The sequence below is a fragment of the Klebsiella sp. KP20-425-1 genome (genome assembly GCF_025813515.1).
Lineage (GTDB): Bacteria > Pseudomonadota > Gammaproteobacteria > Enterobacterales > Enterobacteriaceae > Klebsiella > Klebsiella pneumoniae.
In genome coordinates, this window is sequence record NZ_CP109614.1 from 1,751,870 (window position 1) to 1,809,540 (window position 57,671).

52 protein-coding genes and 1 other annotated feature (2 of these 53 running past the window's edge) are annotated in these 57,671 nt (G+C 53.7%); of the genes, 36 read left to right on the forward strand and 16 right to left on the reverse strand.

Going from position 1 to position 57,671, the window contains the following annotated elements; all coding sequences use genetic code 11:
• The 14 genes from OHJ17_RS08495 to ugd form a co-directional block, all read left to right on the forward strand.
• On the forward strand, positions 1-371 hold the 3' portion of the coding sequence (locus tag OHJ17_RS08495; protein ID WP_023317067.1) for a glycosyltransferase family 4 protein. It extends 667 nt beyond the left edge of the window; only the last 371 of its 1,038 coding nucleotides appear in the window; the start codon falls outside the window, past its left edge; its stop codon occupies positions 369-371.
• Positions 372-447: 76 nt separating this feature from the next.
• Positions 448-1,365 carry a hypothetical protein gene (locus tag OHJ17_RS08500; RefSeq protein WP_023317066.1) on the forward strand — a complete coding sequence of 306 codons (918 nt, stop codon included), beginning with the start codon at positions 448-450 and terminating at the stop codon, positions 1,363-1,365.
• Between the two features lie 32 nt (positions 1,366-1,397).
• Positions 1,398-2,525 (forward strand): glycosyltransferase family 4 protein, encoded by a 1,128-nt coding sequence (locus OHJ17_RS08505; protein ID WP_250950035.1) that lies wholly within the window; start codon positions 1,398-1,400, stop codon positions 2,523-2,525.
• Positions 2,526-2,907: 382 nt separating this feature from the next.
• A complete protein-coding gene (locus tag OHJ17_RS08510) occupies positions 2,908-3,774 on the forward strand; it encodes a glycosyltransferase family 2 protein (RefSeq protein WP_023317064.1) in 867 nt (288 codons plus the stop codon).
• 137 nt (positions 3,775-3,911) lie between these two features.
• Entirely contained in the window at positions 3,912-5,192 is a 1,281-nt protein-coding gene (locus OHJ17_RS08515) for an oligosaccharide flippase family protein (protein ID WP_023317063.1), read from the forward strand.
• Positions 5,192-6,127 (forward strand): glycosyltransferase family 2 protein, encoded by a 936-nt coding sequence (locus tag OHJ17_RS08520; RefSeq protein WP_023317062.1) that lies wholly within the window; start codon positions 5,192-5,194, stop codon positions 6,125-6,127. The genes OHJ17_RS08515 and OHJ17_RS08520 overlap by 1 nt, the downstream gene beginning before the upstream one ends.
• 161 nt (positions 6,128-6,288) lie before the next feature.
• Positions 6,289-7,695 carry an NADP-dependent phosphogluconate dehydrogenase gene (gene gndA / locus OHJ17_RS08525; RefSeq protein ID WP_023317061.1) on the forward strand — a complete coding sequence of 469 codons (1,407 nt, stop codon included), beginning with the start codon at positions 6,289-6,291 and terminating at the stop codon, positions 7,693-7,695.
• 221 nt (positions 7,696-7,916) lie between these two features.
• The gene (locus tag OHJ17_RS08530) at positions 7,917-9,332 is read left to right on the forward strand and encodes a mannose-1-phosphate guanylyltransferase/mannose-6-phosphate isomerase (protein WP_023317060.1); all 1,416 of its coding nucleotides are present in this window, start codon (positions 7,917-7,919) and stop codon (positions 9,330-9,332) included.
• Between the two features lie 23 nt (positions 9,333-9,355).
• On the forward strand, positions 9,356-10,726 hold the full coding sequence (gene rfbK / locus OHJ17_RS08535; protein WP_023317059.1) for an O9 family phosphomannomutase RfbK: 1,371 nt from the start codon (positions 9,356-9,358) through the stop codon (positions 10,724-10,726).
• Positions 10,727-10,881: 155 nt separating this feature from the next.
• Positions 10,882-11,946, forward strand: a complete 1,065-nt coding sequence (rfbB, locus tag OHJ17_RS08540; RefSeq protein WP_023317058.1) for a dTDP-glucose 4,6-dehydratase — start codon at positions 10,882-10,884, stop codon at positions 11,944-11,946.
• 25 nt (positions 11,947-11,971) lie between these two features.
• Positions 11,972-12,841 (forward strand): glucose-1-phosphate thymidylyltransferase RfbA, encoded by an 870-nt coding sequence (gene rfbA / locus OHJ17_RS08545; protein WP_023317057.1) that lies wholly within the window; start codon positions 11,972-11,974, stop codon positions 12,839-12,841.
• A gap of 31 nt (positions 12,842-12,872) precedes the next feature.
• Positions 12,873-13,763, forward strand: a complete 891-nt coding sequence (gene rfbD / locus OHJ17_RS08550; RefSeq protein ID WP_023317056.1) for a dTDP-4-dehydrorhamnose reductase — start codon at positions 12,873-12,875, stop codon at positions 13,761-13,763.
• Between the two features lie 14 nt (positions 13,764-13,777).
• Entirely contained in the window at positions 13,778-14,332 is a 555-nt protein-coding gene (gene rfbC / locus OHJ17_RS08555; RefSeq protein ID WP_023317055.1) for a dTDP-4-dehydrorhamnose 3,5-epimerase, read from the forward strand.
• A gap of 196 nt (positions 14,333-14,528) precedes the next feature.
• Positions 14,529-15,695, forward strand: coding sequence for a UDP-glucose 6-dehydrogenase (gene ugd, locus OHJ17_RS08560; RefSeq protein ID WP_023317054.1), 1,167 nt, complete (start codon positions 14,529-14,531; stop codon positions 15,693-15,695).
• A 424-nt stretch (positions 15,696-16,119) separates the two neighbouring features.
• Here ugd and OHJ17_RS08565 read toward each other — a convergent pair whose 3' ends face one another.
• Positions 16,120-16,242 carry a small membrane protein gene (locus tag OHJ17_RS08565; RefSeq protein WP_004144151.1) on the reverse strand — a complete coding sequence of 41 codons (123 nt, stop codon included), beginning with the start codon at positions 16,240-16,242 and terminating at the stop codon, positions 16,120-16,122.
• A gap of 400 nt (positions 16,243-16,642) precedes the next feature.
• Positions 16,643-17,647 (reverse strand): NAD-dependent epimerase, encoded by a 1,005-nt coding sequence (locus OHJ17_RS08570; RefSeq protein ID WP_020956640.1) that lies wholly within the window; start codon positions 17,645-17,647, stop codon positions 16,643-16,645.
• Between the two features lie 1,077 nt (positions 17,648-18,724).
• Here OHJ17_RS08570 and OHJ17_RS08575 point away from each other — a divergent pair.
• The 8 genes from OHJ17_RS08575 to wbdC are packed head-to-tail and all read left to right on the forward strand — an operon-like array spanning position 18,725 to position 30,562.
• Positions 18,725-20,140 (forward strand): mannose-1-phosphate guanylyltransferase/mannose-6-phosphate isomerase, encoded by a 1,416-nt coding sequence (locus tag OHJ17_RS08575; RefSeq protein ID WP_023317053.1) that lies wholly within the window; start codon positions 18,725-18,727, stop codon positions 20,138-20,140.
• 22 nt (positions 20,141-20,162) lie between these two features.
• Positions 20,163-21,545: an O9 family phosphomannomutase RfbK gene (gene rfbK, locus OHJ17_RS08580; protein ID WP_012967600.1), complete on the forward strand. Its 1,383-nt coding sequence runs from the start codon at positions 20,163-20,165 to the stop codon at positions 21,543-21,545.
• A 5-nt stretch (positions 21,546-21,550) separates the two neighbouring features.
• On the forward strand, positions 21,551-22,336 hold the full coding sequence (gene wzm / locus OHJ17_RS08585) for an O9 family O-antigen export ABC transporter permease subunit (RefSeq protein WP_020956642.1): 786 nt from the start codon (positions 21,551-21,553) through the stop codon (positions 22,334-22,336).
• 2 nt (positions 22,337-22,338) lie between these two features.
• Positions 22,339-23,634, forward strand: coding sequence for an O9 family O-antigen export ABC transporter ATP-binding subunit (gene wzt, locus OHJ17_RS08590; RefSeq protein ID WP_023317052.1), 1,296 nt, complete (start codon positions 22,339-22,341; stop codon positions 23,632-23,634).
• 20 nt (positions 23,635-23,654) lie between these two features.
• Positions 23,655-25,712, forward strand: a complete 2,058-nt coding sequence (locus OHJ17_RS08595) for a methyltransferase domain-containing protein (protein ID WP_032441066.1) — start codon at positions 23,655-23,657, stop codon at positions 25,710-25,712.
• Positions 25,713-25,722: 10 nt separating this feature from the next.
• Entirely contained in the window at positions 25,723-28,245 is a 2,523-nt protein-coding gene (locus OHJ17_RS08600; protein WP_021313311.1) for a glycosyltransferase family 4 protein, read from the forward strand.
• A 46-nt stretch (positions 28,246-28,291) separates the two neighbouring features.
• The gene (locus OHJ17_RS08605; protein WP_023317050.1) at positions 28,292-29,437 is read left to right on the forward strand and encodes a glycosyltransferase family 4 protein; all 1,146 of its coding nucleotides are present in this window, start codon (positions 28,292-28,294) and stop codon (positions 29,435-29,437) included.
• A 9-nt stretch (positions 29,438-29,446) separates the two neighbouring features.
• Complete coding sequence (gene wbdC / locus OHJ17_RS08610; RefSeq protein WP_004184789.1) at positions 29,447-30,562, forward strand: N-acetyl-alpha-D-glucosaminyl-diphospho-ditrans,octacis-undecaprenol 3-alpha-mannosyltransferase WbdC; 1,116 nt, start codon at positions 29,447-29,449, stop codon at positions 30,560-30,562.
• Between the two features lie 38 nt (positions 30,563-30,600).
• Here wbdC and hisIE read toward each other — a convergent pair whose 3' ends face one another.
• The 9 genes from hisIE to hisL all read right to left on the reverse strand — a co-directional run bounded on the left by hisIE (position 30,601) and on the right by hisL (position 37,837).
• A complete protein-coding gene (gene hisIE / locus OHJ17_RS08615) occupies positions 30,601-31,197 on the reverse strand; it encodes a bifunctional phosphoribosyl-AMP cyclohydrolase/phosphoribosyl-ATP diphosphatase HisIE (RefSeq protein WP_023280322.1) in 597 nt (198 codons plus the stop codon).
• Positions 31,191-31,967: an imidazole glycerol phosphate synthase subunit HisF gene (hisF, locus tag OHJ17_RS08620; protein ID WP_004180497.1), complete on the reverse strand. Its 777-nt coding sequence runs from the start codon at positions 31,965-31,967 to the stop codon at positions 31,191-31,193. Before hisF ends, hisIE begins: the two co-directional genes overlap by 7 nt.
• On the reverse strand, positions 31,949-32,686 hold the full coding sequence (gene hisA / locus OHJ17_RS08625) for a 1-(5-phosphoribosyl)-5-[(5-phosphoribosylamino)methylideneamino]imidazole-4-carboxamide isomerase (RefSeq protein ID WP_004175272.1): 738 nt from the start codon (positions 32,684-32,686) through the stop codon (positions 31,949-31,951). Before hisA ends, hisF begins: the two co-directional genes overlap by 19 nt.
• The gene (hisH, locus tag OHJ17_RS08630; protein WP_008804113.1) at positions 32,686-33,276 is read right to left on the reverse strand and encodes an imidazole glycerol phosphate synthase subunit HisH; all 591 of its coding nucleotides are present in this window, start codon (positions 33,274-33,276) and stop codon (positions 32,686-32,688) included. Before hisH ends, hisA begins: the two co-directional genes overlap by 1 nt.
• Entirely contained in the window at positions 33,276-34,343 is a 1,068-nt protein-coding gene (gene hisB / locus OHJ17_RS08635) for a bifunctional histidinol-phosphatase/imidazoleglycerol-phosphate dehydratase HisB (protein ID WP_004144133.1), read from the reverse strand. Before hisB ends, hisH begins: the two co-directional genes overlap by 1 nt.
• Positions 34,340-35,401, reverse strand: coding sequence for a histidinol-phosphate transaminase (gene hisC / locus OHJ17_RS08640; RefSeq protein ID WP_023317049.1), 1,062 nt, complete (start codon positions 35,399-35,401; stop codon positions 34,340-34,342). Before hisC ends, hisB begins: the two co-directional genes overlap by 4 nt.
• Positions 35,398-36,702: a histidinol dehydrogenase gene (gene hisD, locus OHJ17_RS08645; RefSeq protein ID WP_023317048.1), complete on the reverse strand. Its 1,305-nt coding sequence runs from the start codon at positions 36,700-36,702 to the stop codon at positions 35,398-35,400. Before hisD ends, hisC begins: the two co-directional genes overlap by 4 nt.
• Before the next feature lie 39 nt (positions 36,703-36,741).
• The gene (hisG, locus tag OHJ17_RS08650) at positions 36,742-37,641 is read right to left on the reverse strand and encodes an ATP phosphoribosyltransferase (protein ID WP_002912152.1); all 900 of its coding nucleotides are present in this window, start codon (positions 37,639-37,641) and stop codon (positions 36,742-36,744) included.
• Between the two features lie 47 nt (positions 37,642-37,688).
• Positions 37,689-37,811, reverse strand: a sequence feature (His leader region).
• Positions 37,787-37,837 carry a his operon leader peptide gene (gene hisL / locus OHJ17_RS08655; RefSeq protein WP_004899375.1) on the reverse strand — a complete coding sequence of 17 codons (51 nt, stop codon included), beginning with the start codon at positions 37,835-37,837 and terminating at the stop codon, positions 37,787-37,789. (Overlaps the previous feature by 25 nt.)
• 176 nt (positions 37,838-38,013) lie before the next feature.
• Between hisL and OHJ17_RS08660 the strand changes: the two genes are divergently transcribed.
• The 4 genes from OHJ17_RS08660 to plaP all read left to right on the forward strand — a co-directional run bounded on the left by OHJ17_RS08660 (position 38,014) and on the right by plaP (position 41,415).
• Positions 38,014-38,838, forward strand: a complete 825-nt coding sequence (locus OHJ17_RS08660; RefSeq protein WP_004152513.1) for an SDR family oxidoreductase — start codon at positions 38,014-38,016, stop codon at positions 38,836-38,838.
• Positions 38,839-38,876: 38 nt separating this feature from the next.
• On the forward strand, positions 38,877-39,767 hold the full coding sequence (locus tag OHJ17_RS08665; RefSeq protein ID WP_080823649.1) for a LysR family transcriptional regulator: 891 nt from the start codon (positions 38,877-38,879) through the stop codon (positions 39,765-39,767).
• Positions 39,768-40,004: 237 nt separating this feature from the next.
• Positions 40,005-40,067, forward strand: coding sequence for a membrane protein YoeI (gene yoeI, locus OHJ17_RS26435; protein ID WP_096335043.1), 63 nt, complete (start codon positions 40,005-40,007; stop codon positions 40,065-40,067).
• Positions 40,057-41,415 (forward strand): putrescine/proton symporter PlaP, encoded by a 1,359-nt coding sequence (gene plaP, locus OHJ17_RS08670; RefSeq protein ID WP_004148994.1) that lies wholly within the window; start codon positions 40,057-40,059, stop codon positions 41,413-41,415. The genes yoeI and plaP overlap by 11 nt, the downstream gene beginning before the upstream one ends.
• A gap of 182 nt (positions 41,416-41,597) precedes the next feature.
• Here plaP and OHJ17_RS08675 read toward each other — a convergent pair whose 3' ends face one another.
• Entirely contained in the window at positions 41,598-41,909 is a 312-nt protein-coding gene (locus OHJ17_RS08675; protein WP_002912109.1) for an ArsR/SmtB family transcription factor, read from the reverse strand.
• A gap of 239 nt (positions 41,910-42,148) precedes the next feature.
• Between OHJ17_RS08675 and fusA the strand changes: the two genes are divergently transcribed.
• A complete protein-coding gene (gene fusA, locus OHJ17_RS08680) occupies positions 42,149-44,251 on the forward strand; it encodes an elongation factor G (RefSeq protein WP_023317046.1) in 2,103 nt (700 codons plus the stop codon).
• 216 nt (positions 44,252-44,467) lie between these two features.
• Here the strand turns inward: fusA and sbcB are convergent, their stop codons facing one another.
• A complete protein-coding gene (sbcB, locus tag OHJ17_RS08685) occupies positions 44,468-45,892 on the reverse strand; it encodes an exodeoxyribonuclease I (RefSeq protein WP_023317045.1) in 1,425 nt (474 codons plus the stop codon).
• A 180-nt stretch (positions 45,893-46,072) separates the two neighbouring features.
• Here sbcB and dacD point away from each other — a divergent pair, with 180 nt between their 5' ends.
• The 7 genes from dacD to cobT all read left to right on the forward strand — a co-directional run bounded on the left by dacD (position 46,073) and on the right by cobT (position 53,594).
• A complete protein-coding gene (dacD, locus tag OHJ17_RS08690; protein ID WP_004153104.1) occupies positions 46,073-47,236 on the forward strand; it encodes a serine-type D-Ala-D-Ala carboxypeptidase DacD in 1,164 nt (387 codons plus the stop codon).
• A gap of 517 nt (positions 47,237-47,753) precedes the next feature.
• Positions 47,754-49,241, forward strand: a complete 1,488-nt coding sequence (gene ltrA, locus OHJ17_RS08695; protein WP_162660611.1) for a group II intron reverse transcriptase/maturase — start codon at positions 47,754-47,756, stop codon at positions 49,239-49,241.
• Positions 49,242-49,322: 81 nt separating this feature from the next.
• Complete coding sequence (sbmC, locus tag OHJ17_RS08700) at positions 49,323-49,796, forward strand: DNA gyrase inhibitor SbmC (RefSeq protein WP_023286689.1); 474 nt, start codon at positions 49,323-49,325, stop codon at positions 49,794-49,796.
• Between the two features lie 98 nt (positions 49,797-49,894).
• The gene (locus OHJ17_RS08705; RefSeq protein WP_002911885.1) at positions 49,895-50,953 is read left to right on the forward strand and encodes an FUSC family protein; all 1,059 of its coding nucleotides are present in this window, start codon (positions 49,895-49,897) and stop codon (positions 50,951-50,953) included.
• Positions 50,954-51,120: 167 nt separating this feature from the next.
• Positions 51,121-51,444, forward strand: a complete 324-nt coding sequence (locus OHJ17_RS08710) for a DUF496 family protein (protein WP_002911883.1) — start codon at positions 51,121-51,123, stop codon at positions 51,442-51,444.
• 314 nt (positions 51,445-51,758) lie between these two features.
• The gene (gene cobS, locus OHJ17_RS08715; RefSeq protein ID WP_004180482.1) at positions 51,759-52,499 is read left to right on the forward strand and encodes an adenosylcobinamide-GDP ribazoletransferase; all 741 of its coding nucleotides are present in this window, start codon (positions 51,759-51,761) and stop codon (positions 52,497-52,499) included.
• A gap of 27 nt (positions 52,500-52,526) precedes the next feature.
• Positions 52,527-53,594, forward strand: coding sequence for a nicotinate-nucleotide--dimethylbenzimidazole phosphoribosyltransferase (cobT, locus tag OHJ17_RS08720; protein ID WP_114505235.1), 1,068 nt, complete (start codon positions 52,527-52,529; stop codon positions 53,592-53,594).
• Between the two features lie 42 nt (positions 53,595-53,636).
• Here cobT and OHJ17_RS08725 read toward each other — a convergent pair whose 3' ends face one another.
• Positions 53,637-54,746 carry an adenosylhomocysteinase gene (locus tag OHJ17_RS08725; RefSeq protein ID WP_004200363.1) on the reverse strand — a complete coding sequence of 370 codons (1,110 nt, stop codon included), beginning with the start codon at positions 54,744-54,746 and terminating at the stop codon, positions 53,637-53,639.
• 198 nt (positions 54,747-54,944) lie between these two features.
• On the opposite strand from OHJ17_RS08725, the gene OHJ17_RS08730 reads away from it, so the two are divergent.
• The gene (locus tag OHJ17_RS08730; protein ID WP_002911879.1) at positions 54,945-55,676 is read left to right on the forward strand and encodes an HPP family protein; all 732 of its coding nucleotides are present in this window, start codon (positions 54,945-54,947) and stop codon (positions 55,674-55,676) included.
• Between the two features lie 21 nt (positions 55,677-55,697).
• Here the strand turns inward: OHJ17_RS08730 and OHJ17_RS08735 are convergent, their stop codons facing one another.
• A complete protein-coding gene (locus tag OHJ17_RS08735; RefSeq protein ID WP_004175282.1) occupies positions 55,698-56,087 on the reverse strand; it encodes a tautomerase family protein in 390 nt (129 codons plus the stop codon).
• A gap of 115 nt (positions 56,088-56,202) precedes the next feature.
• Here OHJ17_RS08735 and OHJ17_RS08740 point away from each other — a divergent pair, with 115 nt between their 5' ends.
• Positions 56,203-57,159 carry a LysR family transcriptional regulator gene (locus OHJ17_RS08740; RefSeq protein ID WP_023317043.1) on the forward strand — a complete coding sequence of 319 codons (957 nt, stop codon included), beginning with the start codon at positions 56,203-56,205 and terminating at the stop codon, positions 57,157-57,159.
• On the opposite strand, the gene OHJ17_RS08745 is transcribed toward OHJ17_RS08740, so the two are convergent.
• Positions 57,119-57,671 carry the 3' portion of a lipoate--protein ligase family protein gene (locus OHJ17_RS08745; protein WP_020804127.1) on the reverse strand. Its footprint extends 188 nt past the window's final position, so only the last 553 of its 741 coding nucleotides appear in the window; its start codon lies off the right edge, out of view; the stop codon is at positions 57,119-57,121. The genes OHJ17_RS08740 and OHJ17_RS08745 overlap by 41 nt on opposite strands.

Sequence of the window (57,671 nt, forward strand, 5' to 3'; positions counted from 1 at the left end):
CAAAAGATGTTAACAAAGATATTATTTATACTGGCCATGTCTCTGATTTTGAACTTGATTTTTTATATAAAAATGCTAAAGGGTTTTGTTATCCATCCCTTTATGAAGGTTTTGGCCTTCCGCCTTTAGAAGCGATGCTTTATGGGACACCAGTATTAACTAGTAATAATACTGCAATGAAAGAACTATGCACTGGTAGAGCCATTTTGATTGATCCTTTTTCTGTTACTGAGATTGCTGAAGGCATTGAGAGACTAATCACTAAGCCCGTAACTGAACAGCAGATATCTAGCAATATAGAATTTGCTCATTCATTGTCATGGGCTAAATGTGCAAAAGAAACGAGTAATATTTTAAATTATTGTAGATGATTCATGAAAGTATTTGGCGAGAGTGGTTTCATGTTTTTTTTATAAAAATCGCACCTCAATAAATATCGAGATATCTATGTATAAGAAAATGTATTTTTTACTTCTCTTCTTTTCTTTTTCATCATTAGCATCCGTGAAAAGCTATTCATACTGGTTTGCTCCAAATCATTACGAATTTTTACTCGATGAAAAAAGATCAAAATATTTAGGAGATTATGACATATCAGTTTTTCAGTTTTATGCTGGGTATCTTGAACGTCTAGACGATAAAATGATGAGAAATGAATTTGCCACACTAAAGAAGCACAATATAGCTATTTCTATTGAGGCACCTCCATTAGTTGTTCCAAATCTCGGTCGTGCTTCGGAAGGGTTTGGTCATAAAGATAGCATCAAAAATTTGTTGGTTAGAATCAAAAGTAATGGTGGAGATATTAAATTCATTACGATGGATGAACCTATCATGGCATGGTATAAAATGCATAATCATTCATTGAGTGACTCTGATATAAGGAAATTAGTTGAAGAATTATCTGAAGTGACTAATGATATTTATTCTATTTTCCCAAATGTTAAAATTGGAGATGTAGAACCTCTCAACCAGTTTGATGGAGATGAGGAAATGATTTTTTCATCCTTCATCGATTATTATAATAAAAGATTTGAGAATAAGCTGAGTTTTCTCCATTATGATGTTTCGTGGGGGGGGGGATGGAAATCAAAAATAAGTTCGCTCATAGGATTAGCTGATAATAAATCTATAAATACTGGGGTCATTTTTAATTCGCAAAATACTGGCGGCACTACTACATCTTGGATGCATAATGCCGAAGATAATATTGAAAGTTATAAATCGTTGAATATCCCATCACTGCAGCATATTATTGTTCAAAGTTGGAGTAAATATCCTTTGGCAATAACACCAAACGATTCTAAAACAAATTCGTATCATATGTATTTATTAGAAATTTTAGGTGCAAAAGTCACACATTAAAAGTCGATTTATGAGGTGTTTAATTGAAAATAATGGTTGTAAATACATTATATTATCCTGCACATGTTGGTGGAGCAGAAGTATCAGTACAGATTCTTTGTGAGACTCTTCTAGAACGTGGTCATGATGTGCAAGTAGTATGCCTGCATCAAGGTAAAGATCGAAAGATTGATGTTGTCAATGGCGTAAAGGTTGTTTACCTTCCATTAGATAATTTATATTGGCCTTATGATGGCAAAGAGCGAAGTAGTTTAGAAAGACTTCGCTGGCATTTGCAGGATATATATAATTATAATATGAGAGCTAGGTTGAGTAATGAAATAAAAAAATTTAGACCGGATGTCGTACATACAAATAATATTGCAGGATTCTCTGTATCTATATTTGATGCAGTAAAGTTTAGTGGTGTAAAATTGGTTCATACGGCAAGGGATTATTATTTATTGCACCCAAATTCGACTTTATTTAAGAAAGGCAAGAATCTGAAACCAACTTCTTTATCATGTAGGATTTGGGGTTTTATTAAAAAAATTAAGTCAAGGAAAGTTGATTGTTTTGTTGGTATTAGTAATTATGTTGCTAATTTACACAAAGATAATGGCTTTGCTCGAAATGCATATTTTAACACGATTTATAATCCAATCGAACCGATTAATAGATTGAAAATATTTAATCCAGATAATGTTACAATTGGATTCATAGGTAAGCTTTCAGAAGATAAAGGTTATTTTGATTTTTGCTTGTTGGCTGAAAAATTTAAAAATAAAAGTAATCTCAGTTTTTGTGCGGCAGGAAGACCCTCGGATCGAGATGAAAAACTTGTTAATTTATCCGCTAGTAAAAGCAATATAGATCTTCTTGGTTTTATTGATGTGGGTTCTTTCTTGAAACAGGTTGATGTGGTCATTTTACCTATAAAGTGGAATGAGCCTTTTGGAAGGACTGTTGCTGAGTGCGCAATTTCTGGGACTCTTGTTTTTACGAATATGCTGGGGGGAGTATCTGAAATTGCTAATTTATGCAAAAATATCAAACCAATAAGCAGCTTTAATGTCGAATTAATTAATAAACTCGACATGGGGGAGCATAGTCCTCAATATAACCCATTCAACAAGGATAAATTAGTTTCTGAGTATGAGAAAGTATATATGGGGAATTGAAATTTTTTATATATTCTATATATGTATGATTTATATAATATGCTGCCTTTAAGTTTCATTTCAACTGTCGCTGATTTGATTGTAATATAATATGTATTTATTAGTGGGAACCATAAGGATAAATTTGAAAATTTATCCTATGATACTGAAAATATTCATCTTAACACGAATTGAGTTAATAATACTTTTGCCATTGAACTATGTGAATTTAAAATCATTAGGGCTGAAATACTCTGATGAGATTGTATATAAAATGGCTGCAATATTTGAAACACACCTCATACAGGCAAAAGTAAAAATATGTGCGCGGATATTATCTATATATAACGGATATTCCGTGTCTTTATAGCTTAATGAATATAGAATCATTCAAGGGTTAGATATGAAAGTTGCTATTTTAGTTGTTATATATGATAAGCAGTTGGATGGTTCCAATACTTTAAAGTCATTACTCAACGTACGCTCAGGTAATTTATTTTTAACTATTGTTAATAATGGCCCGAATATATTGAGTCCTGATTCTGAAATTCATTTTAAGTTAAACGAAAAATTTAAAGTGGTTGAGGTGATAGAACATACTAATAATAAGCCTCTTAGTATCCTCTATAATGATTTTATAGCATCAATGGATGATGCTGATTACTATATTTTAATGGATGATGATTCTATTCTTACCGATGAATATATTTCAATGATTTCCTCTCTGGGAAAAAATGATTTTGATATACTAGTGCCAAGAATAAAATCTATCAAAGATGATTGTATATATTATCCCGTAGAGCATGGTTCGGTTATTGTAGAAGATCGAATATTAGATTCTATGAAAGTTTTTTCCATAGGTTCAGGGATGATCATTTCAAAATGCTGTGTGGAAAAAATTTTGGCATTTTTCTCAAACGTTTTTGATGAGAGATATGCTTTTTATGGTGTTGATATGAGCATTTTTCGAAGAATTCGGATAATATCAAGGAAGATAAAAGGCAATGATTTTTTGATTGTATCAAAGTCTATGGTATTACATTCTCTTTCTCGTGTAGATTCTCCTCTTACTTTCTTCAGGGCAAGTGAGAGATTAATTGATGCAGCTTTAACATTTAGAAATTATTTTAGTGTCCTAAATGCAATTGATTTTTTTAGAATTTTATTAAAATGTTTTCCTACCTTAGGACTGAATAATTCATTGAAGATTTCTTTGACAACTTTTTTTAATGGTTGCCATTTTAGAATAAAAAAATGGAATTCGAGATAGCTTTTCATAATGTCACCCCAAGACGACTAATTTGGCTTGAATGCTTTCTCACTTATAATGTTTTATGATCATTTTATAGTTTATGGATTGTATTGTCTTGAAAATAACTATGATTTTTATGATGTCAGGATATTAGGATGAATAAAAAAGCGCTGTCTAATTCAATATGGATGATGTCAGAAAAAATAATCTCAATTTTCGGATTAATCTTTGTTACTTCGTATGTTGCTAAATATGTTGGCCCGTCTATCTATGGCGAAATAATGTATGCAACTACTATTTTTCAAATTGCTCAAGTTGCATCGCAACTCGGTAGCGATGTCGTTATTTTTAAGCGTATAAGCAAAAATCACATCTCCGGTATAAAGTTAATTAATGCGACGTTACCTATTCGAGTGATAATCTATTTGATTATTGCTGTTCCTACATTGCTAATGATGGATTTGAATAATTTTGGTCGTGGTTTTTATTTCTCGATAGCTTGTTTTATTGCAGGTTTTTTCTCTTCATTAGATATCTTTTCAACTTATTTTAATGCTTTGCTTAAAGCTAAAATAAATACTTATGTTAATATTGTTTCGATTTCTATTGCTCTTCTTGTTAGATGGTTGATATCATTTTTCAAGTTAGATCCAGTACTTCTCTCATTTCCTATTGTGTTAAGCTCATTTTTGCCTTTTATTTTTAGATGCTATATTTATAGACATAATTTTAATATTAGGTCATCACTTTCAAGTCATAAAAAGAAGTATACAGTTTATTTGTTAAAAGTTGGCTCAACGTTCGTAGTAGCTACTATTGCGGTATCTATATATTTAAGATTATCATTCATCTCTATAAATTATTTTTATGGAAAGGAGATGTTAGGTGTTTTTTCTGTAGCAAATAATCTTGGAACGGCATGGATTTTTATATGTACTTCTTTCATAAACTCATATATGCCTGCAATATTTAAAGAAACTAATGACACAGAAGTGATAACTAAGGTGGTGAAATTAAAATATATCATTGTCTTTATATCATTACTTATTATTTCTTTTGTCGCTATAATTGGTCATTGGTTTATTGACGTCTTTTATGGTAAGCATTTTATAGATGCTTACATTCCCATGCTAATAATCTGTTTTGCTACTATGATATCGTCTTTGTCAACGATAACATCGAGGTATATTGCTCGCTACTCTGGTTATTTATATTTATCAAAAAAATCTTTTGCATTGTTGTTTATTAGTGCCATTTTAAATTTTTGTTTGGTGAAATATAATGGCGTGAATGGTGCTGCAATAGCAATCGTTATAACAGAGATCATATCGCTTACTATTAGCAACTATTTTTTCAATAAAGGAATGGTATTGAAATTGCACAAAAGTATTTTTATGATGCCATTTTTAATACTGTTTAAAACTAAGGGAAAATAATGGAAGATATTACAGTTTCTGCCGTTATCCCGACAATCGGTCGGGACAGTGTATTTAAAACTATTGAGTCAGTACTCAAACAAGAGATTCCGGTTAATGAGATTGTTCTTTGCTATGATGGTGATGATTTTGACGTTTTCGAAAGAAAAGTAAGTGAGCGTCTCCCCGGGCGAGAAAACATTAAAATAATAAATTGTGGTCCATTCAATGGAGGGAATAATGCAAGGCAAACTGGAATTGAAAATTCAAATTCATCATACATTGCTTTATTGGATGACGATGATGAGTGGTTATCTCATCACACTCAGGAATTTATCCATGCAATAAAAGATAAAATCACATTTGCAGATTTTATCTTTTACTCATCTGGTGTTTTTTTGATCGAAGATGGTCTTAAGATAGGTGAGCGACCGGGTAGGATGAAAATAAACAATGAATCATTTTCGGAATACATATTTGTTAAAAAATCATTTAATTGGGAAAGCGGTTTTATCCAGTCGTCTATAATGATATTTTCAAGAGCATTGGCTGAAGCTATACCGTTTGATAAATCATTGCGTTTTCATCAAGATATAGACTGGATACTTAAGGTGCAAAGATCTGGTCTGGATTATTTATATATACAAAATCCAATGAAAACTGTTTTATATTATTCCACTGCAGATAGTGTATCCAAAAAAATAACTGCAGATGATTCCTTCTCTTGGGCTTTAAGGTCTTTTGACCCTATGGATAAACGGCCTCTGGGTGATTTCTTGCTTACGCAAACATTCAGATTCGCTAAAAGCAACGGCGGATATATAAAGTCATGGGAGGTTTTTTTTAACGGTATCAAGTGGGGGCAGCCTTCTATATATTCAATCACCTTGGCTTTGTCAGCTTTATTATTGCCAAAGAGTGTGAAAAGTGTATTAAAGAAAATTTTGAAAAGATAATGCCTTAATATGATTTATTCTTGAACATACTATAAATTTACTTACTTGTGCACATTAGTGCGCTTTTTTAGATGTTATTTTTCAGTTAGTGTATGTTAAAGTATGTGGCAGTTCATCGTCTGCGAACTTGTCGCAGTGACCACACCTGACAGGAGTATGTAATGTCCAAGCAACAGATCGGGGTTGTCGGTATGGCAGTGATGGGGCGTAACCTTGCGCTCAACATCGAAAGCCGTGGTTATACCGTCTCCGTTTTCAACCGCTCCCGTGAAAAGACCGAAGAAGTGATTGCCGAGAATCCCGGTAAGAAGCTAGTCCCACACTATACCTTGCAGGAGTTCGTTGAATCGCTCGAAACTCCGCGCCGTATCCTGTTAATGGTGAAGGCGGGCGCAGGCACTGATAGTGCCATCGATTCGCTGAAGCCTTACCTTGATAAAGGCGACATCATCATTGATGGCGGCAACACCTTCTTCCAGGACACCATCCGTCGTAACCGTGAACTGTCTGCCGAAGGTTTTAACTTTATCGGTACCGGTGTTTCTGGTGGCGAAGAGGGGGCTCTGAAAGGTCCTTCGATCATGCCTGGCGGTCAGAAAGAAGCTTATGAACTGGTTGCTCCGATCCTGAAGCAAATCGCAGCTGTCGCAGAAGACGGTGAGCCGTGCGTAACCTATATTGGTGCGGATGGTGCGGGTCATTATGTCAAAATGGTGCATAACGGTATTGAATACGGTGATATGCAGCTGATTGCTGAAGCCTATGCGTTACTGAAAGGTGGCCTGGCGCTTTCTAATGAAGAGCTGGCGCAAACCTTTACCGAATGGAATGAAGGTGAACTGAGCAGCTATCTGATTGACATCACCAAAGATATCTTCACCAAAAAAGATGAAGAGGGTAAATACCTCGTCGATGTCATTCTTGATGAAGCAGCTAATAAAGGCACCGGTAAGTGGACCAGCCAGAGCTCATTGGATCTCGGCGAGCCACTGTCCCTGATCACCGAGTCGGTGTTTGCTCGCTATATCTCTTCTCTTAAAGAGCAGCGCGTAGCGGCATCTAAAGTGTTGACTGGCCCGCAGGCCAAACCTGCTGGTGATAAAGCAGAGTTTATCGAAAAAGTACGCCGCGCACTGTACCTCGGTAAAATCGTTTCTTATGCACAAGGCTTCTCCCAGTTGCGTGCTGCTTCTGACGAGCATCACTGGGATCTGAACTACGGTGAGATCGCGAAGATTTTCCGTGCAGGCTGCATTATTCGCGCACAGTTCCTGCAGAAGATCACCGATGCTTATGCGCAAAATGCGGGCATTGCTAACCTGCTGTTGGCACCCTACTTCAAACAGATTGCTGATGACTATCAGCAAGCGTTGCGTGATGTGGTGGCCTATGCTGTTCAGAATGGTATTCCGGTGCCGACGTTCTCTGCAGCCATTGCCTACTACGATAGCTACCGTTCCGCGGTTCTGCCGGCGAACCTGATCCAGGCGCAGCGTGACTATTTCGGCGCGCATACCTATAAACGTACTGATAAAGACGGTGTATTCCATACTGAGTGGATGGAATAAATTTTTGACCAGTCAGGCCATCTGGCCTGACTGTTGTTAACGTTGTATTTTATTTTATAAACTGACCAAAAATTTTCCTTTCTGAAAATTCTTCTAATACTTAATTTTTATTTTTTAAGAATTTATCATATTTATTATCATGTACTCCTATATTAGTCTGCTTCTGGCCCCAGTAATTTACTGGGTGTTAAATAACAGGGTTTTAATTAAAGGATATTAATATGTTGCTTCCTGTAATCATGGCTGGCGGTACTGGCAGCCGTCTCTGGCCGATGTCTCGCGAGCTTTACCCGAAACAGTTCCTCCGGCTGTACGGGCAAAACTCCATGCTGCAGGAAACCATCTCGCGCCTTTCCGGTCTGGATACCCATGAACCCATGGTTATCTGCAATGAAGAGCACCGTTTCCTGGTGGCCGAACAGTTAAGGCAACTCAATAAGCTGTCGAAAAATATTATCCTTGAGCCTGTGGGCCGCAACACAGCGCCTGCTATCGCCCTCGCGGCGTTGCAGGCAACGTTGAACGGCGACGACCCGCTGATGCTGGTTCTGGCCGCAGACCACATTATCAACAATCGGCAGGTCTTCCACGATGCTATCCGCGTGGCGGAGCAGTATGCTGATGAAGGGCATCTGGTCACCTTCGGGATTGTGCCGAACGCCCCGGAAACCGGCTACGGCTATATCCAGCGCGGCGTGGCGCTCACCGACAGCGCACACACCCCTTACCAGGTGGCCCGCTTCGTTGAGAAGCCGGACCGGGAGCGCGCCGAGGCCTACCTCGCCTCCGGAGAATACTACTGGAACAGCGGCATGTTTATGTTCCGGGCGACAAAATACCTCGCCGAACTGGCCAAATTCCGCCCGGATATCCTTGAAGCTTGCCAGGCGGCGGTCAACGCCGCCGATAACGGCAGCGATTTTATCAGCATTCCGCATGACATTTTCTGCGAGTGCCCCGATGAGTCCGTCGACTATGCGGTGATGGAAAAAACCGCCGATGCGGTGGTGGTTGGCCTCGATGCCGACTGGAGCGATGTCGGCTCCTGGTCCGCCCTGTGGGACGTCAGCCCGAAAGATGAGCTGGGTAATGTTCTGACCGGCGATGCCTGGGTACACAACAGTCAGAATTGCTACATCAACAGCGATGAAAAGCTGGTGGCGGCCATCGGCGTTGAGGATCTGGTGATTGTCAGCACCAAGGATGCGGTTCTGGTGATGAATAAAAACCGCGCCCAGGACGTAAAAAAGGTCGTGGAGTACCTGAAAAATAACCAGCGCAGCGAATATAAACGTCACCGCGAAATTTACCGTCCGTGGGGACGCTGCGACGTGGTGGTGCAGACTCCGCGTTTTAATGTGAACCGCATCACCGTCAAGCCGGGTGGTGCGTTCTCCATGCAGATGCACCACCACCGCGCCGAGCACTGGGTGATCCTCGCGGGCACAGGACAGATAACGGTCAACGGCAAGCAGTTTCTGTTGACTGAGAATCAGTCAACCTTTATTCCCATTGGTGCCGAACACTGCCTCGAGAACCCGGGACGTATCCCGCTGGAGGTGCTGGAGATCCAGTCCGGCTCCTATCTGGGTGAAGACGACATTATCCGTATTAAAGACCAGTATGGTCGTTGCTAACTTTTGCAGGACATTGATTCAGAATGACACAGTTAACCTGTTTTAAAGCCTACGATATTCGCGGTGAACTGGGCGAAGAATTAAACGAAGATATCGCCTACCGCATCGGACGCGCCTATGGTGAGTTCCTAAAGCCAAAAACGATAGTGGTGGGTGGCGATGTCCGCCTGACCAGCGAGTCCCTGAAGCTGGCGCTGGCCAATGGCCTGATGGACGCGGGCACGGATGTGCTGGATATCGGCCTGAGCGGCACCGAAGAGATTTACTTTGCCACCTTCCACCTGGGTGTGGATGGGGGAATTGAAGTGACGGCCAGCCACAACCCGATGAACTACAACGGCATGAAGCTGGTGCGCGAGAACGCGAAACCCATCAGTGGTGACACCGGCCTGCGCGACATCCAGCGTCTGGCGGAAGCGAACCAGTTCCCGGCGGTAGACCCGGCGCGAAGCGGCAGCCTGCGCCAGATTTCGCTGCTGAAGGAGTACGTCGACCACCTGATGGGGTACGTAGACCTGGCGAACTTCACACGCCCGCTGAAGCTGGTGGTGAACTCTGGCAATGGTGCAGCCGGTCATGTGATCGATGAATTGGAAAAACGTTTTGTTGCCGCCGGTGTGCCGGTGACCTTTATTAAGGTGCATCACCAGGCGGATGGCAACTTCCCTAACGGTATTCCAAACCCGCTGCTGCCGGAGTGCCGTCAGGACACCGCTGACGCGGTGCGCAAGCACGGTGCGGATATGGGGATTGCCTTTGACGGTGACTTCGACCGCTGCTTTATGTTCGATAACGATGCTGAATTTATCGAAGGCTATTATATTGTTGGCCTGCTGGCGGAAGCGTTCCTGCAGAAGCAGCCGGGGGCGAAAATCATTCACGACCCGCGTTTGACGTGGAACACGGTGGACATCGTAACCCGCAGCGGCGGTCAGCCGGTGATGTCGAAGACCGGGCATGCATTCATCAAGGAACGGATGCGCCAGGAAGATGCCATCTACGGCGGTGAAATGAGTGCGCACCATTATTTCCGTGATTTTGCCTACTGCGACAGTGGAATGATCCCGTGGCTGCTGGTAGCGGAGCTGCTGTGCCTGAAGAACAGCTCGCTAAAATCGCTGGTGGCAGACCGCCAGGCGGCGTTCCCGGCTTCAGGGGAGATTAACCGCAAGCTGGAGAATGCGGCAGCGGCGATTGCCCGCATCCGTGAACGTTATGAACCTGATGCGACCAGTGTGGACACCACCGACGGTATCAGTATTGAATACCCGGAGTGGCGCTTTAATCTGCGCAGTTCGAATACCGAGCCGGTCGTGCGTTTGAATGTTGAATCTAAATCAAATACCGAATTAATGAAAATGATGACGTTGGAGTTACTGACGTATTTGGTTTAAATTAAATGGTAGTCAACTTACCTTAAAAGAAATTTCATTAGTACTATTCCGATTTTGAGAATTGATTTTATTTTTAATATTTACAATCTAAGATTTTATCAAATATTGTAAGTGTTAAGTAATTAAATGACTTTACTATCAGAAAGAGATAAAATATGAAGATCCTTGTCACCGGCGGTGCAGGTTTTATTGGTTCTGCAGTTGTTCGTCATATCATTGAAAATACCTCCGACGATGTACGCGTAATAGATTGCCTGACCTACGCTGGCAACCTTGAATCCCTGGCACCGGTGGCCGGCAATGAACGCTACTCGTTTTCTCAGACCGATATCACCGATGCTGCTGCTGTGGCAGCCCAGTTCAGCGATTTTCGCCCGGATATCGTCATGCACCTCGCCGCAGAAAGTCATGTGGACCGCTCCATTGATGGCCCGGCTGCCTTTATTCAGACCAACCTGATCGGCACCTTTACTCTGCTGGAGGCGGCACGTCACTACTGGTCTGCTCTCGATACGGCGCACAAGCAAGCTTTCCGCTTCCACCATATCTCCACCGATGAAGTCTACGGCGACCTGCACGGTACCGATGACCTGTTCACCGAAGAGACGCCGTACGCGCCAAGCAGCCCGTACTCCGCCTCTAAAGCGGGCAGCGACCATCTGGTTCGCGCCTGGAACCGTACCTATGGCCTGCCGGTGGTGGTGACCAACTGCTCCAACAACTACGGCCCGTATCACTTCCCGGAAAAACTCATTCCGCTGACTATCCTCAATGCCCTCGCCGGGAAACCGCTGCCGGTCTACGGCAACGGCGAACAGATCCGCGACTGGCTGTATGTCGAAGATCACGCCCGCGCGCTCTATAAAGTGGCGACCGAAGGTCAGAGCGGTGAGACCTACAATATCGGTGGCCACAACGAGCGCAAAAATATTGATGTCGTGCGCACCATCTGCGCCATTCTCGATAAAGTGGTTAAACAGAAGCCGGGCAATATCAGCCAGTTTGCCGACCTGATTACCTTTGTGAAAGACCGTCCGGGCCATGACCTGCGTTATGCCATTGATGCGGCGAAAATTCAGCGCGACCTGGGCTGGGTGCCGGAAGAGACATTTGAAAGCGGAATAGAAAAAACGGTCCACTGGTACCTGAACAACCAGACCTGGTGGCAGCGCGTGCTGGATGGCTCCTATGCTGGCGAGCGTCTTGGCCTGAATAACTGATATCGGACTGATAAAGGAAAACATTATGAAAGGTATTGTACTGGCCGGCGGCTCCGGCACGCGTTTATATCCGATAACCCAGGGCGTCTCCAAGCAGCTGCTGCCGATCTATGACAAACCGATGATTTTTTACCCGGTTTCTGTCCTCATGCTGGCGGGCATTCGCGATATCCTGATCATCTCCACCCCGGACGATATGCCATCCTTTCAGCGTCTGCTGGGGGATGGCTCTCAGTTTGGGGTGAACTTCAGCTACGCGATCCAACCCTCGCCGGACGGTCTGGCGCAGGCCTTTATTATTGGCGAGAAGTTTATCGGCAACGATGCCTGTGCATTAGTCCTGGGCGATAACATCTACTTTGGCCAGAGCTTTGGCCGCAAACTGGATGCAGCGGCCAGCAAAACATCAGGTGCGACGGTATTCGGCTACCAGGTGCTCGATCCGGAACGTTTTGGTGTGGTGGAGTTTGATGAGAACTTTAAGGCGCTGTCGATTGAAGAGAAGCCGCTGAAGCCGAAATCCGACTGGGCGGTGACCGGGCTCTATTTCTACGACAACAATGTTGTGGACATGGCGAAAGAGGTGAAGCCGTCTGAGCGTGGGGAGCTGGAAATCACCACCCTGAACCAGATGTATCTGGAGCGCGGTGACCTGCAGGTGGAATTGCTGGGGCGTGGTTTTGCCTGGCTGGATACGGGAACTCACGACAGCCTGATGGAAGCTTCCCAGTTTATCCATACCATCGAGAAGCGTCAGGGGATGAAAGTCGCCTGTCTGGAAGAAATTGCGTACCGCAAGCAGTGGCTGAGTGCGGAAGGGGTGGCGGCACAGGCCGAACGCCTGAAGAAAACCGAGTACGGTGCTTATCTGAAGCGCCTGCTGAACGAGCGTTAATAGCTTCGCCGTCAACGACAGGATATAAAGCATGAAGATTTTACTGATTGGCAAGAATGGTCAGGTGGGCTGGGAATTACAGCGCTCGCTGTCCACGCTCGGTGAGGTGGTCGCCGTTGATTATTTTGATAAAGAATTATGCGGTGATTTAACGGATCTGGAAGGCATTGCACAAACTGTTCGTCAGGTAAAACCTGACGTTATTGTTAATGCGGCGGCCCACACCGCGGTAGATAAAGCAGAAAGTGAGCGTGAACTCTCCGACCTGCTGAACGACAAGGGCGTGGCGGTGCTGGCCGCAGAGTCAGCGAAGCTCGGTGCGCTGATGGTGCACTACTCCACGGACTATGTGTTTGACGGTCAGGGAAGCCACTATCGCCTGGAAGATGAAGCGACCGGTCCGCTGAACGTCTACGGCGAAACCAAGCGTGCCGGGGAATTAGCGCTGGCGCAGGGCAACCCGCGGCACCTGATTTTTCGTACCAGCTGGGTGTATGCCACCCGTGGGGCCAACTTCGCTAAAACGATGCTGCGTCTGGCCGGTGAGAAAGAGTCGCTGTCGATTATTAATGACCAGCACGGAGCGCCAACCGGTGCCGAGCTGCTGGCGGACTGCACGGCAATCGCCATTCGTGAAGAGCAGCGCAATCGCGCGGTAGCCGGAACCTATCATCTGGTGGCCAGCGGGGAAACCAGCTGGGCGGAGTACGCGGAATTTGTGTTTGAGGTGGCGCGGTCGCAGGGGGCAGCGCTGGCGATTAACGCGGTGAGCGGTATCCCGACCACGGCTTATCCAACGCCGGCGAAACGTCCGCTGAACTCGCGGCTGTCGAATGAGAAATTCCAGCGGGTATTTGGCGTGACATTACCGGACTGGCGTCAGGGTGTGGCACGGGTGGTAACAGAAGTTCTGGGCAAGTAAACGGGTAGCGAAAGATGAACATTATTAAAACAGATATTCCAGAGGTGCTGATTTTTGAACCTCGCGTGTTTGGTGATGCGCGGGGCTTCTTCTTTGAGAGCTTCAGCAGCAAAGTCTTTGATGAAGCGGTAGGGCGGAAAGTGGCGTTTGTCCAGGATAACCACTCTCAGTCGCAGAAGGGTGTGCTGCGCGGATTGCACTACCAGCTTGACCCGCATGCTCAGGGGAAACTGGTTCGCTGCATTGAAGGCGAAGTGTTTGATGTGGCGGTGGATATCCGTCGTTCGTCGCCGACCTTTGGCAAATGGGTGGGGGCGGTGCTGAGCGCAGAGAATAAACGTCAGTTGTGGATCCCGGAAGGGTTCGCCCACGGATTTATGGCGCTGAGCGAGACGGTGCAGTTTGTCTACAAGGCGACGAACTACTATGCGCCGCAGTCTGAGCGCAGCATCATCTGGAACGATCCGCAGATTAATATCCAGTGGCCGGAGATTGCAGACTGTACGCTCTCTTTATCTGATAAGGATTTGCAGGCTCATACTTTAGAGACTGCAGAAGTATATAAATAATTATTTAGTATGGCTTCGTTTACTGTATAGGTGCTCTGTGGGCTTATACAGTATTTCAGAAACCAATTAAGGTTTTGTTGTATTCCATTTCGTCTCTTGCTTGACTTACATTGTTCCTGAGAGTAGAAACATTAACAGTTTTGCTTAATTTGCGGCCATCCGCCGCCTTCCAGTTAACTGATTAAAGTGTGATCAAATGAAAATTACTATTTCCGGTACCGGTTATGTTGGTTTATCGAATGGCATCCTGATTGCGCAAAACCACGAAGTGGTGGCGCTGGATATCATTCAATCCAAAGTCGATATGATTAACCAAAAGATTTCTCCGATTGTCGATAAGGAGATCCAGGAATATCTGGCGGAAAAGCCGTTGAATTTTCGCGCGACAACTGACAAGCATGATGCTTATCGTAATGCCGATTATGTCATTATCGCTACGCCGACAGATTACGATCCGAAAACCAACTACTTCAATACCTCGACCGTTGAAGCCGTTATTCGTGATGTCACTGAAATTAACCCTGACGCGGTAATGATCATTAAATCAACGATCCCCGTTGGTTTTACCCGCGATATCAAAGAACGTTTAGGGATTGATAATGTTATTTTCTCTCCTGAGTTCCTGCGTGAAGGCCGTGCGCTGTACGACAACCTGCACCCATCGCGCATTGTCATCGGTGAGCGCTCTGCGCGTGCCGAACGTTTTGCTGATCTGCTGAAAGAAGGCGCGATCAAGCAGGATATCCCAACCCTGTTTACCGACTCTACCGAAGCGGAAGCGATCAAACTGTTCGCTAACACCTATCTGGCGCTGCGCGTTGCCTATTTCAACGAGCTCGACAGCTATGCTGAAAGCCAGGGGCTGAACAGCAAGCAGATTATCGAAGGGGTATGCCTGGATCCGCGTATCGGCAACCATTATAACAACCCGTCCTTTGGCTACGGCGGCTACTGCCTGCCGAAAGATACCAAGCAGCTGCTGGCGAACTACGAATCGGTCCCGAACAATATCATCGCGGCTATCGTCGATGCCAACCGTACCCGTAAAGACTTTATCGCGGATTCTATTCTCGCTCGTAAGCCGAAAGTGGTGGGTGTGTATCGCCTGATCATGAAGAGTGGTTCGGACAACTTCCGCGCCTCTTCTATTCAGGGCATTATGAAGCGCATCAAGGCGAAAGGTATTCCGGTTATTATCTATGAACCGGTGATGCAGGAAGATGAGTTCTTCAATTCCCGCGTCGTGCGCGACCTGAATGCCTTCAAACAAGAGGCGGATGTGATCATCTCTAACCGTATGGCGGAAGAGCTGGCGGATGTGGCGGACAAGGTTTACACCCGCGATCTGTTTGGTAACGATTAATTCTGCCTGTCTGACACTGGCGGTTCCCTGCCGCCAGTGTTCTTCTTTCTCTCCCCCGTTATATCCCTCACTACGCGTATTTCTCGCACATTCAGATTAACCTCAATAAATTGTGATGGACATTACGATCCTGCTCAAAAGCCGTTGCGGGTTGAAAACAGGTCCGATAAGTTAAACTTACCTTGTGAAGAGCTACCGTCACTGTGATGTAGATGCCGGAGATAAGCGCCGGGAGGTAAAACAAAGCCTGCAACGCAGGCTTTTGTTATTTATGTCCTATGAAAAAACGCGGGACAGGGCGCGAGTAGCGTTATTTTTTCTTGCCTTAAGGCCATGCCAAAACGCAGAATGAATAGTCATTCTGTCATATCATTTTTTTTATCTCTTAATATTATCTTAATCTAATTGCAATATGGAGCAGGCCTTACCACTTGCGTTTATTAAACGTCAGTTTCGTTTTCTTTCTGTCTTTTAAATAAGAAATTAAGAAATAAACGGAAACAGCGAGTAGTATGGCAGCGACCACTAAGAAAAATAGGTTTTCCATAATATCTACCACAGGGCGTATGTTGATTGAATTATTAGTTTGATAAGCAATACACCAGTTTTGTGCTGTTGCATGGCTTGCTCTAACATATCCTGGATTTAGGAAAATTCCTACAGGGAGTAATATTTTTTATCAATCAGCATATAATGCTGTTTCCGCTAACCAAATTGGTCTGGATACCAGAAAAGTTTCAGTGCCTGGCGCGCGGATAGTTGCTTTTCTGAAAAAGGCTGGATGAAACTGGTTTCAGGCGGGCGAGTAAAAAGGCAAAAATACCGTCTATAGCACAAAATATTATATAAAAAATAATGAATGTGCATTCCGTCGACACATAGTCAGGACAACGGAGGTTACATAGAAGGGGTTGCCGCAATCAGATGATTGCGGCAGGGCAGGGGGATTAGATCTGATAGTAATCCTTGTACCACTCCACGAAGTTCTTCACGCCTTCCTTCACTGACGTTTGCGGCTTAAAACCCACCAGGTCATACAGCGCTTGGGTGTCTGCGCTGGTGTCCAGCACATCGCCCGGCTGGATCGGCATCATATTCTTCTGCGCTTCCATTCCCAGCGCTTCTTCCAGCGCGGTGATGTAGTCCATCAGTTCCACTGGTGAGCTGTTGCCAATGTTATATACCCGATACGGCGCGGAACTGGTGGCCGGGGAACCGCTCTCAACGGTCCAGTCGGCATTGGCCTGCGGGATCACATCCTGCACCCGAACCACCGCCTCGACGATGTCGTCGATATAGGTGAAGTCGCGCTTCATTTTGCCGTAGTTGTAAACGTCGATACTTTTTCCTTCCAGCATCGCTTTCGTGAACTTGAACAGCGCCATATCCGGGCGACCCCACGGACCATAAACCGTAAAGAAGCGCAGCCCGGTGGTCGGGATGCCGTACAGATGGGAATAGGTATGCGCCATCAGCTCATTGGCTTTCTTGGTGGCGGCATACAGGGAGACCGGATGGTCGACGGAATCTTCGGTGGAGAACGGCATTTTACGGTTAAGGCCGTAAACCGAGCTGGAGGAGGCGTACACCAGGTGTTTCACCTTGGTATGACGGCAGCCTTCCAGAATGTTCAGATACCCCATCAGGTTAGCGTCTGCGTAGGCATACGGGTTTTCCAGCGAGTAGCGCACACCGGCCTGGGCGGCCAGGTGGATCACGCGATCAAATTGCTCTGTGGCGAACAGCTTTGCCATACCTTCACGGTCGGCCAGATCCAGCTGTTGGAAATGGAATGCCGGAGATGCCAGGCGATCCAGACGGGCCTGCTTCAGGCTGACGTCATAATAGTCGTTCATGTTGTCGATTCCGACAACATCATGCCCTTCATTCAGCAGGCGCTGCGCGATATGGAAGCCGATAAAACCTGCGGCACCAGTGACCAAAAACTTCATATTTTTCCTCCGGGGTGTGGATATCCCGTTCTACATAAGTGCCGATTTTACACTGGCTTGCGGTTGGGATCACTTGCTTTGCCGCGTCTTACCCGCCAGGCGAGAGGTGAAGGACGTTTTTTCTGGCAAAACTGCGGTGGCAAAGGCTGATAAATAACAACATTTCTCATTTGACTGTTAGCCTCCGAATAATAACCTTGTGACCGGTCGGTGGTTTAGCGATTCGTGGCGATACCCTAAAGGCAGCCAATACCCTCCGGGACGGCATAATTTTGCTTAAAGTTATATTTTCGTCAGCTGAACATTTAGTAAATGGGCAAAAATCGCGCCATGCTTTCCTCCGTTTTGTCTTTTATATCATTGGTTTATTGTTGTTTTGTTTGTTTAATGAATGTTTAAGATGTGTATTATTTGAGTAATCCATTAATCAGTAGGCTTTTTTATTTTTATTCCCGGCGTCCAGCGCTATAATCAGCGGACGATTTTCTTTGTGGAATGTGCATTGTAGAGCATGAGTCGTTTATCCCACCTGTCGGAACATAGCGCCGCCGCCGTGTGCAAAGGGCCATCAAGCCTGAGCGCGCGCTGTCTCCCAGGCGGCGAAGACGATGTCTCTTCTTCTCTTTCCCCGCATCGTGAACGCTCCCTTTTGCTGCTGGCTCACATCGGCAGGTCGCCCGTTTCTCTTTCATCGATGGCGAAAAGCGCAGACGTTATACCCTGCGTAAATGAGAAAGTCCTGATGGTTAATTCGGCGGCAAATGAGGAAAGTTTGGTGCGTTTGGCGGCCAGGTGAGGAACAGATGCATATTAAAAGCAGAGATATGTCTCAAGGCATATCTCTGCTTTTAGGTTTTCAGGCTCCCCGTTCTGTCAGACTGGCTTTTCAGGCCGCTGAGTGAACGATCTGCCGACAGCCTGAAGCGAAAGCGGGTGGCGTTTAGCCTGGAGCACGGGAGCAGTACGCATTTTGGTTGCGACAGCCAATGGCGGTAGCGTGCCTGAAAAAGGCCGTTCCACCCGACGGTCGATTGATTGATAGTAAAATAAAGCAATTATTTATTTAAGGATTTCATTATGTTACTTCCTGTAATTATGGCTGGTGGTACCGGCAGTCGTCTCTGGCCGATGTCTCGCGAGCTTTACCCGAAACAGTTCCTCCGCCTGTTCGGGCAGAACTCCATGCTGCAGGAAACCATCACCCGACTCTCGGGCCTTGAAATCCATGAACCGATGGTCATCTGTAACGAAGAGCACCGCTTCCTGGTGGCCGAACAGCTGCGCCAGCTCAACAAGCTGTCGAACAACATTATTCTTGAGCCGGTCGGGCGCAACACCGCCCCGGCCATCGCCCTGGCGGCCCTTCAGGCAACCCGTCACGGCGATGACCCGCTGATGCTGGTCCTCGCCGCCGACCATATCATCAATAACCAGCCGGTCTTCCACGACGCCATCCGCGTCGCCGAGCAGTATGCTGAAGAAGGCCATCTGGTCACCTTCGGTATCGTGCCGAACGCCCCGGAAACCGGCTACGGCTACATCCAGCGCGGCGTGGCCCTCACCGACAGCGCCCACACCCCGTACCAGGTGGCCCGTTTCGTGGAGAAGCCGGACCGCGAGCGCGCCGAGGCCTACCTCGCCTCCGGGGAGTACTACTGGAACAGCGGCATGTTTATGTTCCGCGCCAAAAAATACCTTTCCGAGCTGGCCAAATTCCGCCCGGATATCCTCGAAGCCTGCCAGGCCGCGGTCAATGCCGCCGACAACGGCAGCGACTTCATCAGCATTCCGCATGACATTTTCTGCGAGTGCCCGGACGAGTCCGTGGACTACGCGGTGATGGAGAAAACCGCCGACGCGGTGGTGGTCGGTCTCGATGCCGACTGGAGCGACGTCGGCTCCTGGTCCGCCCTGTGGGAGGTCAGCCCGAAAGATGAGCAGGGTAACGTCCTCAGCGGCGACGCGTGGGTGCACAACAGCGAAAACTGCTACATCAACAGCGACGAGAAGCTGGTGGCGGCCATCGGCGTGGAGAATCTGGTGATTGTCAGCACCAAGGACGCCGTGCTGGTGATGAACCGCGAGCGTTCCCAGGACGTGAAGAAGGCGGTCGAGTTCCTCAAGCAGAACCAGCGCAGCGAGTACAAGCGTCACCGCGAGATTTACCGTCCCTGGGGCCGCTGCGACGTGGTGGTCCAGACCCCGCGCTTCAACGTCAACCGCATCACCGTGAAACCGGGCGGCGCCTTCTCGATGCAGATGCACCACCACCGCGCCGAGCACTGGGTCATTCTCGCCGGCACCGGCCAGGTGACGGTGAACGGCAAGCAGTTCCTGCTGACCGAGAACCAGTCCACCTTTATTCCGATTGGCGCCGAGCACAGCCTGGAAAACCCGGGCCGTATTCCGCTGGAAGTGCTGGAGATCCAGTCGGGGTCGTACCTCGGCGAGGACGACATTATTCGTATTAAAGACCAGTATGGTCGTTGCTAATTTTTTCGGGACAAAACGCAGAATGACACAGTTAACATGCTTTAAGGCTTATGACATCCGTGGTGAACTGGGCGAGGAGCTGAACGAGGACATCGCCTACCGTATCGGCCGCGCCTATGGCGAATTTCTGAAACCCGGGAAGATAGTGGTGGGGGGCGATGTGCGCCTCACCAGCGAGTCGCTGAAGCTGGCGCTGGCCCGCGGGCTGATGGACGCCGGCACCGACGTGCTGGATATCGGCCTGAGCGGCACGGAAGAGATTTACTTCGCCACTTTCCACCTCGGGGTGGACGGCGGTATCGAGGTGACGGCGAGCCATAACCCGATGAACTACAACGGCATGAAGCTGGTGCGCGAGAACGCGAAGCCCATCAGCGGCGACACCGGGCTGCGGGATATCCAGCGCCTGGCGGAGGAGAACCAGTTCCCGCCGGTGGACCCGGCGCGTCGCGGGACCCTGCGCCAGATTTCGGTGCTGAAGGAGTACGTCGACCACCTGATGGGCTACGTGGACCTGGCGAACTTCACCCGTCCGCTGAAGCTGGTGGTGAACTCCGGCAACGGGGCGGCGGGGCACGTGATTGATGAAGTGGAGAAACGCTTCGCGGCGGCCGGGGCGCCGGTGACCTTTATCAAGGTGCATCACCAGCCGGACGGCCATTTCCCGAACGGTATCCCGAACCCGCTGCTGCCGGAGTGCCGCCAGGACACCGCCGACGCGGTGCGTGCGCATCAGGCGGACATGGGGATCGCCTTTGACGGCGACTTCGACCGCTGCTTCCTGTTCGATGACGAGGCGTCGTTTATCGAGGGGTACTACATTGTCGGCCTGCTGGCGGAAGCGTTCCTGCAGAAACAGCCGGGGGCGAAAATCATCCACGACCCGCGTCTGACATGGAACACGGTGGACATCGTGACCCGCAGCGGCGGCCAGCCGGTGATGTCGAAGACGGGGCATGCGTTCATCAAGGAGCGGATGCGCCAGGAAGACGCTATCTACGGCGGGGAGATGAGTGCGCACCATTACTTCCGCGACTTCGCCTACTGCGACAGCGGGATGATCCCGTGGCTGCTGGTGGCGGAGCTGCTGTGCCTGAAGAACAGCTCGCTGAAATCGCTGGTGGCGGACCGCCAGGCGGCGTTCCCGGCGTCGGGGGAGATCAACCGCAAGCTGGGGAATGCGGCGGAGGCGATAGCGCGCATCCGGGCGCAGTATGAACCGGCGGCCGCACACATCGACACAACGGACGGTATCAGTATTGAATACCCTGAGTGGCGCTTTAACCTGCGCACGTCCAACACGGAGCCGGTGGTGCGTCTGAACGTTGAGTCCAGAGCGGATACTGCGTTAATGAATGAGAAAACCGCCGAGCTGCTCAACCTGTTAAAAGAGGAATCGCTTTGAGTCCTATGTTTTCAGCGATCTATCGCTACCGTGGCTTTATTATTGACAGCGTTAAACGGGACTTTCAGTCCCGTTACCAGACTAGCTTCTTAGGCGCGGCATGGCTGATCTTACAGCCGATCGCCATGATTTCCGTATATACATTAATCTTTTCTGAGTTAATGCGTGCCCGCCTGGCGGGCATGGACGGCCCTTTTGCCTACAGTATCTACCTCTGTTCCGGGGTGTTAACCTGGGGGCTGTTTACGGAAACGCTCAATAGTCTGGTCAACGTTTTTCTGACCAACGCCAACATTCTTAAAAAGCTTAGCTTTCCGCGGATCTGTTTACCGATCATTGTCACCGCCTCGGCGTTCATTAACTTCCTGATCATTTTTGGTCTGTTTGTACTGTTTCTGATCGTCACGGGCAATTTCCCGGGCATGATTTTCTTTGAAATCATTCCGGTGCTGATCGTTCAGATGCTGTTCACCCTCGGCCTCGGGATCATCCTCGGGGTGCTGAACGTTTTTGTCCGCGACGTCGGGCAGTTCGTGAATATCCTGCTGCAGTTTTGGTTCTGGTTTACGCCCATTGTCTACGTGTCCAAAACGCTGCCGGAGTGGGTCTCTGGTCTGCTGGCGTATAACCCGATGGCGACCATTATCGGTTCATACCAGAACGTGATGCTCTATCACCAGAGCCCTAACTGGCTGGCGCTGCTTCCGGTCACGGTGCTGTCCGTCATTCTGTTTTTATTTGCCTGGCGTTTATTTAAAAAACATGCCGCTGATATTGTGGACGAGATTTAATCATGAGTATCAAAGTTCAGCACGTCGGCAAGGCGTATAAATATTATCCCTCCAAATGGAACCGGGTCATTGAGAAACTTCTGCCGGGCGATAAGCCGCGGCACAGCAAGAAATGGGTATTGAAAGATATCAATTTCAGTATTGAACCCGGTGAAGCGGTCGGCATTGTTGGGGTGAACGGCGCAGGTAAAAGTACGTTACTGAAGCTGCTGACCGGCACCACTCAGCCGACCAAAGGCAGCATTGAGATCCAGGGGCGTGTCGCTGCGCTGCTGGAGCTGGGCATGGGCTTCCATCCTGACTTTACCGGTCGGCAGAACGTGTATATGTCCGGGCTGATGATGGGCCTGAGCCGGGAAGAGATTGAGCGCTTAATGCCGGAGATCGAAGCCTTTGCGGATATCGGTGACTACATTGAAGAGCCCGTGCGCATCTACTCCAGCGGGATGCAAATGCGCCTGGCGTTCGCCGTGGCCACGGCCTCACGCCCGGATATTCTGATCGTCGATGAAGCGCTTTCCGTTGGTGACTCCCGCTTTCAGGCGAAGTGCTATGCCCGTATTGCGGACTTCAAAAAGCAGGGCACCACGCTGCTGCTGGTCTCCCACAGCGCCGGGGATATCGTCAAACACTGTGACCGCGCCATTTTCCTCAAAAATGGTGATATCTGTATGGACGGCACCGCCCGTGACGTGACCAACCGTTATCTGGATGAGCTGTTTGGCAAAGCCGACAAAAACAGCGCGCCAAAAAGCGAAACGGCAACCTCGTCAGCCAGCGGCGAAAGTCAGATGTCTCTCGATGAGATTGAAGATGTGTACCACACGCGCCCAGGCTACCGTCCGGAAGAGTACCGTTGGGGGCAGGGGGGGGCAAAAATCATTGATTATCACATCCAAAGCGCCGGGGTTGATTTTCCGCCTTCACTGACGGGCAATCAGCAGACCGATTTCCTGATGAAAGTCGTATTTGAATATGACTTTGATTGCGTGGTACCGGGTTTGTTAATCAAAACTCTGGATGGCTTATTTCTATATGGTACCAACTCTTTCCTGGCCTCGGAAGGCCGGGAAAACATTTCGGTATCACGTGGGGACGTTAGAGTATTTAAATTCAGTTTTCCGGTTGATTTAAATAGCGGTGACTATCTTCTGTCGTTTGGTATTTCAGAGGGAAGCCCGCAAACCGAAATGACGCCGCTCGATCGTCGCTATGACTCCATCATTTTGCATGTAACTAAGAGCATGGATTTCTGGGGAGTGATTGACCTGAAGTCGACTTTCAATAGTTACAAATGAAGATGAGAAAAAATCATTCCATGACTACTAATACACATAAATTGGTTAGCGAATTACCTGAAATTTATCAGACTATTTTTGGGCATCCTGAGTGGGATGGCGATGCTGCACGAGACTGTAATGAACGGCTCGCGCTAATTAGTGAACAATATGACAGCTTGTCCAGAGAGTTAGGAAGGCCACTACGGGTTCTCGACCTGGGCTGTGCTCAGGGGTTCTTCAGTTTAAGTTTGGCAAGCAAGGGTGCCAGCGTATTAGGTATCGACTTTTTGCAGCAGAACATTGATGTTTGTCAGGCGCTTGCTGAAGAAAATCCACATTGTGATGTCAAATTTCAAGTCGGGCGGATAGAAGACATTGTCAGCACTCTGGAAGAAAACCAATTTGATCTCGCCATTGGACTAAGTGTTTTTCACCACATTGTTCATCTGCATGGGGTTGCTGAAGTCAGATCGCTGTTAGAGCGTTTGGCAAATCTGACGCAGGCGATGATTCTCGAGCTCGCTGTCAAGGAGGAACCACTCTATTGGGGGAAATCTCAGCCTGAAGATCCGCGTGAACTTATTGACCAATGTGCTTTCTATCGATTGATTGGAAGATTTGACACTCATCTGTCTAATATTTCACGTCCGATGTATATTATCAGTAACCACAGGGTTATTCTTCCGGAATTTAATCAGCCTTTTACTTCATGGCGCGACAGTCCTTACACCGGAGCAGGCTTTGCGCATAAACAGAGCCGTCGCTATTATTTCTCTTCGGAGTTCATATGTAAGTTCTATCGTTTTAGTACAGTAAGTTGCTTACTAACTGATAAGGAGAGCGAGCGTAATCGTACTGAACTCGCCCATGAAGAAGCTTTTCTTAAATCTCCACCATCTGGCTTAAAAGTGCCGGCGTTGTTTACTGCAGGGGGGAATGGAGAAGCGGGATGGTTGGTAATGGAAAAAATTCCCGGAGAGCTGTTAAACGACGTTCTGGCCAGTGAACGGCATATTGATCGGGAAAAAGTTATTTCCGATCTCCTCGACCAATTAGTTATTTTGGAAGAACATGGTCTATATCATGATGATTTCAGAACATGGAATGTTTTAATTGACGATAATGACAGCGCTCGTTTAATAGATTTTGGTTCGATTGGCGATGTACAACAAGACTGCAGCTGGCCAGTTAATATTTTCCAGTCGTTCATTATTTTTGTAAATGAAATATTTTGTGAAAATAAATCCTGGAGGGGCTTCTGGCGTTCCGCACCATTAAGTCCTTTCCAGTTGCCTGAACCGTATTCAAATTGGTTGACAGCATTCTGGAAACATCCTGTTGGTGAGTGGAGTTTTGCTTTACTCCAACAACTCTTTTCAACCAAAGATGCTCTACCGGCTGCGAGTTCCATTATGGACGCTTCTGATCTATGGGTCCGGGCTCAGGAGCCCGTATTGTTGGAAAGTCAAACGCAAATACGCAATACGGATGCGCGGGTAGTCCGTCTCGAGTCGCAAATCAATGAACTCACCTCCCTGATTAATATTATGGGTGAGAGCATTCAGACGTTTGAGAAGCGTGAGTATCCGCCACAAGACGTTACTACTAATGTACAGCCGCGTATCGAGATTGAGCAGAGTAAAGCCGTTGATTCAGAAGAGATTATGCGACTTCATACGCAGCTCAATGATGCTCAGCAAGAAATAGAGAATCTACGTCATGAGATTGCTAAAATTCATTATAGTCGCTCATGGAAAATGACCAAGTGGTATCGGTACGCTGGCTTACAGTACTATCTGCTTCGTCAGTACGGCTTCAAACAGCGTTTTAAGCATTTACTCAAACGAGTGCTTAGCAACGTATTTTATTTTTTGCGTGCACATCCACGACTAAAGCAGAAGGTGATCAATCTACTGCGTACAATTGGAATTTATGACTTTGCTTATCGTATGCATCGTCGTATGAATCCTGGTTCACATAACCCTTATCCAAACGACCCACAATACCAGTCGCAGACTGAAAAGCAGATCTTACATCCAGAGTTATTGCCTCCGGAAGTTAACTCAATTTTTAGCGAGCTTAAAAACAAAAGATAAGGTGAGTCACTTGCATATTTTGATTGACGTACAAGGATATCAATCGGAAAGTAAATTCCGTGGAGTTGGTCGCAGCACCTATGAAATGAGTCGTGCGATCATAAAAAATGCGGGCCAGCATCGAGTAAGCATTTTAATGAATGGCATGTATTCGATTGATAGTATAAATGAAATTAAAAAAAGCTGGGGTGATATATTACCGCAGGAAGAAATGTTTATTTTTTCAGCTGCTGGCCCTACAGCTCTTCGCGACTGTGAAAACCATCCCCGGAGTGTTGCCGCCACACTAGCTCGTGAACATGCTATTGCTAATATCAATCCCGACGTTGTTTTTATTATTAATTTCTACGAAGGTTTTGACGATAGTTATACCGTCTCAATTCCTCAAACTACAGTACCATGGAAAACAGTTTGTGTTTGTCACGATCTAATTCCGTTACTGAATAAAGAACGCTATCTGGGCGAACCAAACTTCCGTCAGTATTATTATGATAAACTAGCTCAATACGAAAGGGCGGACGCTATTTTTGCTATTTCCAGATCATCCATGCAGGAAGTTATCGATTACACATCGATTCCGGCAGAAAAAATTATTAATATTTCATCTGGAGTAAGCGATTCATTTAAAATTAAAGATTATACTCACGATGAAATCAAAGACTTACGTAATAAATATCATCTTCCTCAAGAGTTTATTCTTTCTTTGGCAATGATAGAGCCACGTAAAAATATTGAAGCGCTGATTCATGCATATAGTTTATTACCGCATGCCCTGCAACAGAGTTATCCCTTAGTTTTGGCCTATAAAATTAGCACCGATGAAAAGGAAAGGCTGTACCGAGTTGCAGAGAACTATGGTTTATCTCGTAATCAGCTTATTTTTACAGGCTTCTTAAACGATAGTGACCTTATCGCACTTTACAATTTGTGCAAAATTTTCGTTTTCCCCTCTATACATGAAGGGTTTGGCCTGCCGCCACTAGAAGCTATGCGTTGTGGTGCAGCTACGCTGGGTTCAAATGTGACCAGCTTACCCGAGGTCATTGGTATGGAAGAGGCTTTATTTAATCCTCTGGATGTCCCCGACATTTGCCGTGTTATGCAAAGGGCCTTGACTGACAGTGAGTTCTACTCAGCATTAAAAGCTCATGCTCCGGCGCAGGCGGCAAAGTTCACATGGGATCACACCGCGCAGCTCGCGTTAAAGGGATTTGAGAGGCTTGTAGATAAGGCTTCCGCATCAGAACCTCTGGATATCACAAGCTTCACCGCACACACCATTAATAGAATTAAAAATATTGCAGAATTAAGTGAAACCGAACGCTTACAGACAGCCTGGGCGATTGCTCGTAATAGCTTTGCTACACATCAGCGCAAGCTGCTGGTTGATATTTCTGTTCTTGTTGAGCATGATGCGAAAACGGGAATTCAACGGGTTTCTCGCAGTATACTTAGTGAATTACTGAAATCTGGCGTTGCTGGTTATACTGTCAGTGCGGTTTATTATCGACCGGGTGAATGCTATCGCTATGCCAACGAATACCTGAATACCCATTTTAACGGGGCGTTCGGGCCTGATGTACCTGTACTGTTTACCAAAGATGATATTCTGGTTGCTACCGATCTAACTGCCCATCTGTTTCCTGAGCTTACTGTCCAGCTGGATTTTATTCGTCTATCCGGTGCCAAGGTTTGTTTTGTTGTGCATGACATTCTGCCTCTGAGAAGACCGGAGTGGAGCGATGAGGGAATGCAACGCGTGTTCCCCATTTGGTTATCTTGCATTGCGCAGCACGCTGACCGCTTGATTTGTGTATCAGCAAGCGTTGCAGAGGATGTAAAAGCCTGGATTGCGGAAAACAGCCATTGGGTGAAACCGAACCCGCTGCTGACCGTCAGCAACTTCCATCTGGGAGCCGACCTCGATGCCAGCGTACCGTCCACTGGCATGCCGGATAATGCCCAGGCGCTGTTAGCAGCGATGGCCGCGGCTCCATCATTTATCATGGTGGGCACGATGGAACCACGCAAAGGACATGCGCAGACGCTAGCGGCATTTGAAGAATTGTGGTTACAGGGCAAGAACTACAATCTGTTTATCATTGGTAAACAGGGGTGGCATGTTGATGATTTATGTGAACGTTTACGTCACCATCCACAGCTAAATAAAAAACTATTTTGGCTACAAAACATTAGCGATGAGTTCCTTACGAAGTTGTATTCTCAGTCTAGTGCGTTAATCTTCGCATCTCTCGGAGAAGGCTTTGGCCTGCCGTTGATTGAAGCGGCGCAGAAAAAGCTGCCGGTGATTATCCGTGACATTCCGGTGTTTAAAGAGATTGCTCAGGAACATGCGTGGTATTTCTCCGGGGAAGCGCCGGCCGACATCGCGAAGGCCGTCGAAGACTGGTTAGCCCTGTATGAGCAAAACGCGCATCCTCGTTCCGAGAATATCAACTGGTTAACCTGGAAGCAGAGCGCGGAATTTCTCCTGAAAAACCTGCCGATTATCGCGCCAGCCGCGAAGCAATAATCGCTATCAACAGGGCCACCCCGGTGGCCCTTGTGATGAGTTCGTTATGAAAATTATTTTTGCTACTGAGCCAATTAAATACCCGTTAACGGGCATCGGTCGGTATTCCCTGGAGCTGGTTAAGCGGCTGGCGGTCGCCCGCGAAATCGAAGAGCTGAAGCTGTTTCACGGCGCGTCGTTTATCGATCAGATCCCCCAGGTGGAGAATAAAAGCGATACCAAAGCCAGCAATCATGGTCGTTTGTCGGCGTTTCTGCGCCGCCAGCCGCTGCTGATTGAGGCGTATCGCCTGCTGCACCCGCGGCGCCAGGCGTGGGCATTGCGCGACTATAAAGATTATATCTACCATGGTCCCAATTTTTACCTGCCGCATCGCCTGGAACGCGCGGTGACCACGTTTCATGACATCTCCATTTTTACCTGCCCGGAATATCATCCAAAAGATCGGGTTCGCTATATGGAGAAGTCCCTGCATGAGAGCCTGGATTCGGCAAAGCTGATCCTGACCGTCTCTGACTTCTCGCGCAGTGAAATCATCCGCCTGTTCAACTATCCGGCGGAGCGGATCGTCACCACCAAGCTGGCCTGCAGCAGCGACTATATTCCGCGCAGCCCGGCGGAGTGCCTGCCGGTCCTGCAGAAATATCAGCTGGCGTGGCAGGGGTATGCGTTATATATCGGCACCATGGAGCCGCGTAAAAATATCCGCGGTCTGCTGCAGGCCTATCAGCTGCTGCCGATGGAGACCCGCACGCGCTACCCGCTGATCCTCAGCGGCTATCGGGGCTGGGAAGACGATGTGCTGTGGCAGTTAGTCGAGCGCGGTACGCGTGAAGGGTGGATCCGTTACCTGGGCTATGTCCCGGATGAGGACCTGCCTTATCTGTACGCGGCGGCCAGAACCTTTGTTTATCCCTCCTTCTATGAGGGATTCGGTTTACCTATTCTTGAAGCGATGTCTTGCGGTGTGCCGGTAGTATGTTCCAATGTCACTTCTTTGCCTGAGGTGGTTGGCGATGCCGGCCTCGTTGCCGATCCTAATGATGTAGACGCGATTAGCGCGCATATTTTGCAGAGCCTGCAGGATGATAGCTGGCGGGAAATCGCCACCGCGCGCGGTCTTGCCCAGGCGAAACAGTTTTCGTGGGAGAACTGTACGACCCAGACCATTAACGCCTATAAATTACTCTAAGGGTGTCAGTTGAGAGTTCTACACGTCTATAAGACCTACTATCCCGATACCTACGGCGGTATTGAGCAGGTCATTTATCAGCTCAGTCAGGGTTGCGCCCGCCGGGGGATCGCAGCCGATGTTTTTACTTTTAGCCCGGACAAAGAGACAGGTCCTGTCGCCTACGAAGACCATCGGGTCATTTATAATAAGCAGCTTTTTGAAATTGCCTCCACGCCGTTTTCGTTGAAAGCGTTAAAGCGTTTTAAGCAGATTAAAGATGACTACGACATCATCAACTACCATTTTCCGTTTCCCTTTATGGATATGCTGCATCTCTCGGCGCGGCCTGACGCCAGAACGGTGGTGACATATCACTCGGACATTGTGAAACAAAAACGGTTGATGAAGTTGTACCAGCCGCTGCAGGAGCGATTCCTCGCCAGCGTAGACTGCATTGTTGCCTCGTCGCCCAACTACGTGGCCTCCAGCCAGACCCTGAAAAAATATCAGGATAAAACGGTGGTGATACCTTTTGGTCTGGAGCAGCATGACGTGCAGCACGATCCGCAGCGGGTGGCACACTGGCGGGAAACCGTCGGCGATAACTTCTTCCTCTTCGTCGGCGCTTTCCGCTACTACAAAGGGCTGCACATTCTGCTGGATGCCGCCGAGCGTAGCCGGCTGCCGGTGGTGATCGTCGGGGGCGGGCCGCTGGAGGCGGAGGTGCGGCGTGAGGCGCAGCAGCGCGGACTGAGCAATGTGGTGTTTACCGGCATGCTCAACGACGAAGATAAATACATTCTCTTCCAGCTCTGCCGGGGCGTGGTCTTCCCCTCGCATCTACGCTCAGAGGCGTTTGGCATTACGTTACTGGAAGGCGCGCGCTTTGCCAGGCCGCTGATCTCCTGCGAGATCGGCACCGGGACCTCGTTCATTAACCAGGACAAAGTAAATGGCTGCGTGATCCCGCCGAATGACAGTCAGGCGCTGGTGGAGGCGATGAATGAGCTCTGGCATAACGATGAAACCGCCAGCCGCTATGGCGAAAACTCGCGTCGTCGTTTTGAAGAGATGTTTACAGCCGACCATATGATTGACGCTTACGTCAATCTCTACACTACGCTGCTGGAAAGCAAATCCTGAGGCCAGCTACCCCCGCCGTTGCGGCGGGGGTCAACGCGTTAGTGTCGACTCTTCAGATTATCAATCACTTCCCCGAGATCCAGCCCCTGGTCCTGCAGCAGCACCAGCAGGTGATACATCAGGTCCGACGCCTCATTCTTCAGCTCGAAGCGGTCGTTCACGGTGGCGGCCAGCGCGGTCTCCACGCCTTCTTCTCCCACTTTCTGCGCAATACGCTTGGTGCCGCTGGCATACAGCTTCGCCGTGTAGGAGCTCTCCGGGTCGGCGTGTTTACGCTCGGCCAGCAGCTGCTCCAGCTGATAGAGGAACAGCCACTGGTGGCCGGTTTCGCCGAAGCAGCTGGTGGTGCCTTTGTGGCAGGTCGGTCCGATCGGGTTTACCAGCACCAGCAGCGTATCGTTGTCACAGTCCGGCGTGATGCTCACTACATTGAGGACATGGCCCGAGGTTTCACCCTTGGTCCACAGCCGCTGCTTGGTGCGCGAGTAAAAGGTGACCTTGCCGGTGGCTTCGGTTTTCTCCAGCGCCTCCTTGTTCATGTAGCCGAGCATCAGCACTTCGCCGGATACGGCGTGCTGCACGATGGCCGGCATCATGCCGTCCGTTTTTTCCCAGTCCAGCTGTTCAGTCAACATACCCTTATCTCCACGCCCTGTGCCGCCAGGTACGCTTTCAGTTCGCCAATATTAATAATCTGTTTGTGGAATACCGAGGCCGCCAGCGCGCCGTCAACGTCGGCGTCGCGGAAGGCTTCGAGGAAGTGTTCCATAGTGCCCGCGCCGCCGGAGGCGATCAGCGGGACGTGGCACACCGCGCGAACCTTCGCCAGCTGCTGCAGGTCGTAACCGTTGCGCACCCCGTCCTGGTTCATCATATTGAGAACGATCTCGCCTGCGCCGCGCTTCTGCACTTCCTCCACCCAGTCGAGGGTTTCCCACTGCGTCACCCGGGTGCGGCTCTCGTCGCCGGTATACTGGTTGACGTGATACTTGCCGGTCTCTGCGTCAAACCAGGTATCAATCCCCACCACGATACACTGCACGCCAAAGCGGTCGGCAAGGCGGGTGATCAGCGTCGGGTCGGCGAGAGCAGGGGAGTTAATCGAGATCTTATCGGCGCCGAAGGAGAGGATCTGCGCCGCGTCTTCCAGCGACTTGATCCCTCCCGCCACGCAGAAAGGAATATCAATCACTTCCGCTACCCGCGACACCCAGCTCTTGTCGACCACCCGACCGTCGCTGGAGGCGGTGATATCATAGAACACCAGTTCGTCGGCCCCTTCGTCGGCATAGCGCTTGGCCAGCGGGACGATATCGCCGATGATTTCGTGATTACGGAACTGCACGCCTTTCACTACCTGGCCGTCACGAACGTCGAGGCAGGGGATTATCCGTTTTGCCAGCATTGAATGGCCTCCGTTACATTAAATTTACCTTCCAGTAGCGCGCGACCGACAATCACGCCGCGCACACCGGTGCCGCGCAGGGCGGCAATATCATTGAGATCGCCGATGCCGCCGGATGACTGAAACGCCACCTGCGGATAGCGGGCGCAGACTTCCTCGTACAGCGAGACGTTAGAACCCGCCAGGGTGCCGTCGCGGGAGATATCGGTGCACAGCACATGCTGCAGGCCGACCGGCAGATAGCTCTCCACCAGCTCCTCCAGCGTCACGCCGGAGTTCTCCTGCCAGCCGCTGACCGCCACCTGCTTATTGCCGTCGGCGTCGATACGCACGTCGAGGGCGAGCACCAGCCGTTCTGGGCCAAAGCGTTTGAACCAGCCTTTCACTTCCTCCGGGGATTTCACCGCGGTGGAGCCGACCACCACGCGGGCGACGCCGGCCTCAAGCAGGGCCGCGACATCCGCTTCGGTCCGCACGCCGCCGCCGACCTGCACCGGGACGTCAACCCCGGCGACCAGCGATTTCAGCAGCGGGATCTGGCGCTTCGCCGGATCCTTCGCCCCGGTCAGATCGACCAGGTGCAGGACTTCCGCTCCCTGAGCGGCATAGGCCTGCAGGCGCGGCAGCGGATCGCTGCCATAGTCGCGCTGCTGGCCGTAATCGCCCTGATGGAGACGAACGACGGTGCCGTCGATTAAATCTAAAGCAGGAATAATCATCACATCTCCAGGAAGTTTTTCAGCAGCTGCGCCCCGGCGCTCCCGGAGCGCTCCGGGTGAAACTGCACGCCAAAGAAGTTATCTTTCTGCACCGCGGCGGTGAACGCCTCGCCGTAATTGCACTGGGCGATGGTATACGGGTTGACCGGCATGGCGTAGCTGTGCACGAAGTAGAAATACGCGCCTTCTTCAATGCCGCGGAACAGACGATCGCCTGCTTTGGCATACACCCGGTTCCAGCCCATGTGCGGCAGCGGCAGACCGTGGTCGGTCATCTTCGGCACCTCTTCTTCGATAATGCCCAGCAGATCGACGCCGTTGTTCTCCTCGCTGCGCTTGCCGAGCAGCTGCATGCCCAGGCAAATCCCCAGCACCGGCTGGGTACAGGCTTTGATCAGGTCGATCAGATCCCGGTCGCGCAGCTGATCCATCGCCGCCTGGGCGGTGCCGACGCCGGGAAGAAACAGTTTATCGGCACGCAATACCACTTCCGGATCGCGGCTGACCACCGGCTCATAGCCGTGGCGGCCAATCGCCGATTTCACCGAATTGAGGTTGGCGCAGCCGGTATCAAGGATCACCACATTCATTACAGCACCCCTTTGGAAGACGGCAGGGCATCGCCCTGGACGCGGATCGCCTGGCGCAGCGTACGGCCAAAGGCTTTGAACAGGCTCTCCACGCGGTGGTGATCGTTCTTGCCCTTGGTTTTCAGGTGCAGGGTCACCGCCATGGTGTAGGAGAGCGAGCGGAAGAAGTGTTCCACCATCTCGGTGCTCAGATCGCCGACGCGCTGATAGGTGAAGTCCGCCTTATACTCCAGGTGCGGACGGCCGGAGATATCCAGCGCGCAGCGGGCGAGACACTCGTCCATCGGCAGCACGAAGCCGAAGCGGTTGATGCCGCGCTTGTCGCCAAGGGCCAGCTTCAGGGCTTCGCCGAGGGCCAGGCCGGTATCCTCCACCGTGTGGTGGTCGTCGATGTACAGATCGCCGCCGACGTTAACCTCCATGCGGAAGCCGCCGTGGGTGGCGATTTGGTCGAGCATATGGTCAAAAAAGCCGACGCCGGTATGGATCTTGCTGCCGCCTTCGCGGTCCAGCCACACTTTCACATCCACCTGGGTCTCTTTGGTGATGCGCTCGACGTGGGCATAGCGGTCGCGGCGGGTCAGCTGCTCGCAGATGGTCGGCCAGTCGAGCGTCTCGCGGTCATAGCGCAGACCGGTAATTCCCATGTTATCCGCCAGCTCAAGGTCGGTGGCCCGGTCGCCAATCACATAGCTGTGGGCTTTATCCAGCACGCCCTCTTCCAGCCACGGCAGCACCAGCTGCGTTTTTGGCTTGCGGCAGGCGCAGTTGTCGCCCGGGAAGTGCGGACAAATCAGCACCTCTTCAAAGTTAACGCCCTGCGAGGCGAAGATCTGCATCATCAGGTTGTGCGGGCCATCAAACGCTTCCTGCGGCAGACTGTCGGTTCCCAGGCCATCCTGATTGGTGATCATCACCAGCTTATAGCCTTCCTGCTGCAGCTTCAGCAGCGCCGGGATCACCTGCGGCTCAAACGCCAGCTTGTCGAACCGGTCCACCTGGAAATCCTCCGGCGGTTCGGAAATCAGTGTGCCGTCACGGTCAATAAAGAGATACTTCTGGGTCATACATTCTCCGCAGTCAAGGCGTCAATCACGCGCTGGCTCTCGGCACGGGTACCGATAGTGATACGCAAACAGCCGCTTAATGAAGGTTGTTTATTCTGGTCACGTAAGATAATGCCCTGATCCCACAAAGATTTAAACACCGCGCTGGAGGCGGTTATCCGCGCCAGGATATAGTTCGTCTCGGAATCGAAGACCTGCTCTACGCAGGCGATGCCGCGCAGCTGTTCCACCAGGTAGCGGCGCTCGTCAAGGATCTGCGCCACGCGCTGGCGCATTGCCGCAATCCCTTCCGCGCTCAGGGCCTGGGCGGCGATATCGGCCACCGGCGTGGAGAGCGGGTACGGGGCGATCACTTTCAGCAGCACGTTAATCACCTCGGCATTGGCGAGGGTGAAGCCGCAGCGCAGGCCGGCGAGGGCGAAGGCTTTGGACAGCGTGCGCAGCACCACCAGGTGTGGATATTCGCTGAACCAGCCGGCCAGCGTCGCCTGCGGGCAGAATTCAATATAGGCTTCGTCGGCCACCACGATGGCTTTGCCGCGGGTCATCTCCAGCAGGTCGCGCATCGACTGCGGGTCGATAATCTGCCCGGTCGGGTTGTTCGGGCTGCAGACGAAGACCACCTTCACGCCGTCCAGCCGCGCTTCGATGCCCGGCAGGTCGAGCTGCCAGTCGGCCAGCGTCGGCACAGTGCGGCACTCGACGCCGATGGTCTCGGCGCTGACGCTGTACATGCCGTAGGTCGGCGGGCAGTAGAGCACCGCGTCTTCGCCGGGCTCACAGAAGGCGCGGATCAGCAGCTCGATGCCTTCGTCGGCGCCGCGGCTGACCAGCACCTGCTCCGGTTTAACCTCGGCGTAGCGGGCGTAGCTCTCAATCACGGCCTTCGGCTGCGGCTCCGGATAGCGGTTCAGCGTCTGTTCGGTAAGCTGGAAGGCTACGGCGGTAGGGAATTCGTTGGCGTTGAGCCAGACGTCGCCTTTGCCGCCCAGCCGGCGAGCGGATTGATACGGGGTCAGCGCGCGGACGTTGGCGCGGGCTAAATCTTCAATGCTCATGCTTGCTCCTTCAGGGCGGCAACGCGCAGCGTTACGGCGTTTTTGTGGGCGTCAAGGCGCTCGGCGGCGGCCAGGATTTCAATCGTTGAGGCAAGGGCGGCAAAGCCGTCGCGCGACAGCTCCTGCACGGTCATCCGCTTCTGGAAGTCGGCCAGACCGAGGCTTGAGCAGGTGGCGGTGTAACCATAGGTCGGCAGGACGTGGTTGGTGCCCGAGGCGTAGTCGCCCGCGGATTCCGGTGACCAGTCGCCAAGGAAAACGGAACCGGCGCTGGTGATGCTATCCACCAGCTCGCGGGCCTGACGGGTCTGAATGATCAGGTGCTCCGGGCCGTACTGGTTGGAGATAGCCACGCACTGCGCCAGATCGCGGGCCACGATGATCCGGCTGGCGGAGAGCGCCACGCGGGCGGTTTCCGCGCGCGGCAGGGCGGACAGCTGGCGCTCCACGGCTTCGGCGACGCGGCTGCCCATGTCGGCGTCCGGGGTCAGGAGGATCACCTGCGAGTCCGGGCCGTGTTCCGCCTGCGACAGCAGGTCAGAGGCGACAAAGTCCGGGTTGGCGCCGCTGTCGGCGATGACCAGCACTTCCGACGGGCCGGCCGGCATGTCGATGGCTGCGCCGTCCAGACGCTGGCTGACCTGGCGTTTGGCTTCCGTGACGTAAGCGTTGCCCGGGCCAAAGATTTTATCCACCTTCGGCACCGACTCCGTACCGAGGGCGAGGGCGGCGATGGCCTGGGCGCCGCCGACGTTAAAGATGGTTTTTACGCCGCACAGCTGTGCGGCATAGAGGATCTCATCGGCAATCGGCGGCGGCGAGCAGAGCACCACCTGCTGACAGCCGGCGATGCGCGCCGGCGTCGCCAGCATCAGCACCGTGGAGAACAGCGGCGCTGAGCCGCCGGGAATGTACAGTCCGACGGAGGCGATAGGGCGGGTGACCTGCTGGCAGCGCACCCCCGGCAGCGTTTCGACATCCACCGCCTGCAGCTGTTGCGCGTTGTGGAAGGTCTCGATGTTTTTCACCGCCACCGCCATCGCCTGCTTCAGCTCATCGCTGAGGCGCTCGCCGGCGGCGGCGATCTCCGCCTCGCTCACCTGCAGCGCGGCGACGGTGGTTTTATCAAACTTCGCGCTGTATTCGCGCAGCGCCGCGTCGCCGTTGGCTTTGACGTTATTCAGGATCTCCGTCACCGTTTTACTGATGCTGTCGGAGGCAGAAATCGCCGGGCGCGTTAAGAGTTGCTGTTGTTGGTCTGCGCTACAGCCGTTCCAGTCGATGATTGTGTTGAAGCTCATGATTGTATTCCCCTGTGTGTCCTGTGACCGGCTGGCCGATTACTCCATCATTTTCTCAATCGGCAGCACCAGAATGGAGCTGGCGCCCAGCGCCTTCAGTTTTTCCATGGTCTCCCAGAACAGGGTTTCGCTGCTGACCATGTGCATCGCCACGCGCTGCTTGTCGCCTGCCAGCGGCAGAATAGTCGGCCGCTCGGCGCCCGGCAGCAGGGCAACCACTTCTTCCAGGCGTTCGGTCGGGGCGTGCATCATGATGTATTTCGACTCGCGGGCCTGAATCACGCCCTGAATACGGGTCAGCAGGCGGTCAATCAGCTGCTGTTTGGCGTCGGCCATTTCGCCGTCGCGCTGGATCAGACAGGCTTTGGAGCGGTAGATCACTTCCACTTCGCGCAGGCCGTTAGCTTCCAGAGTGGCGCCGGTGGAGACGAGGTCGCAGATAGCGTCGGCGAGGCCGGCGCGCGGCGCCACTTCCACGGAGCCGTTCAGCAGACAGGATTTAAAGGAGATACCTTTTTGATCGAGGTAGCGCTTCAGCAGGTGAGGGTAAGAGGTGGCGATGCGTTTGCCGTCCAGCGCCGCCGGGCCGTTCCAGGCTTCATCCACCGGAGTCGCCAGCGACAGGCGGCAGCCGCCGAAGTCCAGACGGCGCAGGGTGAAGTAGCGCGGGTCTTCGCCCTGAGCGCGGCGGCTGAGCAGCTCTTCTTCCAGCACGTTTTCGCCGATAATGCCGAGGTCGACAACACCGTCCATCACCAGGCCCGGGATATCGTCATCACGCACGCGCAGAATATCGATTGGCATATTTTCCGCCAGCGCAATCAGACGCTGGGTGTGCAAATTGACTTTAATGCCGCAGCGGCTGAGTAATTCGCGTGAATCTTCGCTTAAACGGCCTGATTTCTGAATAGCTATGCGTAAACGAGTGTTGTCTAACATTGTTCTTTTCCTCTGAATACCTGTCTGAATCTGTCCGAATTTGGTCCAAAAAAAAGCCCCCGGAAGTGAATCTTCCGGGGGCTCTCTGCGCGTTCATGCACCACTGGAAGATCCAAACGTCTTCCAGCACACATCGCCTGAAAGACTAGTCAGGATGATGGTGATGATGGTGGTGTTTAAATTGAACGCGGTTCATAAAAATTCTCTGTGAATGACTATGCATTTGATGTCCTTTAACCTAAACCACTTCCGCCGCAGAAAGCAAGGGCTTTTTTCTATCATTAATTCATTTCATATTGAGCGAAGAAATTGTCAGTTGCCGCTGGCTGGCGTAGCCTGTAATCAGCACAGCGAAAGAGTCAGGAGCCTGGGATGAAAAAGGTCGCGATAGTCGGTTTGGGATGGCTGGGGATGCCGCTGGCGCTGTCGTTGACGGCGCGAGGCTGGCAGGTTACCGGCAGTAAAACTACGCAGGATGGCGTGGAGGCGGCGCGGATGTGCGGGATCGACAGCTATCCGCTGCGCCTGGAGCCGCAGCTGGTCTGTGATACCGAGGACCTCGACGCGCTGATGAACGTCGATGCGCTGGTGATCACCCTGCCGGCCCGGCGTACCGGGGCAGGGGAAGGGTTTTATCTGCAGGCGGTGCAGGAGATCGTCGATACCGCGCTGGCTTACCATATTCCGCGGATCGTCTTCACCAGCTCCACCTCGGTGTATGGCAACGTCAACGGTACGGTGAAGGAGAATTCCCCGCGTCTGCCGCAAACCGCCAGCGGACAGGTGCTCAAGGAGCTGGAGGACTGGCTGCACAACCTGCCGGGGACGTCGGTGGATATTCTGCGCCTGGCCGGGCTGGTGGGGCCTTCCCGCCATCCGGGACGTTTTTTCGCCGGCAAGTCGGCGCCGGATGGCCAGCACGTGGTCAATCTGGTGCATTTGCAGGATGTGGTGGCCGCCATCGAACTGCTGCTGCAGGCCCCGAAGGGCGGGCACATCTATAATCTATGTGCGCCCCGCCATCCGGCGCGCGGCCTCTTTTATCCGCAGATGGCCCGCGAGCTCGGTCTGCCGCCGCCGGTGTTCAGCGACAGCCCGGACGGCGGCCAGGGCAAGATTGTGGATGGCAATCGTATCTGCAATGAGCTGGGGTTTGAGTACCAGTACCCCGATCCGCTGGTGATGCCGATGGAGTGATCCGCCAGCGGTGATTCGCATACCGTAAGGGGGTAGCGATGAAACTACTGCTGGATGTCCTCGTGATCCTGGATGCCCTGGAAAAAGAGGGGAGCTTTGCCGCGGCGTCGGCAAAGCTCTTTAAAACGCCCTCGGCGCTGAGCTACACCATTCACCGCCTGGAAAGCGATCTCAATATTCAGCTGCTCGACCGCAGCGGCCATCGCGCGCGCTTTACCCCCAGCGGACAGATGCTGCTGGAGAAAGGGCGGGAGGTGCTGCATATCGCCCGCGAACTGGAGATCCGGGCGGTTAAGCTGCAGCAGGGGTGGGAGAATAGCCTTCGTCTGGCGGTGGACAGCACCTTTCCCGTGGCGCTGCTCTCGCCGCCAATCGCTGCATTTTATCAACAACAGCCGCTGACCCGGCTGCACTTCACGCTGAACCCCTCCCTGCTGGACTGGCGGCCGCTGACTGACGGGCAGGCCGATCTGCTGCTGGGGGCGCTCGGCGAGCCGCCGCCGCTGAGCGGTTATGACTATCTCCCCCTCGGCGAGCTGGAGCTGCTGCTGGTCGTTGCCCCACAGCATCCGCTGGCGCGACACCGCGCACCGTTGAGCTGGCGAACCCTGCGCCGTTATCGGGCGGTGGCCACCGGCGAGGGCGGGGCGCTACTCAGCGATCAGGAGACCCTGACGGTGTGTGACGCCGCGGGGCAGCTGGCGCTGCTGCGCCTGGGGCTGGGCTGGGGGTGCCTGCCGCGCTATCAGGTGCAGGGTCTACTGGACAGCGGCGAGCTGGTCTGCATGACCGTGCGCGGGCTATCGTCTCGTCAACGCGCGTGGATCGCCTGGAATGACGCCACCTGCGGTTTGGCTGGCAAATGGTGGCGGGAAACGCTATTAGCAAATAGTGCTATTTTTACAATTTATCATACGGAAACCGTATAGATATTAGCACGTTAAAAATTATGCTTACGCAATGAACTTCATAACATCTTGTCAACGCCGTTGAATTTGTTGCAAAATATGCGGCCTGAAAACCAGAGACTAGCCGACGCTTTTTTTTAAAGTGTCGGTTATTTTTTTGGTCGAAAGACACATCATTCAATACCAAGAGGCCGGGCTTCGTACCGGATAGATATTTACTAAAAACCGACAGTCGTTGTCGCTGAGGAATAGAAAGAAATGGGGCAATTTTTTGCTTACGCGCTGGCGTTCACCGTAAAAGGGGATAACTATGTCGCATAACGCTACTCCAAATACCTCTCGCGTGGAATTACGTAAAACGCTTACGTTAGTTCCGGTTGTAATGATGGGCCTGGCCTATATGCAGCCGATGACGCTGTTCGATACGTTTGGTATCGTCTCTGGTATGACCGACGGTCACGTGCCGACGGCCTACGCCTTTGCGTTAATCGCTATCCTGTTTACTGCCCTGAGCTATGGCAAGCTGGTACGTCGTTACCCTTCTGCCGGCTCGGCGTATACCTATGCGCAGAAATCCATCAGCCCGACCGTTGGCTTTATGGTGGGTTGGTCCTCGCTGCTCGACTACCTGTTCGCGCCGATGATCAACATTCTGCTGGCGAAAATCTATTTTGAAGCGCTGGTGCCTTCGATTCCGTCGTGGGTGTTTGTTATCGCGCTGGTCGCCTTTATGACCGCCTTTAACCTGCGCAGCATTAAATCCGTGGCCAACTTCAACACCGTGATCGTGGTGCTGCAGGTGGTGCTGATTGCCGTTATCCTCGGCATGGTGATTTATGGCGTGTTTGAAGGCGAGGGCGCCGGTACGCTGGCCAGCAGCCGTCCGTTCTGGTCCGGTGACGCGCACGTGATCCCGATGATTACCGGGGCGACGATCCTGTGCTTCTCGTTTACCGGTTTCGACGGCATCAGCAACCTGTCTGAAGAGACCAAAGATGCAGAGCGCGTCATTCCGCGCGCGATCTTCCTGACCGCGCTGATCGGCGGCCTGATCTTCATCTTTGCCACCTACTTCCTGCAGCTGTACTTCCCGGATATCTCGCGCTTTAAAGATCCGGATGCGTCACAGCCGGAAATTATGCTCTACGTGGCAGGTAAAGCCTTCCAGGTTGGCGCGCTGATCTTCTCCACCATCACCGTACTGGCGTCCGGTATGGCGGCGCACGCTGGCGTGGCGCGTCTGATGTACGTTATGGGCCGCGACGGCGTGTTCCCGAAAAGCTTCTTCGGCTACGTGCACCCGACCTGGCGCACTCCGGCGATGAACATCATCCTGGTCGGCGCGATTGCGCTGCTGGCGATTAACTTCGACCTGGTGATGGCGACGGCGCTGATTAACTTTGGTGCGCTGGTGGCGTTTACCTTCGTTAACCTGTCGGTGATTTCCCAGTTCTGGATCCGTGAGAAACGCAACAAGACGCTGAAAGACCACTTCCAGTATCTGTTCCTGCCGATGTGCGGCGCCCTGACCGTCGGCGCGCTGTGGGTCAACCTGGAAGAGAGCTCGATGATTCTGGGCCTGATCTGGGCCGGTATCGGTCTTGTCTACCTGGCCTGCGTGACCAAAAGCTTCCGCAACCCGGTGCCGCAGTACGAAGATGTGGCCTAAGGCATAGCGTGATGTAAATAAGAAAAGCCGGAGGGAAATCTCCGGCTTTTTTTTCGCTTGGCTCGGTGCGATATCTTTTGCCCGGCGGCGCTGCGCTTGCGCGGGCCTACGGTGATGGTTAACCTTCTGAAATTTAATGGTTATGTAGGCCGGGTAAGCGAAGCGCCACCCGGCAGAAGAGCTTATCCTGCCTGCACCATAACTTTCAGCAGCGTATCCAGCAGGCCGGGAAAACGGGCGTCCAGATCTTCCCGGCGCAGCGAAATCATGTTCTCCCGTCCCTGAGGCCGTTGCCATATCACACCGCTGTCGCGCAGGACGCGCCAGTGGTGGGTCATGGTGGACTTGGCCACCTCTTCCTGGCGCAGGGCGTTGCAGCTCAGCTCGCTGCCGTCGGCCAGCGTACGAATGATCTCCAGTCGCAGTGGGTTACCGAGCGCGGAAAGGACATTTTCCAGGCGAATTTGTTCTCGTTCGGGGTGATTGGCGATCATAATAATCCTGTGTCGGCGGTGGCGCGGCGCATGGCAGCCGCAGCCCATATCGGCGGCTGGCGGCTACTATACCCAAACTCCGGTTCAGATACCACGCGCGCCGCCGCAACCTGCCCAATCGTAATGATAGCAAAAATAGTTCGAATATACTCGTACAGTTGTACTAAGATAGACGCAGTTAAATGAACTGCGGATCATTCCGACCGCAGACTGACCGTCAAAACGACTAAGGACGCATCATGCCCCGACCCATCCCTCTCGAACGTTATCGCAACATCGGTATCTCCGCGCATATCGATGCCGGTAAAACCACCACCACCGAGCGCATCCTGTTTTACACCGGGATGAGCCATAAGCTGGGTGAAGTACACGATGGCGCGGCAACCACCGACTGGATGGCCCAGGAGCAAGAGCGCGGGATCACCATTACCTCGGCGGCGGTAAGCTGCTTCTGGCCGGGTATGGACCGCAGCTTCGAGCCGCACCGGATCAATATCATCGACACCCCGGGGCACGTGGATTTCACCATTGAGGTGGAGCGTTCCATGCGCGTGCTCGACGGCGCGGTGATGGTGTATGACTCCGTCGGCGGGGTGCAGCCCCAGTCGGAAACCGTCTGGCGCCAGGCGAATAAATACCACGTTCCGCGGCTGGCCTTCGTCAACAAGATGGACCGCCCGGGGGCGGACTTCTTCCGCGTGGTGCAGATGATGATCGACCGCCTGAAGGCTAACCCGGTGCCGATTGTGATCCCCATTGGCGCTGAAGAGCATTTCACCGGCGTCGTCGACCTGGTGAAAATGCGCGCCATCCTGTGGGATGACGCCACCCAGGGCATGACCTTTAGCTATGGGCCAGTCCCTGACGATCTGTTGGCGACGGCGCAGCAGTGGCGGGAGAAAATGGTCTCGGCGGCGGCGGAAGCCAGCGATGAGCTGATGGATAAATACCTGGAAACCGGTGAGCTGGACGAGGCGGAGATCGTCGCCGGTCTGCGCCAGCGCACGGTGAAGGGAGAGATCCAGGCGGTGCTCTGCGGGAGCGCCTTTAAAAACAAAGGCGTGCAGCGCATGCTCGATGCGGTGGTGGAGCTGATGCCGTCGCCGCTGGATATTCCGGCGATACAGGGCGTTGATGAGCAAGGCCAGCCGGCGGAACGCCATCCGAGCGACGATGAGCCGCTGTCGGCGCTGGCGTTCAAACTGATGACCGACCCCTACGTCGGCCAGTTGACCTTTATCCGCGTCTACTCCGGGACGCTGAAGAAAGGCGATGCGGTGTGGAACCCGGTGAAGGGCAAGAAAGAGCGCATCGGGCGTATCGTGCTGATGCAGGCCAACGACCGTCACGAAGTTGACGAACTGCACGCCGGGGATATCGCGGCCTGCGTCGGTCTGAAGGATGTGACCACCGGCGATACGTTATGCGATCCGGATGCGGTGATTACCCTCGAACGGATGGAGTTTCCGGAGCCGGTGATTTCGCTGGCGATTGAGCCGAAGACCAAAGCGGACCAGGAGAAAATGGGCATCGCGCTGCAGCGGCTGGCGGCGGAAGATCCGTCGTTCCGTCTGCATACCGATGAAGAGTCCGGCCAGACGATTATCTCCGGCATGGGTGAGCTGCATCTGGAGATCATTGTCGACCGGATGAAGCGCGAGTTTGGCGTCGAGGCCAACATTGGCCGTCCGCAGGTCACCTACCGCGAAACCCTGCGCAAGAAAGTGACGGACGTGGAAGGCAAATTTGTGCGCCAGTCCGGCGGCAAAGGGCAGTACGGGCACGTTGTGCTGACCCTGGAGCCGCTGGAGCCGGGCAGCGGATTCGTCTTCGAGGACGCCACCAAAGGCGGCGTGGTGCCGCGCGAGTACATCCCTTCCGTGGAGAAAGGGCTGCGCGAAGCGATGGGCACCGGCGTGCTGGCGGGTTATCCGGTGATTGACGTGAAAGCGACCCTGACCTTTGGGTCGTACCACGACGTGGACTCCTCGGAGATGGCGTTCCGCATGGCGGCGATCTTTGGCTTCCGGGAAGGCGCGCGCAAAGCGGATCCGGTGATCCTTGAGCCGGTGATGCACGTCGAGGTGGAGACGCCGGAAGAGTACGCCGGGAATATTATGGGCGATCTCTCTTCCCGTCGCGGGATGGTGCAGGGGATGGAAGAGCGCTTCGGCAGCCAGATCATCCGCGCCGACGTGCCGCTGGCGGAGATGTTTGGTTATTCCACCACGCTGCGCTCGATGTCGCAGGGACGGGCAACCTACAGCATGGAGTTCCACCATTACGCGGAAGCGCCGCGTAATGTGGCGGATGAAATCATCGCCAGCCGCGCGAAAAGCTAAGCAACGTTCCCGGGTGCGACGCGAGGCGTCTTACCCGGGCTACTCTGGTACCAGCGCCCAGGCCCGGTAAGGCGAAGCCGCCACCGGGCAAAAAGGTAAGCACGAACTGGGGACGCAATACCCGGCGGCGCTGCTGGACTGCCCCCAAAAGTTGGACACCCAACTGAGTTTGTAGCCCGGGTAAGGCGTTAGCCGCAACCCGGGAATTTCAGCCAATCAGACAATATCCTGCACGTACTGCCACAGCGCCTTCAGCTGCGCCAGCTTCTCTTTATCATCCGCATACTGCTGATACAGCATTTGCAGCTCATCGGCATAGGCCTGCAAAAACGCCGGCGTAAACACCTGACGACGATGCTCTAACCAGCGCTGCTGCTCATGTTCATCGAGCGTGCCGGGGAAGTTGCGCGCCCGGTAGTTAAACAGCAGGCGTTCGATGCGCTTGTCGGCGAAGGTGATATCCAGCGCCGGCAGATTGCGCGGTTCGGTTTCCAGCACGATTTTCATCGCCGCGCGGTCGGCATCGCTAAAGAACCCATTGTACAGCTGGGCGTCGACGTTTTCGGACGGCACGAAGGGTTCGGCTTCGGCATAGACCGCCACTACCTTCTCGCGCACCTGCGGATTCGCCCGCAGCAGCTGGGCGTTCTCCAGACAGCGCTCAATAGAGATCCCCAGCCGGTCGGCATCCTGCGGGCGCAGGGTATTGGCCTGGGCCAGTACCGGACATTTATTAAGATGCACCAGCTTAATCGGCGCCGCCGGCAGATCGCCAAGCTCGGCGCGCGGGGTGTAAAGCCGCTCGCGCAGGGCATCGGCATCCAGTTCCAGCAGCGGCGCCATATCGCCCGCCAGATCGACCATAATCACCGCATTGCGGTTTTCCGGATGCCAGGCCAGGGGCGCCACCAGGCTGGTGTTGCCGCGCGCGGCGCCAAACATGCCGGAGACATGCACCAGCGGTTTCATCTGCGGCACGTCGATGAGCGTCGCCAGCTTGCGCTTATTGCGGTGGCTGTAGAGATAATCAAACAGCCGCGGCTGCCGGGTTTTCACCAGCTTCGCCATGGCGATGGTGGCGTACACATCGGCCATCGCGTCATGGGCGTTCTGGTGTTCAATACCGTTGGCGACGGTCAGATGTTCAAGCCGGAAGCTGGGCAAACCCTCGTCATTCTCCGGCCAGGCGATCCCTTCCGGACGCAGGGCATAGCAGGCGCGCATCACGTCGAGCAGATCCCAGCGCGAGTTATCGTGCTGCCAGCTCCAGGCATAAGGGTCATAGAAGTTGCGATAGAAGATATTCCGCGTCACTTCGTCATCAAAGCGCACGTTGTTATAGCCGACGATACAGGTTTGCGGCACCGTGAATAGATCGTGGATGCGGCGGGCAAATGTGGCCTCATTATCCCCTTTGGCCAGCGCTTCCTGCGGCGTGATCCCGGTGATCATCACCGCCTGCGGCTGCGGCAGGTAATCGTCAGCGGGTTTGCAGTAAAACACTTCGGGCTCGCCGAGCACATTCAGCTCCGCGTCGGTGCGGATGGCGGCGAACTGCGCCGGCCGGTCGAGGGAAGGGCTGGTGCCGAAGGTTTCATAATCGTGGAATAAAAATCCGGGCTGGTTGACGCTATCTTGCATAGTCTGTTCATTATCCGTGGTGGCGTGCGACCGGTATGGTAAACGATTTGCCCGGTCATCAGAAGGGTCGTGGCAAGCAACTTCCTCTGCTATGTCATATTTTCTTGCAATTAAACCCTGATATGAAACGCGAAGTTCCGTAAAAAGGACGGCGGATCTGTAAATCTAGAGGATATGCCGTTGAAAGGCCGTTTGTTTATTGCTGTATCTTTGCTCGCTTCGAGCGTTTCCTGCGCATTTGCCGTCGACTTACCTGCTACGGTCGCGCCGCCTTCCATTCAGGCTGGCTCCTGGGTGCTGATGGATTACACCACCGGTCAGGTGCTGACCGCGGGTAACGAACATCAGCAGCGCAATCCTGCCAGTCTGACCAAACTGATGACCGGCTACGTGGTCGATCGCGCCATCGACAGCCATCGTATCACCTTTGACGATATCGTCACCGTGGGTAAAGACGCCTGGGCGAAGGGCAACCCGGTGTTCGACGGGTCATCGCTGATGTTCTTAAAGCCAGGGGATCGCGTCAGCGTCCGCGACCTCAGCCGTGGGCTGATTGTCGACTCCGGTAACGACGCCTGCGTCGCGCTGGCCGACTATGTCGCCGGCGGCCAGCCGCAGTTTGTCGCCCTGATGAATCAGTATGTCGAAAAACTGCACCTGCGGGACACCCATTTCGAAACCGTCCACGGCCTCGACGCCCCGGGCCAGCACAGTTCGGCCTATGACCTCGCGGTGCTCTCGCGGGCGATTATTCATGGCGAACCAGACGTCTACCACATGTACAGCCAGAAAAGCCTGACGTGGAACGGGATCACCCAGCAAAACCGTAACGGTCTGCTGTGGGATAAAACCATGAACGTTGATGGCCTGAAAACCGGCCACACCTCGGGCGCCGGGTTCAACCTGATCGCCTCGGCGGTGGATGGCCAGCGCCGGCTGATCGCCGTGGTGATGGGGGCGGACAGTCCGAAAGGCCGCGAGCAGCAGGCCGCTAAACTACTGCACTGGGGGCAGCAGAACTTCGACACCGTGCAGGTGCTGCAGAAGGGGCAGAAGGTCGGCACCGAGCGTATCTGGTACGGCGATAAAGAGCAGATTAAGCTCGGCACCGATCAGGATTTCTGGTTAGCCCTGCCGAAGGCGGAAGTGTCGCGCATTAAAGCGAAATATGTGCTGGATAAGAAGGACCTTGAGGCGCCGATCGCTGCCAATCAGCGGGTTGGCGAGATTTCACTGTATGACGGCGACAAGGTGGTGGGGCACTATCCGCTGGTCACCCTCGAAAGCATCAATAAAGGCGGAGTGTTCTCGCGAATGAGCGATTACCTGCATCACGAGCTGTAACCACGCCAACCGCCTCTTTGCAGGCGGTTTTTTTTCGTCTGTCGCTCGTGCTGGCGGGGCGCCTGTTTTTACAGCAGTGTGGTGGCGACTCTGTGAATTCGCGCACATACTGAGGGGGGGATCTCCTGTTAAATTAACTGTATATTTATACAGCGTGCGCCGGGAGACCGGTAGAGATCAAGGGGTGAAAGTCCCCGACCATTGAAGGACCAGCAATCCACAAGGTCCCCGAGTCATGCGTTGCATACCGCGAGGTATGGGGCGAAGCGTTGACAGGGGTGTTGACAGGCCAGCCATTGAGCCACGAAATGTATATTAAATTACCGGGTGCCGACGTTGTACTGTTAACGGAAGGCAACATCATAGGGTGCGATACTGCGAGTGCCACATGGACCCGGCGGGGTCTGAGACCCTGGCATGTCAATACGATCTCTACGCGGGAACCGGGAGATCTCCCCTCTGACCATCTGCCAGTGTCGGAGATGGCCCGCACCGGGAAGACGAGGAGTCATAGCCGGTGATGTACGGAGAGGAGAAGTCGGACTCGCTCATAGTAGCGGCGAAGCAGGCGAACAACCCGAAAGGAGCGGAGTCAGTGGAGCGAAGGAGCGGGGCCAAGGGGAACGTGGAACAGCCACACATGCGCCGGACACAGAGCCGGGAAAGCATGTCACAGAGGCTGTCACGCGTGCGGGAAGCTGCGAAGCAGCGGAAGAAAGAACGGTTTACAGCATTGTTCCACCTGCTGACAGTCGAAGCACTGGAAGCCGCATTCCTCTCCCTGAGCAGGAAAGCGGCCGCCGGAGTGGATGGCATCAGGTGGATGGACTACGCCGGAAACATGAAGAACAACATAACAGATCTGCACCGGAGGCTACATCAGGGCAGCTACAGGGCGCAGCCCGGCAGGCGTCACTACATCCCAAAAGCGGATGGAAAACAACGCCCGCTCGGCATCGCCTCGCTGGAGGACAAGATCGTCCAGTATGCGCTGGTGAAAATCCTGAACGCAGTCTATGAAAACGACTTTATGGGGTTCTCATACGGGTTCAGACCCGGGCGAAGCCAGCACGATGCACTGGACGCACTGGCCACAGGGCTGGTACGCACTAACGTAAACTGGGTACTGGATGCCGACATCAGTCAGTTCTTTGACAGGGTGAGCCACGAATGGCTGATCAGGTTCACAGAGCATCGGATCGGCGACCGGAGGGTAATCAGGCTCATACGTAAGTGGCTCACAGCCGGGACGTCGGAGGAGGGTCAATGGCGAGCAACGGAGGAAGGCACCCCACAGGGTGCGGTCATCTCACCGCTGCTGGCAAACATATACCTCCACTACGTCTTCGATCTGTGGGCGCATCAGTGGCGACGTCGCTATGCCACAGGCAATGTGGTAATGGTCAGATACGCCGATGACATCGTCATCGGGTTCGACAAACGATACGATGCCCGGCGCTTCCGTATAGCCATGCAGCGCAGACTGAGGGAGTTCGGACTCACGGTTCACCCGGAGAAAACCCGTCTGATGGAGTTCGGCCGCTTCGCTGCCGAAAACCGTGCCATCAGGGGAAAAGGCAAACCAGAAACGTTCAACTTCCTCGGGTTCACGCACATCAGCGGGAAAGATCGCAACGGCAGGTTCATGCTGATACGAAAGACCCGCCGGGATCGGATGACGGCAACTCTGAAAGCCATCAAAGACGGTCTGCGAAGGCGCTGGCATTACTCAATCCCCGAACAGGGAAAATGGCTCAGGAGAGTGGTTCAGGGATACCTGAACTATCACTCGGTACCGGGCAACTTCCCCACCATGCAGAAGTTCAGGACACACGTAACAAACCTCTGGCGCCGGGCGCTCAGGCGCAGGAGCCAGAAGGATGATACGACCTGGACGAAAGCAAACAAACTGGCAGCCGCATGGCTACCAAGGGTTCGGGTTCTTCATCCATGGCCTGTGGAGCGGTTCACCGCCAGACACCCGAGGCAGGAGCCCGGTGCGTAAATCGCGCACGCCGGGATCTGTGCGGGGGGTATCCGGTAACGGGTATCCCTACCGCGACAATTTATCTCCAAAGGAGGCAAGATGAACTACAGCATCACCACCCTCGGCAAGAAAACCATCGCCGGTTTCCATCTGGTCGGGCCCTGGGATCACACGGTCAAGCAGGGGTTTGAGCAACTGATGATGTGGGTTGAGAACCACCAGGTACCCGCCCGCGAATGGGTGGCCGTCTACTACGATAACCCGGAGGAAGTGCCGGCGGAAAAACTGCGCTGCGCGACAGCGGTCGCCGTGGATGAGGATTATGTCATTCCCGCCAACAGCGAAGGGGTGATCCTGGCGGCGATTGCCGGCGGGGATTACGCCTGCGCCCGCGCGCGGGTGGTGGAGTACGACTTCGCCACTCCGTGGATGCAGTTTTTCGACAGCCTGCAGCAGAGCACGGCGTATCGCATCGCCCCCCAGCCCTGCTTTGAGGTCTATCTTAACGACGGCAACCACGACGGCTACTGGGATATCGACATGTATGTTCCCGTTGAGCGCGTCGCGTCGTAGCGGTTTACCCCTGTTCCGGACAAGGTTTTTTACATTCCCGGCATGCTCCGGGCGAAAAAGCAGTTACAATTGGCCTTTTCGTTTTGCCGGAGAGGGTTGTGCGCGCTGATAAATCACTCAAGCCATTTGAGATCCGCTTGTATCGCCATTATCGGGTGGTGCATGGTGTGCGGATTGCGCTGGCCTTTGTGCTCACTTTTTTGCTGGTGCGGCTGCTGAACGTGCCTGAGGGAACCTGGCCTCTCATCACTCTGGTGGTGGTGATGGGGCCGATCTCCTTCTGGGGTAACGTCGTGCCGCGGGCGTTTCAGCGTATCGGCGGCACGATCCTCGGTTCGGCGCTGGGGCTGGTGGCGCTGAAGCTTGAGCTAATCTCCCTGCCGCTGATGGTCCTCTGGTGCGCGGCGGCGATGTTCCTCTGCGGCTGGCTGGCGCTGGGCAAGAAACCCTATCAGGCGCTGCTGATCGGCATTACTCTGTCGGTGGTGGTCGGGGCGCCGCCCGGCGATATGCATACCGCGCTGTGGCGAAGCGGCGACGTGATCTTCGGCTCGCTGCTGGCGATGCTGTTTACCGGCATCTGGCCGCAGCGGGCGTTCATCCACTGGCGCATCCAGATGGCCAGCTATGTCACCAACTTTAACCGCCTCTACCAGGCCGGCTTCTCGCCAAATCTGGTGGATCGACCGCGGCTGGAAAAGCATCTCCAGCAGGCGCTGAACGACGTGGTGAAAATGCGCGGGCTGATCACCCCCGCCAGCAAAGAGACGCACATCCAGAAGGCGATCTTCGAGGCTATCCAGACCGTCAGCCGCAACCTCGTCTGCATGCTGGAGCTGCAGATCAACGCCTGGTGGGCAACGCGTCCGGGTCACTTCGTGATGCTCAATGCGCACACCCTGCGGGAGACGCAGCAGATGACCCAGCAGACGCTGTTGTCCATCGCCCACGCGCTGTACGAAGGGAACCCTCAGCCTGTGCGCGCCAACAATGAAAAGCTGACTGAGATCGTCCTCGAACTGCGCCAGCTGCTGAAAGAGCAGGGTGATGACGGCCTGGCGGAAACCCCGGTCCATGGCTATGTTTGGCTCTCAATCGAACTGGCGCGCCAGCTGGAGCTGCTCTCGCATCTGATCTGCCGCGCGTTGCGCAAATAAACATCAGATGCACCGGGTAACCACATGGGTTGTTTCGATTCAGCAGCGTTTAGGGTTATGATAAACGCAAAGGAAAAAACATTGTCATCAGCGGCTGCTAGCAGTTATGTTAGCCCTATAACGCAGTCGCTTTACGAATCCGAATCTCAATTATTAGGGGTGTAAAAATGGAAACAACTAAGCCTTCTTTCCAGGACGTACTGGAGTTTGTTCGTCTGTACCGTCGTAAGAACAAACTGCAGCGTGAAATTCAGGACGTTGAGAAAAAGATCCGTGATAACCAGAAGCGCGTTCTGCTGCTGGACAACCTCAGCGACTACATCAAACCGGGCATGAGCGTGGAAGCCATCCAGGGCATCATCGCCAGCATGAAGAGCGATTACGAAGATCGCGTTGATGATTACATCATCAAAAATGCCGAGCTGTCCAAAGAGCGCCGCGACATCTCGAAAAAACTGAAAGTGATGGGCGAAGCCAAAGTCGAAGGCTAAACCCTGCCGGTCCGGCGGCAGTCAGCGTCGCCGGGCTGTTCCGCGTTTCCCTCTCTTCCCTGCTTTTTTCTGCGAAAACTTTGTTCCGGCAACTGCCTCTCCTCACCGACACTTTGCTATACTGGCCCGCGAAAAACGTATTGATATCGGAAAGGTTTCTCTCATCCTGGCCGGGCATCTGACGCAGCGGCGTCAGGGCGATATCTCAACACCTCTCACCTCTCCGACGATCGATTCGCCAGAAGACAAACTCAGGTGCTGACCGGGCGCGACAGAACTCTTCCGCTGCTTTCGCCGACAGGAGTCAACCTCACGTGATTAAGTCATTCTTTGCTGCACTCTCGTTTATCAGCCGCCTGCCGGTCCCGGCGCGGTTATCTCAGGGCCTGGAGATCGAACAGTACCAGCGCAGTATCGTCACCTTTCCGCTGGTCGGTTTACTGCTCGGCGCCATCGCCGGCGCGGTGGCGCTCCTCCTGCAGCCGTGGTGCGGCGTCCCGCTGGCGGCGCTGTTCGGCGTGCTGGCGCTGGCGCTGCTCACCGGCGGATTCCACCTTGACGGGCTGGCTGATACCTGCGACGGCATTTTCTCCGCCCGCACCCGCGATCGGATGCTGGAGATCATGCGCGACAGCCGGCTGGGCACCCACGGCGGGCTGGCGCTGATCTTCGTGCTGGTGGCGAAAGTGCTGGTGGTTGGCGAGCTGCTGCTGCGTGATATCCACCCCATCGCAGCCCTGGCGGCGGCCTGCGCCGTTGGTCGCGGGATGGCGGTGCTGCTGATGTATCGTCATCGCTATGCGCGGGAAAAGGGGCTGGGCAATCTGTTTATCGGCAAAATTAGCCTGCAGCAGACGCTGGTGACGATGGCGATGGCGATCGCGCTGGCCACCGCCCTGCTGGGGCTGCAGGGGCTGCGCGCCGCGCTGATCACCCTGGTGCTGATTTGGGGTCTGGGATGGGCGCTGAAGCGAACCCTCGGCGGGCAGACCGGGGATACCCTCGGGGCGGCGATTGAGCTGGGCGAATTACTCTTTTTACTGGCGCTGCTGTAAGGCCTGACGCCAACGGTGAGGAACAGAATGGAAACACTTTCGGCGTTACTGGCTGCCATTCCGCAGCCCGATGTGGCGGCCATGGCGCGCGCTCAGCAGCATATTGATGGCCTGTTAAAGCCGCCCGGCAGCCTTGGCCGTCTGGAGACGCTGGCGGTGCAGCTGGCCGGTCTGCCTGGCTTGCAGGGGCAGCTGGCGCTGGCGGAGAAAGCGATTGTGGTCATGTGCGCCGACCATGGCGTCTGGCATGAAGGCGTGACCCCTTCGCCGCAGGTGGTGACGGCCATTCATGCCGGCAATATGGTGCGGGGCAACACCGGCGTCTGCGTGCTGGCGGCGCAGGCCGGGGCCAGGGTGCAGGTGGTGGATGTCGGCATCGATGCCGACCCGCTGCCGGGCCTGATTAACCTCAAGGTGGCCTGCGGTAGCGGGAATATCGCCCGGACGGCGGCGATGAGCCGCCAGCAGGCGGAGACGGTGCTGCTGGCCAGCATGCATCTCACCCGCCAGCTCGCTGCCGACGGGGTGAAAGCCTTCGGCGTCGGCGAATTGGGAATGGCCAATACCACCCCGGCCGCAGCGACGATCAGTGTCCTGACGGGCAGCAACCCTGACGCGGTGGTGGGCTGTGGGGCCAATCTGCCGCTGGCGCAGCGTGGCCATAAGGTGGCGGTGGTGCGCCAGGCGATAGCCCATAATCAGCCGAACCCGGCCGACGGGCTGGATGTCCTGGCGAAGGTGGGGGGTTACGATCTGGTGGGCATGACCGGGGTGATCCTCGGGGCGGCCTCCTGTGGCCTGCCGGTGGTGCTGGATGGCTTCCTCTCCTATGCCTCTGCCCTGGCCGCCTGCCGCATGGCCCCGTCGGCGCACCCTTATCTTATTCCTTCACACCTGTCGGCGGAGAAAGGGGCGCAGATCGCCCTCGACGCGCTGGGTCTGCGGCCGTATCTCGATATGGACATGCGCCTGGGAGAGGGCAGCGGCGCCGCGCTGGCGATGCACCTGTTGGATGCCGCCAGCGTGATGTACAACCAGATGGGAACGCTGGCGCAGAGCAATATTGTGTTGCCCGATAGCGCGCCGTCGTCCTGATGGTAAAGCGCATCGTCCCGCGATGGGGGCGATGCGCCGGGTTTACAGGGCCTGCTGCCAGACCGCCTGGGGCAGGAGATAAACCTTCGCCGGGGCGCGCATGCCGTCGGTGACAATATGGCGGATGCCGCTGGCCATCACCGCGAGGGTGACGTCAAAGGCGTTCAGGCTATCGCCGAAGCCAGCGGTCAGATTGAGCATCGAACCATTGGCCAGCAGATAGACGGTTTTGTCGGCCATGCGGTAGGCGTTGATATACGGCATCACCTCTTCCTGGGGGTACTGGCGCAGGTAATCGCCGTCGATCTCTTCCGCCACGTGGCCGACGTTAAGGATAAATACTCCCGCTTTCGCGCGGTCCAGCGCCTGGCGATTAACCACGTTTTTACCGCCTGTCGCCGTGGCCACCACGTCCGCCGAGGCGATAGCCTCCTGGAGGTCCACCACGTGCCAGCCGTCGTAGGCCGCCTGCAGACGGCGGGCAGGATCGATCTCCGCCACCATCACCTGACCGCCAAAAGCTTTTGCCGCCGCCGCGACGCCCTGGCCGACCAGGCCGTAGCCGATCACCAGCACTTTTTTCTCATGCAGGGTGAGGTGAGTGGTCTGGAAGAAGGTGTGCCAGGCGGTGAGACCGACCATATGGCGGTTGTGCAGCCCCTCTTTGACCGGCAGATCGTCCCAGTTAAAGATCGGATAGCCTGGCTGAATATCCCCCAGCCGATTGACGCCCGAGCCGGTGGCTTCCAGACCCGCCACGATGTTCCCAAACTCGCCGCGCTGGTGGAGCAGGGTGGTGATATCGGCGCCCATCTCGCACAGGTGAGTGGGCTGCCAGGCAATCGCTTTTTCCCATGACTGTTGCCAGTCGGCATCGCTCATATTGCGCCACGCGCAGGCCTCGGCGCCGCGCTCCACCAGCCAGGCCACCACGTCGTCCTGCACGGTGGTGGGGTTACAGGTGGTTAAAAAGACCTGAGCGCCCTTGTCGAGGATCCCCTGCACCAGCGGGATCATTTTCATGTCGAGGTGCATACAGCAGGCCAGACGCACGCCGCTGAGGTCGGGCAGCGCGGCGACCTGACGCAGGGTACGCGGCATATTCTGGCTGGCCCATGCCACTTCTTTCGCTAAAGAGATTTTATTATTCACTGGGTTATGACCTTCAATTCGCAAAAGGGGTATCCCCCTGACCGAAAAGGGATTCTATCAGCCCCCGCGAGAATTCACAGCACAATGCCGTCGGACATCGCCGCGCGCGCTATCCCCTGCGAAAGACAGGGTTGTTAATTTAAGGTTAAAAAAAGAAAATAAAATATAAGTAATTCCTATGATTTGAGCGATGAAGCGATGTTGAGTGTTATTCCTGCGGGGATATTTTCACGGCTGCGGATTTTCCTTGGCCGCCTGAAGCCGCACGCGCTGCCGGTGGCCCGCCGGCATATCGTGCTGGGATCCATTGGCGCCGGCACCGGACTGGCGGTGACCAGCATGTTCAGCCACTGGCTGCTCGGCGAAGTCAATCTGTGGTTTATTGCCCCGATGGGGGCCTCGGCGGTACTCCTGTTTGGCGTACCGAGCAGCCCGCTGGCGCAGCCGTGGTCGATTGTCGGCGGCAACGTGCTGTCGGCGCTGATCGGCGTCACGGTGGGTATGCTGGTCCCCGATGCGGCGCTGGCCTGCGGTCTGGCGGCGGCTCTGGCCATCGCCGGGATGTATTTTCTGCGCTGTCTGCATCCCCCCGGCGGCGCGGTGGCCCTGACGGCGATCCTCGGCGGCGCCGGGGTGCACAGCGAAGGCTATCACTTTGTGCTGACCCCGGTGCTCCTCAACTCGCTGATGCTGGCGCTGCTGGCTATTGTGTTTAATAACCTGGTTGGCCGCCGTTATCCGCATCCGCTGGCGGCGGAGGAGGTCAAATCCAGGGCGGTGCCGCTGGGTATTTCGGTCACCCGGGAAGATATTCACGCCGCGCTGCTGGAAGGCCAGTTCCTCGACATTGATGAAGACGATGTCCAGGAGTTGCTGGAGAATATCGAGCAGCAGGCGCGGCAGCGTATCGCGACGGCAGCCCGCCGCTAAGGGGGTACTGCGGGCTGCGGGTTACAGATCGCCGGTAAGATACTGCGCGACCCCGCGGCCAAAGCTCCAGTCGCCTTTCTGGTTACTGATAATCGACACCATCAGATCATCGCCGCTCAGGCCGCAGTGTTCCGCCAGCTCCTCCTGCAAAATGGCGAAGAAGCGCTGCTTCTGCGCCTCGCTGCGCGGGCTGGTATAGACCCGCACCACCACCAGATCCCGCGTGCGGGTCAGTCCGAGGCCGGTATCTTCAATCACCATATGATGGGCTTTGTTTTCATGAACAATCTGGTAACGGTCGCGTTCTGGTACCTCGAAGGCGCGCAGCACGGCGCGATGGGCGGCATCCAGCAGGGTTTTGACCTCCTGTTCCGTACGGCCTTCAATCAGGTCAAATGTCAGTAATGGCATGCAGGTGCTCCTTATCGTTAGGGAATAATGATGGGCTCAACAAGATGCTAGCCGATGCCGCCGCCGGCAAAAACCGCTATAGTTGAATACATTGTTTTTACTGGTGAACAATCACATGAGCGAGAGTCGTCCGGAGAGTTACTGGCTCCATCTGTACTGGCTGACGGTGCTGGAAGAACAAAAAAGCTATACCCGGGCCGCGGAAAAGCTGGGGATCAGCAAGTCGGCTATCAGCCAGAAAATCAGCGAGCTGGAGCGGGTGACCGGTAAAACCCTCGTCCATCGCACCACCCGCAGCGTGAGCCTCAGCGACGACGGACTGCGGCTGGTGGCGGAGCTCAACGAGCCGTTTGGTCTGCTGCGGGATATTTTCACCGGCGCCTGCGATGAGGGCGGGCCGCTGCGGGGAACGCTGCGCCTGACCGCGCCGGTGGCCTTTTCCCGCCAGCAGCTGGTCCCGGCAATCGCGCCGTTTTTGCATCAGCATCCCCAGCTGCATCTGCAGCTTGAGGTCACCGACCGGCTGGTCTCTCTGGCCAGCGAAGGGTTCGATCTCGCCATCCGCCACTGTCGGCGCGAGGCGCTCCCCGATACCCACGTCGCCTGGCCGCTGTGTCACACCGCGACGCTTACCGTCGCGTCCGCCGATTATATTCGCCGCCATGGCCGCCCGGAGACCCCCGAAGATCTGCGCCACCACCAGTGCCTGACCTATCCCCGTGGTCCACAGCGCCCGCAGTGGACGTTCGCCTCCCGTCAGTCGCCCGATGCTCGGGTGACCATCAACGTGCAGGGGCCATTCGCCACCAATAACAGCGAGTCGCTACGTGATGCGGTGCTGGCGGGGCTTGGGGTGGCGCTGTTGCCGGATTTCAGCGCCCGGGAGGCCATTGGCCGCGGGCTGGTGCAGGAGCTGCTGCCGGCGTGGCAGCCGGTGGAGGTGTTTGCCGACCGGCTGTACGTCATCCGGCCCTATACCCCGCGCGTGTCACGCGCGGTGGAAACCTTCAGCCGCTATCTGAAAGCGACCTTCAGCGAGCCGCGTCCAGCTCCTGCGCCAGCGCCTCGCTAAAGCGGGGCAGCAGATGGCGCTCGCCGGGAAGCAGTTGCGCGAGAGTAACGGTCTTGTCAGCGCAATAGACCCGCTCGCTGCCGAGCTGCGCTTCGAAGGCGTTCGCCGCCTGATGCGCCGCGCTCAGATCGGCGTCAATAAGGATCACCGCATGGGCCAGCACCACGTGGCCGCCGCCCGCCGCCAGCGGCCGCCAGTACTGGGCGGTACCGACAATCTTGCGCGCCTCCGCGCCTTCTCCGCAGGCAAGATTATACCGTCCATCGCAAAAGGAACCGCTCACCGCCCGGGGGTGGCTGGCAACGCCGAAGCGCGCGAGGGTGCGCTGCAGCACAGCGCACAGCGAATGATAGATCGGTTCGGCGGCTTCGCCGAGCGGCTGCTGCACCGGCCAGGCGAGGCTAAGGTTGATAATGCCCGGCCCCTGGGGCACCAGACCGCCGCCGGAGCGGCGAAGCCATACCGGCCAGCCGCGCGCGGCAAAATGCGCGCTGACCGCCGGCAGATCCGTA

What these genes read in the sequence shown, in the direction of transcription:
- OHJ17_RS08500 (WP_023317066.1), top strand. Translation starts at nt 448, where the DNA reads ATGTATAAGAAAATGTATTTTTTACTTCTCTTCTTTTCTTTTTCATCA.
- OHJ17_RS08505 (WP_250950035.1), top strand. Translation starts at nt 1,398, where the DNA reads ATGGTTGTAAATACATTATATTATCCTGCACATGTTGGTGGAGCAGAA.
- OHJ17_RS08510 (WP_023317064.1), top strand. Translation starts at nt 2,908, where the DNA reads ATGAAAGTTGCTATTTTAGTTGTTATATATGATAAGCAGTTGGATGGT.
- OHJ17_RS08515 (WP_023317063.1), top strand. Translation starts at nt 3,912, where the DNA reads ATGAATAAAAAAGCGCTGTCTAATTCAATATGGATGATGTCAGAAAAA.
- OHJ17_RS08520 (WP_023317062.1), top strand. Translation starts at nt 5,192, where the DNA reads ATGGAAGATATTACAGTTTCTGCCGTTATCCCGACAATCGGTCGGGAC.
- gndA (WP_023317061.1), top strand. Translation starts at nt 6,289, where the DNA reads ATGTCCAAGCAACAGATCGGGGTTGTCGGTATGGCAGTGATGGGGCGT.
- OHJ17_RS08530 (WP_023317060.1), top strand. Translation starts at nt 7,917, where the DNA reads ATGTTGCTTCCTGTAATCATGGCTGGCGGTACTGGCAGCCGTCTCTGG.
- rfbK (WP_023317059.1), top strand. Translation starts at nt 9,356, where the DNA reads ATGACACAGTTAACCTGTTTTAAAGCCTACGATATTCGCGGTGAACTG.
- rfbB (WP_023317058.1), top strand. Translation starts at nt 10,882, where the DNA reads ATGAAGATCCTTGTCACCGGCGGTGCAGGTTTTATTGGTTCTGCAGTT.
- rfbA (WP_023317057.1), top strand. Translation starts at nt 11,972, where the DNA reads ATGAAAGGTATTGTACTGGCCGGCGGCTCCGGCACGCGTTTATATCCG.
- rfbD (WP_023317056.1), top strand. Translation starts at nt 12,873, where the DNA reads ATGAAGATTTTACTGATTGGCAAGAATGGTCAGGTGGGCTGGGAATTA.
- rfbC (WP_023317055.1), top strand. Translation starts at nt 13,778, where the DNA reads ATGAACATTATTAAAACAGATATTCCAGAGGTGCTGATTTTTGAACCT.
- ugd (WP_023317054.1), top strand. Translation starts at nt 14,529, where the DNA reads ATGAAAATTACTATTTCCGGTACCGGTTATGTTGGTTTATCGAATGGC.
- OHJ17_RS08565 (WP_004144151.1), bottom strand. Translation starts at nt 16,242, where the DNA reads ATGGAAAACCTATTTTTCTTAGTGGTCGCTGCCATACTACTCGCTGTT.
- OHJ17_RS08570 (WP_020956640.1), bottom strand. Translation starts at nt 17,647, where the DNA reads ATGAAGTTTTTGGTCACTGGTGCCGCAGGTTTTATCGGCTTCCATATC.
- OHJ17_RS08575 (WP_023317053.1), top strand. Translation starts at nt 18,725, where the DNA reads ATGTTACTTCCTGTAATTATGGCTGGTGGTACCGGCAGTCGTCTCTGG.
- rfbK (WP_012967600.1), top strand. Translation starts at nt 20,163, where the DNA reads ATGACACAGTTAACATGCTTTAAGGCTTATGACATCCGTGGTGAACTG.
- wzm (WP_020956642.1), top strand. Translation starts at nt 21,551, where the DNA reads ATGTTTTCAGCGATCTATCGCTACCGTGGCTTTATTATTGACAGCGTT.
- wzt (WP_023317052.1), top strand. Translation starts at nt 22,339, where the DNA reads ATGAGTATCAAAGTTCAGCACGTCGGCAAGGCGTATAAATATTATCCC.
- OHJ17_RS08595 (WP_032441066.1), top strand. Translation starts at nt 23,655, where the DNA reads ATGACTACTAATACACATAAATTGGTTAGCGAATTACCTGAAATTTAT.
- OHJ17_RS08605 (WP_023317050.1), top strand. Translation starts at nt 28,292, where the DNA reads ATGAAAATTATTTTTGCTACTGAGCCAATTAAATACCCGTTAACGGGC.
- hisIE (WP_023280322.1), bottom strand. Translation starts at nt 31,197, where the DNA reads ATGTTGACTGAACAGCTGGACTGGGAAAAAACGGACGGCATGATGCCG.
- hisF (WP_004180497.1), bottom strand. Translation starts at nt 31,967, where the DNA reads ATGCTGGCAAAACGGATAATCCCCTGCCTCGACGTTCGTGACGGCCAG.
- hisA (WP_004175272.1), bottom strand. Translation starts at nt 32,686, where the DNA reads ATGATTATTCCTGCTTTAGATTTAATCGACGGCACCGTCGTTCGTCTC.
- hisH (WP_008804113.1), bottom strand. Translation starts at nt 33,276, where the DNA reads ATGAATGTGGTGATCCTTGATACCGGCTGCGCCAACCTCAATTCGGTG.
- hisB (WP_004144133.1), bottom strand. Translation starts at nt 34,343, where the DNA reads ATGACCCAGAAGTATCTCTTTATTGACCGTGACGGCACACTGATTTCC.
- hisC (WP_023317049.1), bottom strand. Translation starts at nt 35,401, where the DNA reads ATGAGCATTGAAGATTTAGCCCGCGCCAACGTCCGCGCGCTGACCCCG.
- hisD (WP_023317048.1), bottom strand. Translation starts at nt 36,702, where the DNA reads ATGAGCTTCAACACAATCATCGACTGGAACGGCTGTAGCGCAGACCAA.
- hisG (WP_002912152.1), bottom strand. Translation starts at nt 37,641, where the DNA reads ATGTTAGACAACACTCGTTTACGCATAGCTATTCAGAAATCAGGCCGT.
- OHJ17_RS08660 (WP_004152513.1), top strand. Translation starts at nt 38,014, where the DNA reads ATGAAAAAGGTCGCGATAGTCGGTTTGGGATGGCTGGGGATGCCGCTG.
- OHJ17_RS08665 (WP_080823649.1), top strand. Translation starts at nt 38,877, where the DNA reads ATGAAACTACTGCTGGATGTCCTCGTGATCCTGGATGCCCTGGAAAAA.
- plaP (WP_004148994.1), top strand. Translation starts at nt 40,057, where the DNA reads ATGTCGCATAACGCTACTCCAAATACCTCTCGCGTGGAATTACGTAAA.
- OHJ17_RS08675 (WP_002912109.1), bottom strand. Translation starts at nt 41,909, where the DNA reads ATGATCGCCAATCACCCCGAACGAGAACAAATTCGCCTGGAAAATGTC.
- fusA (WP_023317046.1), top strand. Translation starts at nt 42,149, where the DNA reads ATGCCCCGACCCATCCCTCTCGAACGTTATCGCAACATCGGTATCTCC.
- sbcB (WP_023317045.1), bottom strand. Translation starts at nt 45,892, where the DNA reads ATGCAAGATAGCGTCAACCAGCCCGGATTTTTATTCCACGATTATGAA.
- sbmC (WP_023286689.1), top strand. Translation starts at nt 49,323, where the DNA reads ATGAACTACAGCATCACCACCCTCGGCAAGAAAACCATCGCCGGTTTC.
- OHJ17_RS08710 (WP_002911883.1), top strand. Translation starts at nt 51,121, where the DNA reads ATGGAAACAACTAAGCCTTCTTTCCAGGACGTACTGGAGTTTGTTCGT.
- cobT (WP_114505235.1), top strand. Translation starts at nt 52,527, where the DNA reads ATGGAAACACTTTCGGCGTTACTGGCTGCCATTCCGCAGCCCGATGTG.
- OHJ17_RS08730 (WP_002911879.1), top strand. Translation starts at nt 54,945, where the DNA reads ATGTTGAGTGTTATTCCTGCGGGGATATTTTCACGGCTGCGGATTTTC.
- OHJ17_RS08735 (WP_004175282.1), bottom strand. Translation starts at nt 56,087, where the DNA reads ATGCCATTACTGACATTTGACCTGATTGAAGGCCGTACGGAACAGGAG.
- OHJ17_RS08740 (WP_023317043.1), top strand. Translation starts at nt 56,203, where the DNA reads ATGAGCGAGAGTCGTCCGGAGAGTTACTGGCTCCATCTGTACTGGCTG.